The sequence below is a fragment of the Cellulomonas sp. S1-8 genome (assembly GCF_026184235.1).
Classification (GTDB): Bacteria; Actinomycetota; Actinomycetes; order Actinomycetales; family Cellulomonadaceae; genus Cellulomonas.
Genome location: NZ_CP110806.1, coordinates 2,290,187 through 2,347,857 on the forward strand (window position 1 = coordinate 2,290,187; position 57,671 = coordinate 2,347,857).

Sequence of the window (57,671 nt, forward strand, 5' to 3'; positions counted from 1 at the left end):
CGCACGACTCCGCAGCAGACGTCGACGTCCTCCTGGTGGGCGGGGGCATCATGAGCGCGACCCTCGCGTCGCTGCTCGGCAGCCTCGAACCCGGATGGCGCACCGAGATCCACGAGCGCCTCGACGCGCCCGCGCTCGAGAGCACCAACGCGTGGAACAACGCCGGCACCGGGCACGCCGCGCTGTGCGAGCTGAACTACACGCCGCAGCGCGCCGACGGCAGCGTCGACGTCAGCAAGGCCGTGACGATCAACGAGCAGTTCGAGCTCTCGCGCGAGCTGTGGCACCACCTCGCCGCCGCCGGCCGGCTGCCGGGCGCGCAGGACGCGGTGTCCACGACGCCCCACATGACGTTCGTGCGCGGGGCGCAGGACGTCGAGCTGCTGCGCCGCCGCTGGGAGGCGCTGCGCGAGCACCGCCTGTTCCAGGGCCTCGAGTTCACGACGGACCCCGCCGTGATCGCGGACTGGGCGCCGCTGCTGATGGCCGACCGTGCGGACGACGAGCCCGTCGCCGCGACGCGGGCCTCCTGGGGCACGGACGTCGACTTCGGTTCCCTGACCCGGGCGATGCTCACCGACGCCGTGGCGCGCGGCGCGACGCTGCACACGAGCAGCGAGGTCACCCGCCTGAAGCGCCTGCGCGACGGCCGGTGGCGCGTCACCGTGGCCGACCGGCGCTGGAACGGCCGCCCCCCGCGCACCCTCACGGCGCGCTTCGTGTTCGTCGGCGCGGGCGGTGGCGCGCTGCACCTGCTGCAGCGGGCGCGCATCGAGGAGATCCGCGGCTACGCCGGTTTCCCGATCAGCGGGCAGTTCCTGCGCACGACGCGGCCGGAGGTCGTCGAGCAGCACCAGGCCAAGGTGTACGGCAAGGCGGCGATCGGTGCGCCCCCCATGTCGGTGCCGCACCTGGACACCCGGGTCGTCGACGGTGACCGCGCCCTGATGTTCGGCCCCTACGCCGGGTGGAGCATGAAGTTCCTCCGCCAGGGGTCGTGGACCGACCTGCTGCGCTCGGTCCGCCCCGGGAACGTCCTGCCGATGTTGGCCGTCGGCCTGCGCAACCTCGACCTCGTGACGTACCTGGTCCGGGAGGTGACGGCGGGCGACACGGCGCGGCTGCGGACGCTGCGGTCGTACATGCCGTCCGCCGACCTGCGCGACTGGGAGCTGATCACCGCGGGCCAGCGGGTCCAGGTGATCAAGCGGGGGCCGGGCGGTGGTGTCCTGGAGTTCGGCACCGAGCTCGTCGCGTCGGCGGACGGCACGATCGCCGGTCTGCTGGGCGCGTCCCCCGGGGCGTCGACGGCGGCCGCGACGATGCTGGACCTGCTGGGCCGCTGCTTCCCCGAGCGCGCCGAGCGGTGGCGTCCGCGGCTCCACCAGATGATGCCGAGCCTCGGCGGCGGCGAGTGGGACGCGGCGCTCGAGCGCCAGCTCGTGGACGACGGGTCGCTCACCGGCGGACACTGACCCCGTGCACGACGACGAGGGACCCGCCGACCCGGCCACCGAGGACCTGCCCGTCCCCGTGAGCGCGCCCATGCGGCACGCCAAGGTCCGGGCGTTCACCGACCACACGACCGTCGGTCAGGTGGTGGTCGACGCCGACGGTGCGGTCACGATCGGCTGCGCGTGCGGCATGACCCTGACCAACGGACCGGGCTGGTCCCTCGACGAGCACATCCGGCTGCACCGCGCCGAGGCCCGGTACCTCGCCCTCTCGGCGGTCGCCCCCGCGGGCATCCCGCGCCTCACGCCCCGGCCCGGGGCGCCGCAGGACGCGGACGCCTGACGTCAGCCGGCTGCGCTGCGTGCCGCGATGCGTTCCTGCACCTCGGGCCGTCGCAGCGGAGGCACCGTGGCCGGCGGGCGGCGGCGCTCGGGCAGGTCCTCCAGCAGGTGCGCGGTGATGTGCGCGATCTGCGCGACGGCCCGCTCGAACGGCTCGCGGGTGGCGTCGGACAGCTGCTGGACACCGGTGACCTTGCGCACGTACTGCCGTGCGGCGGCCTCGATCTCCTCGTCGGTGGCATGCGGCTCCAGGCCGCGCAGGGTCGTGATGTTCCGGCACATGCCAGCCGAACCTACGCCTCGCCCGCGCCGTCGGGAAGGGGGTGGGGGCCGGTCCGCTCGAGCTCCAGCAGGGTGCGCTTGGCGGCGTCGCCACCCGCGTACCGGCCCGGCGTACCGTCGGAGCGCACCACCCGGTGGCACGGCAGCAGCACGGGCACCGGGTTGAGCGCGCACGCGGTGCCGACGGCCCGGACGGCTGCGGGCCTCCCGGCACTCGCCGCGACCTGCGCGTAGGACGCGGTCGCGCCGTAGCCCACGCGCGGCAGCGCCTCGACGACCTCCCGGCGGAACCCCGCGACGAGGCGCAGGTCCAGCGGGGCGTCGAACGCACGCCGGGTGCCGGCGAAGTACTCGTCGAGCTCGCGCAGGACGGCGTCGAGCCGGGCGCCCCCCTCGAGCAGCCGGGGGCTGACACGCCCCGCCAGGTCCTCGAGCGCCGCGTCGTGGCCCTGCACCTCGAACGCGACGCGCAGCACGCCCGCCTCCCCCGCGGCCACGAGCAGCGGCCCGACGGGTGAGTCGACCACCCGGTAGGTGACGTCGAGCAGGCCGTCGGCCTGCGCGCGCGCCACGAGCCGCGCGTGGAGCGTCCGCAGCGTCGCCTCGTCGATCGTGCCGGCGGGGTTGGTCGTGCTGGCCGGGTCGGTCGTGCCGGTCGCGTGGCGGACGGTGGTCATGATGCCCCCTGGTCGTCGGTCGTCGTGCCGGACGTGCGTCGCGGTGCCGCCGCCCCGTAGGTGCGGCGCAGCGTCGCGACGCCGTCCGCGCCGGCGCGTCGCGCGGCCGTGTCGGTGCCGCCCACGAGGCGGGCGACCTCCGCGTACGGCAGGCCGCCCAGATGGTGCAGGACGACGGCGCGGCGCTGCCGGTCCGGCAGCGTGCCCACCGCGCGCCACAGGTCCAGGTCGTGGTCCCCCGGCCCGGGCAAGACGCCGACGAGCGGCTCGCCGCGCCACTGCGCGACGTCCCCGACGGGTACGGCGTGACGTGCGCGGCGCCGCAGCTCGTCGATCGACTTGCGCCGCGCGACCGTGACGAGCCACGCCTCGACGTTGGCGTCGGCGGGCAGGTCCGGCCAGGCACGCAACGCCGCGACGAACGTCTCGGACCAGGCGTCGTCGGCGTCACCCGCCCCCAGCACGGCGCGGCAGACGCGCAGCACGGTGCCGCCGTGCGCGCGCACGACGTCCTCGAACGGTCCGGTCATCCCCACAGTGTGCAGACGTCCGGGCCGCCCCGGACGTGAGGTCCTGGCGTCAGCGCATCTGCGTGAACGCGGCCGTGGCGGGGTCGGCACCGAGGCGGTGGTCCGTGTCGAGCCCGTCGATCGCGGCGAGGTCCTCGGCCGGGAGGTCGAACGAGAACAGGTCGAGGTTCGACCGGATGCGGTCGGGCGAGATCGACTTGGGGATGACGATGCGCCCCGCCTGCACGTGCCAGCGCAGCGCGACCTGACCGGGGGTGATGCCCAGCCGCTTGGCGGTGGACGCGAGCGGCGCCGATCGCAGGTCGTGGCCCTGGCCCAGCGGTGAGTACGCCTCGACGGCGATGCCGTGCCGGGTCGACGCCTCCTGGGTGGTGGGCTGCTGGTACGTCGGGTGCACCTCGATCTGGTTGACGGCCGGCACGACGTCCGACTCGCGCACGAGCCGGTCGAGGTGCTCGGGCAGGAAGTTCGACACGCCGATCGCGCGGACCGCGCCGTCCGCGAGCAGCTTCTCGAGCGCGCGCCACGTCTCGACGTACAGGTCCTGCGTGGGGACCGGCCAGTGGATGAGGTACAGGTCGACGACGTCGATCCCCAGCGCGCGGCGGCTGTCCTCGAACGCCCGCAGCGCCTGGTCGTACCCGTGCTCGCCGTTGCGCAGCTTGGTCGTGACGAAGACGTCGTCCCGCGGCACCACACCCGCCCGGAGCGCCGCCCCGACGCCCGCCTCGTTGTAGTAGCCGGCCGCGGTGTCGATGTGGCGGTACCCCACCGCCAGGACGTCCTCGACCGTGCGCTGGGTCTCGTCGGGCGTCACCTGGAACGTCCCGAAGCCGACCTGCGGGATCTCGACGCCGTTGTTGAGGGTGATCGTGGGGGTGCTCATCCCTCCACCCTCGCATCCTGGGCCGGGAACCTGCGCGGCGAGGGCGCGCGTCGGTGCACGAGCAGCACCGCGACCAGGCCGGCGACCGTCACGGCGGCCGCGGCCACGTTCAGCCCGTCGTACCCGCCGAGCGCGAGCGCGACGCCCGCGAGAGCTCCGCCGCCCGCCCCCGCGAGCGACATGAGAGCGTCGGACAGCCCCTGGATCGTGACCCGCTCGGGACCCGGCACGTCCCCGGCCACGATGCTCGAGCCGGCGACCGTCGCCGCGGACCAGCCGAGCCCCAGCAGGACGAGCCCGACCGTCACGCCCACGTGGTCGCCGCGCGCAGCACCGCACACCGCCGTCGCCCCCGCGACCAGCACGAGCCCGCCCGTGAGCACGACCCGGGGCCCGAGCCGGTCCGCGACGACGCCCATGACGGGCGCGAGCGCGAACATCGCGGCCAGGTGCAGGCTCACCGTCAGACCGACGAGCTCCACGGTCGCCCCGTGCCCCATCATGTGGACCGGCGTCATCGACATCACCGCGACCATCACGGCGTGCGCGACGACGATGCCCAGCACGGCCGCCATGGCCCGGGGGTGGTGGCGCAACGTCACGACCGCGACCCGGAGCGGCACGTGCGCGCGCGCGCCGGCGACGCCGCCCTCCCGCCCGACGACGTCGAGCGGCTCGGGCCGCAACCCGGCGTGCACGACGAGGAGCGCGGCGATCATCCCCGCCGCCGAGAACAGGAAGACGGCACCCAGCTCCGGCAGGCCCGTCAGGCGTGCCAGCGGCGCGTCGAGGTGGACGAGGTTGGGACCGATGACGGCCCCGACCGTGCCCGTCCACACCACGAGGGACAGGTCACGCGACCGCGTCGCCGGCGTCGACAGGTCGGTCGCCGCGAAGCGGGACTGCAGGTTCACCGCCGCCCCCACCCCCATGAGCGCACTGGCGACGAGCAGCAGCGGGAAGCTCGCCAGGACCGCGGCCAGCACCACGCCGAGCGCCCCCGTCGAGGCCAGCGCGAGCCCCGTCGCCAGGGCGCGACGCCGCCCGTGGGACTCGGCCAGCCGCGCGAGCGACAGCGCGGCGAGCGCGGCGCCGAGCGTCGCGGCGGTGGTCACCGACCCGGCCCACGCGTCCGAGCCGGACAGCTCGACCGCCAGCAGCGAGCCGACCGAGACGATCGACCCCGCCGCCAGTCCGCTGAGGACTTGCGCGGCCGCGAGGACCGTGATCGTGCGCCGGCGCAGCGACGCCACGGTGACGGGCGAGCCGCTCCCCTGCGCCGGCCGGTCGGCCGTCCCACCGGTGGTGTCAGGGGTGGGTTCGGTCACGGCTTCACGCTATCGGCCGTGGCTCGCCCCCTGTGCCTCCCGGCGGCCTTTTGTCCTTCGTTGGCGGCTGCTCGGCGCTAGGTTCCGTTATCTTTCGTCGCCGAGGTGAGGACGCCTCACGTGCCGACCGACCCAGGGGTGCGGCGTGACGGCCGACGCTCAGCCGGCGGCCTGCCGGCGCACGACCTCCGCGATCCACACCGGCGCGTACGGCGACGTGCAGCCCGGCGGCGTCGGGTAGTCCTCGAGGACCCGGAGCCGCTCCCCGATCGCGATCGCCCGGGGCCGCAGGTCCGGGTGGTGGATGCCGACGGTGGCCAGGCACTCGTTCATCGCCCACTGCAGGCGCGCGGGCGCGTCCTGCAGGTGCTTCTCGACCAGGTCGAGCAGTCCCGGCAGGTCGAGGCCGTCCGGGGCCTTCGCCACGCGGTCCGACGTCAGGAACCATCCCGCGCTCGCGACGACGGGATCGGGGTCGGCGAACCACGCGGACCGCAGCTCCTCGACGTGCGGGCTCTTCTTGACGACGTAGCCGACGAGCCAGTCGTGCACCTTCGGCACGCGTGCGTCCCGGAGCATCGCGTCCAGCTCGGCTGCCCCGTACAGCCGGGGGCGGGCGACGAGGATCGCGACGAGGCGTCCCGCGGTGTCCCCGCTCCCCCACAGGTCGACCGCGAGCGCGTGGTCCCGGCCCGCCGCCTTGGCGACCGCGCGCAGCTGCGTGAGGTTGACGCCGTGGTCGTCGTCGTGACGGAGGTTGACCTCCCGCATCCGCGGGTTCTCGAGCGCCGCGAGCTGCGCCAGCACGTCCTGCGCGGACAACGGCGTCCCTGCACCAGCCGCCATTGCGCGTCACCTCCCGAGCCGTCGTGGGGAGCACCCTACGACGGCCCGGGAGGTGACGGCCGCTGCGTGCTAGCCCGCCACGGGCCCGTACAGCGGCTGGACCTCGGCCATCTCCAGGTCTGCGGTCGCCTGGATGAGTGACAGCAGCTCCGGGTCGAGCCCGGGTGCGTACTCCTCGAAGCGCTCCTTGGCGATGGTCGACGGGACACCCGCGGGCGCCTGCTCGCTCGCGTCGAGCTCCGTACCGTCGTTCGACGGGGACATCCCCTGGAAGATCTTCCCGGCTTCGGAGGAGGCCGTGAGGTCGAACGTGTACTGCTTGCTCTGCAGACCGAGGTCGAGGAGCTTCTTCACCTCGGGGAACTGCTCGGCGTTCGTCTTGGGGATCGGCAGGACCTTGCCCCAGTCGACGCCGAGCGTCTCCAGCGCCTTGGCGTAGGCGTTCTCGTGGGCCTGGTCGCGGACGATGAGGTACGCGATCGTCGACCGGGCCGTCTTGTTGTCGGTCATCTCGTAGATCCGGCACTTCTGCAGGCGCCCCGTGGACTCGAGCATGAGGTTGTACAGCAGGTCCAGGACGAGGTTCCCGGAGTTGTAGACGTACGACCCGCTCCAGGGGTTGCCCGCGGAGTCCACGGGCAGCGCGCCCTGCGCCGCGACGAGGTAGTGGTGGATGTTGCCGGCGTCGAGCGCCGTCGCCAACGGGGTCGCGCCGCCCGCACCGGGCGTGTCCAGGGGGTCGGTCTTCTTGCCCTGGTAGCGCGGGGACCCGTCGAGGAGGCGGGCGATGGTGGTGCCGATCAGCTCGACGTGGCTGATCTCCTCGGTGCCGATGCCCTGCAGCAGGTCCCGGTAGGGCTTGCCCGTCGGACCACGGAAGTTGATGCTCTGGAACAGGTACTGCATCATCGTGCGCATCTCGCCGAACTGACCGCCGAGGCCCTCCTGCAGGGCGTTCGCGGCTGCCGGGTCCGGCTCGTCGGGGACGATGTCGTTGATGAGTCGTTGGACGTGCAGGTACATGGTCGGCCTCTTCCGTCTCCGGGTAGGTCCTCTACCGTGCGCCCACGGGACGCCTGGCGCATCTGGCGGCGACCCTGACAGGGTTCGGGGATGAGATCAGCGAGCTCCCGTGCCGTCCTGGCCGCGTGCGTCGTCGTCGTGCTGGCGGGCTGCGGTGCGCAGGCCGACGACGCCGCGGACGCCTCCACCTCCCCCGCCGCCGTGCCGTCATCTGCCGCACCGGACTCGTCACCGTCGGAGCCCGCTCCCGCGACCCGCGCGGACGTGGGTGCGGACGTGCTGCTCGCACCCGACGCGTGGGCCCCGGTCTCCGCGCCGCGCACGGAGACCGGGGACGTCACGGCGTGGCGGCTGCCCGAGTCCTGCGCGGTCGGCTCCCCCGACGCGGCGACGGCGATGCTCACGGCTGCGCACGGCGACGGGCTGGTGGAGATGCCCGTGGGCGTCCAGCAGGTCGCGGTCTTCCCTGACGCGGACTCCGCCGTGGCCGAGCTGGACCGCGTCGTCGCGGCGCTCACCGTGTGCGGCGCCGACGGTGCGACTGCACCGACCCGCTACCTCCTCGAGCCGGTGGCGGTCGGGGCGCAGGGCACGGGCCTGGTGACCGACTACTACGGGTCCTCCGCGCAGGGCGACCTCGACGGCGCCATGGGCTCCTACCTGGCACTGACGCGGCGCGGCACGGCGGTGACGCTCGTCTCGCACGAGGGCGGCGAGAGCACCGTCGGCACCGCCCGTGACCGGGTGGCACCCCTGCTGGACGCGGCGTGGCGCCTGCTGTGCCCGTACGACGCGGCGGGCTGCTGACGGCCGCACCGGCGGACGCACGCGTCGCCCACGCGGGACGTCGGCGGGTCAGGACCCACCGGCACGGCGCGCACCTCGACGACGGGCGCGGGGTGGTGCCGTCGGTGACGAGCGTGCAGGTGGGGGGCGCACGACGCCCGCTCTGCCGCCCTGCGCCTGCGACGTCCTCGTGCGATGCTCGACGACGAGCAGCCCCACCGCGACACGGAGGCCCGGATGACGCACACCGACGACCGGTCCGCCGCCCTGCGAGCCGTCCAGGCGCTCGAGGAGAGCCCGACGCTCGACCCGGTGGTCGAGCGCCTGCGACCCCCGGTCGCGGACCTGCTCGCGCGCTTCCCCGGCGTGGCGGCGCTGCTGCACGGCCGGCCGCTCGGGCACGCGCTGCACCCGTTGCTGACCGACGTGCCGATCGGTCTGTGGACGTCGGCGGCCGCGCTCGACCTCACCGGCGGCCCGTCAGCCGGTCCGCACGCCGACCGCCTCGTCGGTCTCGGCGTCCTGGCCGCGCTGCCGACGTCGCTGTCCGGCCTGGCCGACTGGGCCGTCTCCGGGCGGCGGACCCGCCGGGTCGGTGCGGCCCACGCGATCCTCAACTCCGCGGGGCTCACCCTGTACGCCGGGTCCTGGCTGCTGCGCCGACGCGGGTCACGGCCCCTGGGCGTCGCGGCGTCCCTGGCGGCCACGGGTCTCGTGGGCGCGAGCGCCTACCTCGGCGGGCACATGTCGTCCCGCCTGGGCGCTCCCCCGCGCGGCCGCAGCGGCCCGCCGACCACCCGCCCGGCACCCGACGCCGACGAGGTGGAGGTCGCGCCCGGCAGCAGCAACGGCGCGACGACCGTCTGACGCGCCCCGCGCCTCCCCGCCCTCACCACACGCGGCGGTGCGACCTCGCGGCGAACCGGTCCATCGCGGCGAGCACCTCGGCGGCCTGCCAGACGCGGTCGCGGGCGCCGCGGCCGATCTGCTCGAGCACGCCGTCGTCGACCAGCCGGTCGATCGCGAGCTGTGCGTTGACCGAGCTGACGCCGAGCACGTCAGCGGCCAGGCGGGCGTCGACGACCGGGCGCGTCATCACCAGGTCCGCGAGCGCCCACGCCGCGGCGCCGCGGCGTGCCCGGATCCGCTCGCCCCACGCTGCGCGCGCGGCGGTGACGTCGGCGATGAGCAGGCGGGAGCTCGCCAACGCGGGGAACACCGCCTGCGCGACCTCCGTGACGATCGGCTCGACGTCCCCGTCGCGGTACGCGGTCAGGGCCGCGAAGTAGCGCTCGGTGTCGGTGAGCAGCCCGGCGGAGACCGGCACGATCGCCTGCCGCGTGAGCCCCCCGTGCCGCAGCTGGGCGTGCAGCAGCGCGCGACCGGTGCGCCCGTTGCCGTCGGGGAACGGGTGGACGGACTCGAACTGCGCGTGCGTGAGCGCCGCCTGCGCGAGCAGGGGCACGTCGTCGCGACCCATGAAGGCGACGAGGTCGTCGATGGCGCCGGGCACCCTCGGGTGCACGGGCGCGATGTACGTGGCGCCGTGCGGGCTGCGCGCGCTGCCCCCGATCCACACCTGCTCGTCGCGCCACCGGCCGGCCGCGGCGGGCAGGTGCCCGACCATCAGGGCGTGGTGCATCCGCAGGATCGCGTCGGAGCCCAGGTGCGAGGCCGCCTCCAGCGCCCGGGTCATCGCGGTCACGTTGGCGACGATCTCGTCGGCGTGGACGCGGCCCTTGCGGCCGAGCTCCGCGAGCGCGATGGCCTTCGGCGTCGACGTGAGGTTCTCGATCTGCGAGGAGCTGGCCGCCTCGGTGCGCAGCAGCAGCGCGGCGAACGACGTGGTGGCGGCGTGCGTCTCGCCGTCGAATCGCGCGATCTCCGCCGACGCCTCGACGACCAGGGCGGAGGTCCGGGAGGACAGGAGCACGTCGGCGTCGGCGATCCGTGGCGGGACGGCGGCCTCGTACGGGCCGGTGTGCGCGCTCCGGCCGGAGCGTGGGCCGTAGCCGGCGTCGGCGGAGCGCCACTCGACGGTCTCCGTCGCGTACGTCGGCCAGCGCCGAGGGACCTCATCCGTGGCCACGGCGCCACCTTACCATCGGATACGCGGGTTTCCGTTGCTCAGCCCCCGGCAGAGCAACGCTTCAGCCGGAGTGCCGCAGCCGCTCGTCGAGCTGATCGCGGTCGGGGCACGCGATGACGTACCCGGTCGCACGGGCGTGGTGACGCCGATGAGGAACGGCCCCCTCGCCACGACTCGTGGAGAGGGGGCCGTCTCGGTCCCAGATCTGCGGTGTGACCTGCGTGAACGCTGGTCGGGCTGACAGGATTTGAACCTGCGACCCCTTGACCCCCAGTCAAGTGCGCTACCAAGCTGCGCCACAGCCCGCCGGCCCCCGCAGGGGCCTCGAAGACTCTATCGCACCGGGCGCCGGTCCCCCGACCACGTGAGGCTGCGCACCGAGGCACGGCCCACGACACATCGCACCTCACGCAGCCGTGTCGCGCTCCTCGCGCCGCCGCCGCAGCACCTCGAGCTCCGCCCCGACGACGCCGAGCACCAGCAGGTCGACCAGCAGACCCCACGACGCGTCCCACTGCGCGATGCGGAACAGGAAGAACTGCGTCACCAGCAGGCTCACCAGGACGGCGCGACGGAACCACCGGTACCCCTCGACGGCGTCACGACGCACCTGCGCGAGGCCGACGCCGCACAGCACGACGCTCACGGTCGAGGCGACCAGCGCCCCGCCGACCACCCACCCGGGCACGTCGTCCCCGCCCCACCAGCGGGCGACGGCGCTCGCGACGGTGACCCCGGACGTACCGACGAGCACCGCCACCGCGAGCCACGGCACGAACCGCGCGCGCACCATCGTGTGCAGCACGCGCACGACGCCGGACGCGACCGCTCCGACCGGGTCGGGCAGCTCGGCGTGATCCTCCTCGATGCTGCGCAGCAGGACGCGCGTCTCGTCGGCACCGGGGACGTCCCCGGCCTCGGCCAGCCTGGCCTCTGCGCGGCGGCGGGCGGCGGGCGTGAACCCGCCGACGACACCCGCGACGGCCTCGTCCACGGCACCCGCGAGCGCCTCGCGCGGGTCCGGCGGTCGGCGGCCGTGCAGCGTCTCGGCGACGAGGCCGAGGCCGACGACGGTCGCGTAGATGATCGCCGCGGTCGGCTCGTAGAAGTAGTCGTTGTCGGAGGTGACGAACTTGCCGACCTCGTCGACGAACAGGCCGAACCCGACGCCACCGACCAGCGCGCCGAGGGGGCGCAGCGTCGGGCCCGCGAACGACAGCAGCAGGACGAACGCGACCGCCATGAGCAGCCCGCCCCACAGGACGTGCGCGATGTGCAGGCCGTCGCCGCCGAGCTGGGGGTAGCCCGCGGCGGCGAGGAACGCGCGCGTGACCAGGACGGTCGCGGCCGTCGTGACGAGGAACGTGGCGAGGTGCCGCGGGCCGCGGGGGTCGCGCGGCAGGCCGAGGCGCAGCAGCGCGGGAGGCAGGGTGCGCGGGCGTGCGTCGTCGGGCCGGTGCGTCACCCGGTGGTCACCGCCTGCGCTTCTCGCGGACCCGCACGGAGATCGAGATGGGCGTGCCCTCGAACCCGAACGTCTCACGCAGGCGGCGCTCGATGAACCGTCGGTAGGTCGGCTCGAGGAAGCCGGTGGCGAAGATGACGAACCGCGGCGGACGCGTGGAGGCCTGCGTCGCGAACAGGATGCGCGGCTGCTTGCCCCCGCGCAGCGGGTGCGGGTGCGCGGAGACCAGCTCGCCGAGGAACGCGTTGAGGCGCCCGGTGGAGATGCGGGTGTCCCACGAGGCGAGTGACCGCTCGAGCGCGGGGACGAGGCGGTCGGTGTGCCAGCCGGTCTTCGCGGACACGTTGACGCGCGGCGCCCACTGCACCTGGACGAGCTGCTGCTCGATCTCGCGCTCGAGGTACGGGCGCCGGTCCTCGTCCATGAGGTCCCACTTGTTGTACGCGACGACCAGCGCGCGGCCCGCGTCGATGACGTGCTGGACGATGCGGATGTCCTGCTCGGTCATCGGCTCCGAGGCGTCGACGAGGACGACCGCGACCTCGGCCTTGTCGATCGCCGCCTGCGTGCGCAGCGAGGCGTAGAAGTCGGCGCCGGAGGTCTGGTGCACGCGCCGCCGGATGCCGGCGGTGTCGACGAAGACCCAGGGCTTGCCGCCCAGCGCGACGAGCTCGTCGACGGGGTCGCGCGTCGTGCCGGCGACCTCGTCGACGACGACGCGCTCGGACCCGACGACCTTGTTGAGCATCGAGGACTTGCCGACGTTGGGCCGGCCGACGAGCGCGACGCGGCGGGGCCCGTCGGGCAGCGGCACGGCGTGCGCGGACTGCCGCGGCAGGGCGGCCATCGCGGCGTCGAGCAGGTCGCCGGTGCCGCGCCCGTGCAGCGCCGAGATCGGGTGCGGCTCCCCCAGGCCGAGCGACCACAGGGTGGCGGCGTCGGCCTCGACCGCGGGGCCGTCGACCTTGTTGGCGACGAGCACGACGGGCTTGCCGGAGCGGCGCAGCAGGCGCACGACCTGCTCGTCGGTGTCCGTGGACCCGACGGTCGCGTCGACGACGAACATGACGGCGTCGGACAGCTCGATCGCGACCTCGGCCTGCTGCGCGACGCGCTTGTGGATGCCGGCGACGTCGACCTCCCAGCCACCGGTGTCCACGAGCGTGAACCGGCGTCCGGCCCACTCCGCGGGGTAGCTGACCCGGTCGCGCGTGACCCCGGGGTTGTCCTCGACGACGGCCTCGCGGCGGCCCAGGATGCGGTTGACGAGGGTGGACTTGCCGACGTTCGGGCGTCCGACGACGGCCAGCACCGGCAGCGAGATCTCGACCTCGCGCTCGTCGCCGTCGAGGCCCTCGCCGCCCAGGAGCGCCAGGTCCTCGTCCGCGAGGTCGTACTCCTCGAGCCCGGCGCGCAGCGCCCGCTCGCGGTCGGCGTCGTCGACAGACCTGTCGTCGGCCGCAGCCGTCGCCGCGGTGACGTCGGCCGTCGCGTCGTCGTCCCCGGCCCCTGCGGGCAGCGGCGCGGCAGGCTCGGTCGCGTCGCTCCCGTCGTCGTGCGGGGCGCGAGTCATCGTGGGGTCAGGCTGCTCCATGGGTCCATTGTCCCCTGCCCCGCGTCCCCGGCCGCACCACGGGGCACCACGGGGCACGGGCGCGCCCGCACCGGCGCCCGCTTCAGGTCGTGGAGCGGGGGTCGTCGGACGGCAGCGCCACCCCGGTCCGCTCCTGCGCCGCGCCGACCAGGTCCGTCATCGCGGCGCGGATCGCGAGCGCGGCGGCGTCGATGGCCGCGCGCCGGGGAAGCCCCACGCCGGCGACGTCGAGCGGCTCGCCGAACTCCACGACGAGGTCCCGGCGCGGCCCCGGCAGCCCGCGCGAGGACTCCCCCGTGCGCCGCGTGCCGAGGATCGCGACCGGGACCACGGGGGCGGCGCCGTGGACCGCGAGCCAGGCGGCGCCCCCACGCACCTGCTCGACCGTCCCCCGCCCCCGGGTCCCCTCGGGGAAGATCCCGATCACACCCCCGCGGCGCAGCACACCGAGCGCCGACTGCAGCGCGGGCCGTCCCATCGTGCGGTCGACGGGGATCTGCCCCGCGCCGCGCAGGACGACACCCAGGGGTCCGCGGAAGGCCTCGGACTTGACCAGGATGTGCACCCCGCGCGGCGCGGCGCCGATGAGCACCGGACCGTCGAGTGCCATGAGGTGGTTCGCGGCCAGCACCACCGGTCCGGTGCGCGGCACCCGCTCGGCGCCCGTCACGTGCGTGTCCCACACGACGCGCGCGAGGAGCATGCCCACCCACCGCGACCACGCGGGCCCGCGGGTCGACGGGACGTGCGGCTCGGGTGCCGCACCCACGGCCCGGCTCATGCGTGCGGCGTCCGCGCCTGCCCGACGACGTCCAGCACGGCGTCGACGGTCTGCGCGAGGTCCAGGTCGGAGGAGTCCACGGTGACCACGCCGTCGGCCGCGACGTGGAACTGCACGACCATCGAGTCGTCGGCGTCCCGGCGCACGACCTGGTCGTGCGTCGCCGCGAGCGCGTCCGCGTCGTCGGTGCCGTGCACCTCGCGGGCGCGCCGCGCGAGGCGCGCACCCTCGTCGGCGGTCAGCAGCACCCGCACGTCCGCGTCGGGGGCGACGACGGTCGTGATGTCCCGCCCCTCGGCGACGACGCCCCGGCCGCCCGACCAGCCGCCGGTGCGCTCGACGTCGATGAGCGCGCGCTGGCGCCGTCCGAGCTCGGCGCGCACGTCGAGGTTGGTGGCGACCGCGCTGACGCGCGCGGAGATCTCGGTGGTGCGGATCGCGACGCCCACGTCGTGGCCGTCGACCACCACGGTCGGGCCTGCGGGGTCCAGCCCCATGACCAGCGGCAGGTCCCGCACGGCGTGCGCGACCGCGAGCTCGTCCGTCAGCGGCACGCCCTGGTCGAGGCACCACCACGTCGCCGCCCGGTACATCGCCCCCGTGTCGAGGTAGGCCAGCCCCAGGCGCCGCGCGACCTCGCGCGACACGCTGGACTTGCCCGATCCCGACGGTCCGTCCACCGCCACGACGGTGCTCACCTCACCAGCCTCCAACCCCGAGCGGTCAGCTCGGTCTCCAGGTGCTCGGCGCGCGCAGGCAGCACCGAGATCGACGCCATGCCGACGGGTCTGCCCGCGGCGTGCTCCAGCAGCAGGTCCTCCAGGTTCACGCCGACGTCGCCGACGTCGCCGAGCAGCCGCGCGAGCTCCCCCGGCCGGTCCGGCACCAGCACCGTGACGACCGCGTACTGCCGGTGCGCCCCGCCGTGCTTGCCGGGGATGCGGGCCACGCCGGTCCCGCCGTCGGCGATGGCCCGCGCGATCGTCGCGAGCGCCCCCGGCTCGACGTCCTCGGGGCCTGCGGCCGCCGCGGCCAGGTCGAGCGCGCCGACGACCCCGTCCAGGTCCGCGCGCAGCGCGACCAGCACGTCCCGCACCGCACCCGCGTTCGCGGCCAGGATCGACGTCCACAGCGCCGGGTCGGAGGCCGCGAGGCGTGTCACGTCGCGCAGCCCCTGCCCGGCCAGGGCGAGCGCCGCGTCGTCGACGTCGCGCAGCCGGCCCGCGACCAGGGAGGACACCAGCTGCGGGACGTGCGACACGGCCGCGACCGCGGCGTCGTGCGCGTCGGCGTCCATCACGACCGGCACCGCGCCCACGTCGACGGCCAGGTGCCGGACCGCGAGGACGGCGTCCTCCCTGGACGCGCCGGAGCCCGTGATGACCCACGGGCGCCCCAGGAACAGGTCCGGCACCGCGGCGGACGGCCCCGAGCGCTCCCGCCCCGCCATCGGGTGCGAGCCGACGTACCGCGTGAGGTCCGCCCCCGACGCCCGCAGCTCGGCCAGCACGTGCCCCTTGACGCTCGCGACGTCCGTGACGACCGCGTCCGGGTGGTCCGCGAGCGCGGCGACGACGGCACCGGCCGTGACGTCGGGCGGTGCGGCGACCACGACGAGCACGGGCGCGGGCGACGCGGGTCCGACGGGCGTGCCTGCGCCGACGTCGCGCGCGAGCGCGAGCGCGGTCCGCGACGGGTCGACGAGCTGCACGTCGACGCCGTGCAGCCGCAGCGCGAGCCCGACGGACGCACCGAGCAGGCCCGTGCCGACGACGCGGACGGGCCCGGTGGTGGCGATGCTCACATGCCCACCGCCGTCATGAGCGACCCGACCTCCGTCTTCGACAGGACGCGGGTGCGGCCGGTCCGCAGGTCACCGAGGCGGATCGGGCCGATGCGGGTGCGCACGAGCCGCGCCACGGGGTGCCCGACCTCCTCGAACACGCGGCGCACGACGCGGTTGCGACCCTCGTGGAGCACGACCTCGACGAGGCTCGCGTGGCTGGCGACCTGCACGATCTTGAACTCGTCGACCTGCACGCTGCCGTCCTCGAGGTCGATGCCGTGCTTGAGCTGCTGCCCGAGCGCCTCGCGGACACGGCCCTCCACCTCGACGAGGTACGTCTTGGGCACGCCGTGGGACGGGTGCGCGAGGCGGTTGGCCAGCTCGCCGTCGTTGGTGAGCAGCAGCAGGCCCTCGGAGTCCGCGTCGAGGCGTCCGACGTGGAACAGGCGCTCCTCGCGGTTCGCGACGTACTGCGCGAGCGACGGGCGACCCTCGGGGTCGTGCATGGTCGACACGACGCCCACGGGCTTGTTCAGGGCCAGGGTGATGATCGAGGAGTCGAGCTGCACCCGCATGCCGTCGACGTGCAGGACGGCGGTCAGCGGGTCGACGCGCACGCCGAGCTCGGTGACGACCTGCCCGCCGACAGTGACCCGCCCGGCGGCGATGAGGTCCTCGCACGCCCGGCGCGAGCCGAGGCCCGCGGACGCGAGCACCTTCTGCAGGCGCACGCCCTCGGGGTCGTGCACGTCGATCGGCTCGGGCTGCGACGCGGGGCGGCCGAGCCGGCGTCGCGTACCGCCGCCCGCGCGTCCGCCGGTCCCGCCGGTCCCGCCGCTTCCGCCGCCCGGGCGACCCGCACCCCCCGGGCGCCCGCCACCCCGGTGGCCACGCGCTCCTGTGCCGCTCATCGTGCGTCCTCTCGTCCGGCAGTCGTGTCGATGCCCTCCAGCGACTCGATGTCCGGCAGGTAGGGCGCCAGCGGGGGCAGCTCGTCGAGGCTCGACAGTCCCATCCGCTCCAGGAAGTATCCCGTGGTCCCGTACAGGACTGCACCGGTCGTCACGTCGTGACCCGCCTCGACGACCAGTCCGCGGCTCGCCAGGGTCCGCATGACCCCGTCGACGTTGACCCCGCGCACCCCCGAGACCTGCCCGCGGCTGACGGGCTGGCGGTACGCGACGACCGCGAGCGTCTCGAGCGCGGCCTGCGTGAGGCGCTGGGTCTGCCCGTCGACGACGAAGCGTCCGACGACGTCGCCGTAGGCACCGGCCGAGTAGATGCGCCAGCCGTCCCCGGCACGCCGCAGCTCGAAGCCGCGGGGGCGCCCGCCGTCCTCGCCGCGGTACTCGGCCGCGAGGCGGTCGAGCAGGTCCTCCACCTGCTCGGTGGGCAGCGCGAGGGTCGTGGCCAGCCGGACCGCGGGGATCGGCTCGTCGGCGACCATGAGGACGGCCTCCAGCGCCGCGAGCGCGCCGCCGGGCAGCGACTCGACGTCGAACGCGAGCTCGTCGGGCGCCGCGTCGTCGGGCGTGCCGTCCTCGGCGGTGCCGTCGGCCGCGCCCGGCGCGTCGTCGTGCTCGGTCATGTCCCGGCCTCCTGGTGCGTGGGTGCCGCGTCGGCCACGGCCACGGGGGGCACGTCGTCCTCCGCGCGGTCGAAGTCGTCCGAGACCGTGATCTCGCCGTCGTCGCTGCCCGTCCAGCGCACGGTGAGCTCCCCGAGCGCCTCCATCTGGTCGAACGCGACCACCCCCTCGCGGAACAGCTCGAGCAGGGCGAGGAACCGCACGACGACGACGACCGGCTCGCCCGCGTCGGCGGTCAGCGCACGGAAGGACGTCGCCCCGTGGTGGCGTAACCGGTCGACGAGCACGGCCGCCTGCTCGCGGACGCTGACGGCGGGGGCGTGCAGGTGGCTCAGGTCGACGCCGGGCGGCAGGGGCTTGGGGGCCAGCGCCCGGGCGGCGAGGACCGCGAGCTGGTCGGCGCCCATCTGCCACACCAGCTCGGGCAGCAGGGCCGCCAGGTGCGGCTCGAGCTGCACGGACCGGCCGTACCGGCGGGCGCCGGCCTCGAGCGCGGCACCCAGGTCCGCCGCCACGACCTTGTACGCGCGGTACTGCAGCAGCCGGGCGAACAGCAGGTCGCGGGCCTCGAGCAGCTCGAGGTCCTCGGAGTCCTCGACCTGGGCCGAGGGCAGCAGCCGCGCGGCCTTGAGATCGAGCAGCGTCGCGGCGACCAGCAGGAACTCGCTGGCCTGGGACAGGTCCCAGTCCTTGCCGCCGGCGGCGGCGGCGGCCTCGGCCGTGCGCAGGTGGGCGATGAACTCGTCCGTGACCTGGGCGAGCGCGATCTCGGTGATGTCGAGCCGGTGCTTGGCGATCAGGCCGAGCAGCAGGTCGAACGGACCGCTGAACACGTCGAGGTGGACCTCGAAGCCGGACGACCCGCTCGGTGCGCTCTCCCCCGGCGCACCCGTGCGGACCGCGGCGACGCCCGCCGCTCCCGTGCCGCCCGGCGGCGACGCGGCGTCCGGCCCGTCGATGTCGGTGCGCGTCGCGTCCTGCGTGCCGGGCGCGCCGTCAGGCGGCGTCGCCACGCGCCACGAGCTCGCGCGCGAGCTGGCGGTAGGCCTCGGCGCCCGCGTGCGTCGGCGCGTACTGGGTGATCGGCTCGGCCGCCACGGTCGCGTCCGGGAACTTCACGGTGCGACCGATGACGGTGTGCAGCAGGGTCTCGCCGAAGGCCTCCTTGACGCGCGCGACGACCTCACGCGCGTGCAGGGTGCGCGAGTCGTACATGGTCGCCAGGATGCCGTCGACCTCGAGGCGCGGGTTGAGCCGGTCGCGGACCTTCTCGATGGTCTCGATGAGCAGCGCGACGCCGCGCAGCGCGAAGAACTCGCACTCCAGCGGGATGAGGACGCCGTGCGACGCGGTGAGCGCGTTGACGGTCAGCAGGCCCAACGACGGCTGGCAGTCGATGAACACGACGTCGTAGTCGTCCATGACGGGCCGCAGCGCGCGCGACAGCACCGACTCGCGCGCGACCTCCCCGACGAGCTGCACCTCGGCCGCCGAGAGGTCGATGTTGGCGGGCAGCAGGTCCAGGTTCGGCACGGCGGTGTGCCGCAGCACGTCGGCGATGTCGGAGTCGCGCTCCATCAGCAGGTTGTAGACCGTGCGGTCCAGCTCGTGCGGGCTGATGCCCAGCCCCACCGACGCGGCCCCCTGCGGGTCGAAGTCGACGATCAGCACGCGGCGGCCGTACTCCGCGAGCGCCGCGGCCAGGTTGATGGTCGTCGTCGTCTTGCCGACGCCGCCCTTCTGGTTGCACATCGCGATGACGCGCGCGGGCCCGTGCGACGCCAACGGCGGCGGCACGGGGAAGTGCGGCAGCGGACGCCCCACGGCGTCGAGCTGCTGCTCGGTCGTCTCCTGGCTCATCGGCTCACCATCTGCTCCCCGTCGCCCGTCCGGGCCCACCTCGCGGACAACCTACCCGAGCCCGACCCTCCAGCCGGGTGCGACAGACCGTGCGGCGCACGATCCGCCTCACCGGGCACGCGGGTGGCTCGCGGCGTACACCTCGCGCATCGTCTCGGCCGTGACCATCGTGTAGACCTGCGTGGTCGTCACCGACGCGTGCCCCAGCAGCTCCTGCACGACGCGCACGTCGGCGCCGCCGGCCAGCAGGTGGGTCGCGAACGAGTGGCGCAACGTGTGCGGGGACACGTGGGCCGCCCCCAGCCCGGCGCGCTCGGCGGCCGTGCGCAGCACCGCCCACGCCGACTGCCGGCTCAGCGGTGCGCCGCGGGTGTTGAGGAAGATCGCGGCGTTGCCGCGCCCGGCGGCCGCGAGCGCGGGGCGGCCCCGCACGAGGTACGCCTCGACCGCCTGCGCGGCGTAGGTGCCGACGGGCACGACCCGTTCCTTGCCGCCCTTGCCGAGCAGCCGCACCGCCGACCGGCCGGGCGTCAGGTCCAGGTCGTCCACGTCGAGGCCGACGGCCTCGGAGATACGGGCCCCGGTGGAGTAGACGAGCTCGAGCAGCGCGCGGTCCCGCAGCGGCACCGGGCCGTCGCCGAGAGCCGCGGCGTCGAGGAGCCGGCCGACGTCGTCGACCGAGATCGCCTTGGGCAGCCGGCGCGGCTGCGCGGGGGGGCGCACGGCCGCGGCGGCATCCGTGGGCGCGAGCCCGTCGAGCGCGAGGAACCGGTGCCACCCGCGCAGCGCGACGATGCTGCGGGCCGCCGACGACGGGGACAGGACCGCGCGCCCGTCGGACCCCGTGCGCAGCACGAGCACGAAGTCCTCGACGTCCCGCTCGGTGATCTGCGCGGGCTCGCCGCGTCCCAGGGAGAGCAGGTGCTCGACGTACCGGGTCAGGTCCCGGCGGTACGCCGCGAGCGTGTGCGTGGCCAGGCCCCGCTCGACGGCCAGGTGGGCCAGGTACCCCTCGAGCGCGGCGGTCAGTCGGTCGGCCACGTCCGCGACGTCACAGCGGGAGGAAGACGTCCACCGCGATCGCGACGGACAGCAGCGTGAGGTAGGTGATGGAGCCGTGGAACACCGTCATGGCCTTCAGGGGCCGGTGCTGGTGGTCCTTCGCGCGGCGCAGCAGCCCGATGCACAGCCACAGGAACCACGCGCCGAGGACGGCCGCGACCACGGCGTACACCCACGTCATGCCGCCGACGGGCACCAGCAGCAGCGAGCAGGCGATCATCGCGAGCGTGTAGAGGATCATCTCGCGGGCGACCCGGGTGTCGGCGGCCACGACGGGGAGCATGGGCACGCCCGCGGCGGCGTAGTCGCGCCGGAACTTCATCGACAGCGGCCAGTAGTGCGGCGGCGTCCAGAAGAACACGACGCCGAACAGCAGCACCGCCTCCCACGAGACGCCCCCGGTGACCGCGGACCACCCGATGACGACGGGCATGCACCCGGCGGCACCGCCCCACACGATGTTCTGCGGGGTGCGGCGCTTGAGGATCATCGTGTAGCCGACGACGTAGATGAGGATCGCCGCGGCGGTGAACACCGCTGAGGCGGGGTTCACCGCGAACCACAGCCACGCGAGGGAGAGCGCACCGAGGACGAGGCCGAACACCAGCGCGGCGCGCGGCGAGATCCGGCCGGTGACGATCGGCCGGCGGCGCGTGCGGTCCATCACCTGGTCGATGTCGCGGTCGAGGTACTGGTTGAGGGTGTTGGCCGCGCCCGCCGCGCCCGCACCGCCGACGAGGGTCGCCACGACCAGGCCCAACGGCGGGAACCCGCGCGCGGCGAGGAACATCGTCGGGATCGTGGTGATGAGCAGCAGCTCGATGACGCGCGGCTTGGTCAGCGCCACGTAGCCCGCGACGGTGTGCAGGGTCGCCGCCCAGCGTCGCGCGGGACGACCGCTCCCGTCCCCGGGGTCCGGCGCGCCCACCGGCGTCCGAGCGCCGTCCACCGGGACCGCCGGGCCGGTGATCGTCCCGGGCAGGCTCGCGTCGGCGGCCGCGGGGGTGGAGAGGCGCACGCGCTTCGGTATCCGTTCGGGAGGGCGGACGGGACGGTGGACGACCGTTCGCACGGCGTCGGGCGGGACCGAGGTCCCGCCCGTCATGGTACGCACCCCACCGCCGGGGCGGGCGGACGGCACCCGCCCGGGCGCGGTCGGGGCACGTGACGTCGGTCGCACCGCGGGCTCGTCGACCGGTGTGGGAGCGCGACCCGCGGTGGCAAGCGTTTGCCGCCACGGTGGACCGAGTGCGCGCACGCGGGGGGACGCGCTATAGGCTCGCCGACAGCAGACGTCCCCGTCCGACGACACGACGGGGCCCGGGCCAGGCGCTCCGCTCCTCGGAGCGGTCACGCCCCGGAGACGCTCGGAACGACGCCCCGCGCGTGCGGGACGGGAATGAGGTGCGGTGAACGCGAAGGCTCCCCTGGCCACCACTGTCGGTTGGTCCGATCTCGACCTGCGAGCGGTGGACACCGTCCGCGTGCTCGCGGCGGACGCGGTCGAGAAGGTCGGCAACGGGCATCCCGGGACGGCGATCAGCCTCGCCCCCGCCGCCTACCTGCTCTACCAGACCGTCATGCGCCACGACCCGCGCGACCCGCACTGGCTCGGCCGGGACCGGTTCGTCCTGTCGGCAGGGCACTCCAGCCTGACGCAGTACATCCAGCTCTACCTCGCCGGCTTCGGCCTGGAGCTCGAGGACCTCGAGGCGCTGCGCACCTGGGGCTCCAAGACCCCGGGGCACCCCGAGTACCGCCACACCGCGGGCGTCGAGATCACCACCGGCCCGCTGGGCCAGGGACTGGCCTCGGCCGTGGGCTTCGCGATGGCGTCGCGCCGTGAACGCGGGCTGCTCGACCCCGAGGCAGCACCGGGCACGAGCCCGTTCGACCACCACGTGTACGTCATCGCCTCCGACGGCGACCTCCAGGAGGGCGTGACCAGCGAGGCGTCGTCGCTCGCCGGCACCCAGGAGCTCGGCAACCTCGTCGTGCTGTGGGACGACAACCACATCTCCATCGAGGGCGACACGCAGATCGCGTTCACCGAGAACGTGCTCAAGCGCTACGAGTCGTACGGCTGGCACGTCCAGTACGTCGACTGGACCGTCGGCGGCGAGTACCGCGAGGACGTCGACGCGCTGCACGCCGCGATCGAGGCCGCCAAGGCCGTCACCGACAAGCCGTCGTTCATCGGCCTGCGCACCCTCATCGCCTGGCCCACGCCGGGCAAGACCGACGACCACTCCTCGCACGGCTCCAAGCTGGGCGGGGACGCGATCCGCGGCCTGAAGGAGATCGTCGGCTTCGACCCCGAGAAGACCTTCGACGTCGCGCCCGAGGTCATCGCCCACACCCGCTCCCTGGCCGACCGCGCCGCGACCGACCGTGCCGCGTGGCAGGAGGGCTTCGACGCGTGGGCCGCCGCGAACCCCGGGCGCAAGGCGCTGCTCGACCGGCTGCGCGCCGACGCCCTGCCCGAGGGCTGGGCAAACGCGCTGCCGACGTTCCCGGCCGGCAAGGCCGTGGCGACGCGCGCGGCGTCGGGCGACGTGCTCTCGGCGCTCGCGTCCGTGCTGCCCGAGCTGTGGGGCGGCTCGGCCGACCTCGCCGGGTCGAACAACACGACGATGAAGGGTGAGCCGTCGTTCCTGCCGGCGCACCGCTCGTCCCACGAGTTCGCGGGCGACGAGTACGGCCGGACGCTGCACTTCGGCATCCGTGAGCACGCGATGGGCTCGATCCTGTCCGGCATCCGCCTGCACGGCCTGACCCGGCCGTACGGCGGCACGTTCTTCACGTTCTCCGACTACATGCGCGGCGCCGTGCGGCTCGCGGCGCTCATGGGCGTCAACGTGACCTACGTGTGGACCCACGACTCGATCGGCCTGGGCGAGGACGGCCCGACGCACCAGCCGGTCGAGCACCTCGCCGCCGTCCGGGCGATCCCGGGCCTGGCCGTGGTCCGGCCCGCCGACGCCAACGAGACCGCCGCCGCGTGGCGCGCCACGCTCGAGCGGACCGACGGCCCCGTGGCTCTCGTCCTGACCCGCCAGAACGTCCCGACGTTCCCGCGCGGCGAGGACGGCTACGCGACCGCCGACGGGGTCGCCAAGGGCGCGTACGTGCTGCTCGAGGCGTCGTCCGGCACGCCGGACGTCATCCTGCTGGCGACCGGCTCCGAGGTGCAGCTCGCCGTCGAGGCGCGCACGACGCTCGAGGCGGCGGGCGTCGCGACGCGCGTCGTGTCGGCGCCGTGCCTCGAGTGGTTCGCCGAGCAGGACGACGCGTACCGCGAGTCGGTGCTGCCGTCCTCGGTGCGCGCACGCGTGTCCGTCGAGGCCGGCATCGCGCTGTCCTGGCACAAGATCCTCGGTGACGCCGGGCGCGCGATCTCGATCGAGCACTACGGCGCGTCGGCCGACTACCAGACGCTGTACCGCGAGTTCGGGATCACCGCCGAGGCCGTCGTGGCCGCGGCGCACGAATCGATCGCGGCGGCACACGGGGCGCACGCCCCGTCCGACCTTCCGGCTGCCCCGACGCAGTCGGGGACCGGCGACCTGCCGGCCTGACGCACGACGACGGCGGGGCCGGCTCCGGCCGGCCCCGCCGCGCGCAGGACGCGGATGCACCTCGTGGGACGAAGGGGAACGACCATGACCTCCAGCAGCACCCCCCTGCACGCGCTGCGTGACGCCGGCGTCGCCGTGTGGCTCGACGACCTGTCGCGGCAGCGGATCGCCTCCGGCGGCCTGGCCGACCTCGTCGCGCGCGGCGTCGTCGGTGTCACGACCAACCCGACGATCTTCGCCTCCGCGCTCGCGCAGGGGGACGCGTACGACGCGCAGCTGCGCACGCTCGCGGCCGCCGGTGCCACGCTCGACGAGGCGGTGCTGGCGATCACGACGGACGACGTGCGTGACGCGTGCGACGTCCTGCGGCCCGTGCACGACGCGACGGACGGCGTCGACGGGCGCGTGTCGATCGAGGTCGACCCGCGCCTCGCGCGCGACACCGCCGCCACCACCGCGACGGCGCAGACGCTGTGGTCGGTGATCGACCGGCCCAACCTCTTCGTCAAGATCCCCGCGACCGTCGAGGGGCTCCCGGCCATCACGGCCGCCCTCGCGCAGGGGATCAGCGTGAACGTGACGCTGATCTTCTCGCTGCAGCGCTACCGGGCCGTCCTCGACGCGTTCGTCGAGGGCCTCGAGCAGGCGCGCGCCGCGGGCCTGGACCTGGCGCCGATCGCGTCCGTCGCGTCGTTCTTCATCTCGCGCGTCGACGCGGCGATCGACCCCCGGCTCGACGCGATCGGGTCGGACGAGGCCACGGCGCTGCGCGGCACGGCCGCGATCGCGAACGCGCGGCTCGCGTGGGGCCTCTACGAGGAGGTCGTCGCCGGCGAGCGGTGGCAGGCCCTGGCGGCCGCCGGTGCGCGCCCGCAGCGCCCGCTGTGGGCCTCGACGGGCGTCAAGGACCCGGCCTACCCGGACACCCGGTACGTCGACGAGCTGGTCGTGGCCGGCACCGTCAACACGATGCCCGAGAAGACGCTCGACGCCGTCGCCGACCACGGGAACGTGCACGGCGACACCGTCTCGGGGACGCAGGACGCGTCCGCTGCGCTGCTCGACCGGATCGAGGCGGTCGGCATCTCGATCGACGAGGTCACCGAGCAGCTCGAGACCGAGGGTCTGCAGAAGTTCGAGGCGTCCTGGGCCGAGCTGCTCGTCACCGTCGAGGACGGTCTGGCCCGTGCCGGCGGCGGCACGGGGTCGGGCGCGTGAGCCCCGCCAAGGTCGGGCCGGAGCAGAACCCGCTGCGCGACCCGCGCGACCGCCGGCTCCCGCGCATCGCCGGGCCGTGCGGCCTGGTCATCTTCGGCGTCACCGGCGACCTGGCGCGCAAGAAGCTGATGCCGGCGGTGTACGACCTGACGAACCGCGGGCTGCTGCCCCCGGGCTTCGCGCTCACCGGGTTCGCGCGGCGCGACTGGGAGACGCAGGACTTCGAGCAGGTCGTCCACGACTCGGTCAAGCAGCACGCGCGCACCCCGTTCCGCGAGTCCACCTGGCGCCAGATGTCCGAGGGCATCCGCTTCGTGCAGGGCTCGTTCGACGACGACGACGCGTTCGACCGGCTCCGCGCGACCGTCGAGGACCTCGACGTGACGCGCGGCACCGCCGGCAACCACGCGTTCTACCTCTCGGTGCCGCCGAGCTCGTTCCCCGTGGTCTGCGAGCAGCTGGCCCGCTCGGGGCTCTCGCAGCCGCAGGACGGCACCTGGCGGCGCGTCGTCATCGAGAAGCCCTTCGGGCACGACCTGGCCTCCGCGCGCGAGCTCAACGACATCGTGTCCGAGGTGTTCCGGCCCGACGACATCTTCCGGATCGACCACTACCTGGGCAAGGAGACGGTCCAGAACCTGCTGGCGCTGCGCTTCGCGAACCAGCTGTTCGAGCCGATCTGGAACGGCAACTACGTCGACCACGTGCAGATCACCATGGCCGAGGACATCGGCATCGGCGGCCGAGCCGGGTACTACGACGGCATCGGCGCGGCGCGCGACGTCATCCAGAACCACCTGCTGCAGCTGCTGGCACTGACCGCGATGGAGGAGCCCGTCTCCTTCGACGCGGCGGCGCTTCGCGCGGAGAAGACCAAGGTGCTCTCGGCGCTGCGGCTCCCCCGCGACCTGGGCCGGCACACGGCCCGCGGGCAGTACACGGCGGGCTGGCAGGGCGGCGAGAAGGTCGTCGGCTACGCCGAGGAGGAGGGGTTCAACCCCGACTCCACGACCGAGACCTACGCGGCTATCCGCGTCGACATCGACACGCGCCGCTGGGCCGGGGTGCCGTTCTACCTGCGCACCGGCAAGCGCCTGGGTCGCCGCGTGACCGAGATCGCCGTGGTGTTCAAGAAGGCGCCCCACCTGCCGTTCGAGGCGACCGCGGCCACCGAGCTCGGCAAGAACGCCCTGGTCATCCGCGTGCAGCCCGACGAGGGCGTCACGCTGCGCTTCGGTGCCAAGGTGCCGGGCACGGCCATGGAGGTCCGTGACGTCACCATGGACTTCGGGTACGGGCACTCCTTCACCGAGTCCTCCCCCGAGGCGTACGAGCGCCTCATCCTCGACGTGCTGCTCGGCGACCCCCCGCTGTTCCCGCAGCTCGAGGAGGTCGAGCTGTCCTGGAAGATCCTCGACCCCGTGACCGCGTTCTGGGCGTCGAAGGGCAAGCCGGACGAGTACCGCGCGGGCACCTGGGGGCCGGCGTCGGCCGACGAGATGATGGCCCGCGACGGACGCACCTGGAGGCTCCCGTGATCATCGAGATGCCGGACACGACCACGCGGGACATCAACAAGCGGCTCCTCAAGGAGCGCGAGGACGGCGGGGCGGTGGCGCTCGGCCGCGTGCTGACGCTGATCATCGACGCCGAGGCGCACGACCCCGAGGACGCCATCGAGGCGGCGAACGCGGCCAGCCGCGAGCACCCCTGCCGGATCATCGTCATCACCGAGCGCGCCGAGGACGCCGAGTCCGGCCTCGACGCGCAGATCCGCCTCGGCGGGGACGCCGGCGCGAGCGAGGTGATCGTGCTGCGCGTCTCGGGCGGCGTGACACGGCACGTCGACACGCTCGTCATGCCGTTGCTGCTGCCCGACGCGCCGATCGTCGCGTGGTGGCCGTACGACGTCCCGGAGAACCCGTCCGAGCACCCGCTGGGCCAGATGGCCCAGCGCCGCATCACCGACGCCTCGACCTGCCCCCGGCCGTCGCGCGCGCTGCGCAACCTCGCGCGGGTGTACGCCGACGGTGACACGGACCTGGCGTGGACCCGCGCGACGCTGTGGCGCGGCCTCATCGCCGCCACGCTCGACCAGCCGCCCTACGAGCCCGTGCACCGCGCCGTCGTCAGCGGCGAGAGCACGCACCCGTCGGTCGACCTCATGGCTGCGTGGCTCGCGCACTCCCTGCGCTGCCCCGTCGACATCGAGCGCATCCCGGGGGCTCCTGCCATCACGCAGGTGCGCCTGGAGCGTGCGTCGGGCGACATCGTGCTCGACCGGCCCGACGGCAAGACCGCCGCGCTGAGCCAGCCCGACCAGCCGGTGCACCGCATCGCCCTGCCGATCCGGCAGCTCCGCGAGTGCCTCGTCGAGGAGCTGCGCCGGCTCGACGCCGACGAGGTGTACGGCGAGGTGCTGCAGAAGGGTCTGGCGCGCATCGACGCGTGACCGACGTGGGCCGCGCCACCCGCGCGGCCCACGGACCACGACGCCCGGCGTCGCCGGGCAGGCAAGGAGACGCATGAGCCCCGCCCCGCCCGAGGTCGTCGTCCACCCCGACGCAGGAGTGCTCGCCGCCGCCGCGGCGGCGCGGCTGCTCACCCGCCTCGTCGACCTGCAGTCGCACCGTTCGCCGCTGCACGTGGTCCTCACCGGCGGCACCGTCGGCATCGCCACCCTGCGCGCGGTCGCGGACTCGCCCGTGCGCGGCGCGGTCGACTGGTCCGGGGTGCACCTGTGGTGGGGCGACGAGCGCTTCCTGCCCGACGGCGACCCCGACCGCAACGAGACGCAGGCACGCGAGGCGCTGATCGACGCGCTCGGCGACGCCCTGCCGCACAGCAACGTGCACGCCGTCGCGGCGCGCTCGGACGACGTCCCCGACGGTGAGACCGCCGCACGCCTGTACGCCGCCGAGCTGCGGGCGCACGCCCTCGGCGACGGCCTCGCGCCCCGGTTCGACGTGCTGCTGCTCGGCATGGGCCCCGACGGGCACGTGGCGTCCCTCTTCCCGGGTCGCCCCTCCCTGTACGAGGCGAACTCCCTGGTCCTCGCCGAGCACGACTCCCCCAAGCCCCCGTCGGAACGGGTGTCGCTGACGTTCCCGCTGCTGCAGGCGGCGCGCGAGGTCTGGGTCATCGCCTCGGGAGCCGAGAAGGCCCCGGCGGTGGCACGCGCCCTGGCCGGGGACGACGTGCGCACGACCCCCGCGACGGGCGCCCACGGGACCGAGCGCACGCTGTGGCTCCTCGACGTCGCGTCCGCGGGCGACCTGCCGGGCAGCGAACCGCCGACGCCCGACGGCGGCACGGTCACGGAGACCGGCCTGCGGCCGCGCACCGCGTCGACGGCCCAGCACGTGTGGGCCGCCGTCGACGCCTACGTCGCCCCCCTCGTCGGCGAGGCCGACGGCGCCGCTGCCGTTCGCGCCGCAGCCGCCGACGCCGGGCTGCCCGACATCGCCGTGAGCGCGGCGCAGGGTCGGTTCCTCGAGCTGCTCACACGGGCCGTGGGCGCCCGTCGGGTCCTGGAGATCGGGACGCTCGGGGGGTACAGCACCTGGTGGCTCGCGCAGGCCCTGCCCGCGGACGGCTCGGTCGTGACCCTCGAGCTCAGCGCGGAGCACGCGGCCGTCGCGCGCGCGTCGCTCGGTGCGGCAGGCCTGTCGGCCCACGTGGAGGTCGTCGTCGGGCCGGCCATGGACTCGCTCGACCGGCTCGTCGCCGCGGGGGGCGAGCCGTTCGACCTCGTGTTCGTCGACGCGGACAAGCAGCAGCTCGCCGACTACCTCGACCGTGCCGTCGCCCTGGCCCGGCCCGGGACGGTGATCGTCGTCGACAACGTCGTGCGCGACGGCGGGGTGGTCGACCCCGACCACCCCGACGACCGGGTGCAGGGCGTGCGCGCCTTCGTGGCGCGGGCGGCCGCCGACGACCGGGTGGACGGCACGATCGTGCAGACCGTCGGCGAGAAGGGCTACGACGGGTTCGCGCTGCTCCTCGTCCGCTGAGGCTCGGTCGTCCCGCGCCCGCACGGCGACGGCGCCGCACCCCTCGGGGTGCGGCGCCGTCGTCACGTCGTGCGTCGATCGGGTGGTGCGCGCCCGTCGAGAGCGAGCACGTGCTCCTCAGCCGCCGCGGCGCGCCCGCAGCGCGGCGAGCGCCTCGTCCAGGATGGCCGCACCGTCCTCCTCGCTGCGCCGCTCCTTCACGTACGCGAGGTGGGTCTTGTACGGCTCGTTCTTGCTGGGCGCCGGCGGCGCCTCCGGGTCCTGACCCGCCGGGAACCCGCACCGGGGGCAGTCCCACGTGGCGGGCGCCTCCTGGGCGGCCTCCTCCGCGAAGCTGGGTCGGGTCTCGTGGCCCTTGGAGCACCAGTACGAGATCCAGACGCGCGGCGCGGCGTCACCGCGTTCCGCCTCCCCCATCGGGCCGGCCCCGACGCGCGACCCCCTGATCGCACTCCCGCTCGCCATGGCCAGGTCCCCCTACTCCGAGAACTTCTCGATCAAGCCCAGCAGGACGATCATGACCGTCCACAGCAGGGCGACGATGACCGTGATCCGGTTGAGGTTGCGCTCGGCCACACCGGACGAGCCGGCGCCTGCCGTGATGCCCCCGCCGAACATGTCCGACAGACCGCCGCCCTTGCCCTTGTGCAGCAGCACCAGCGGGACGAGCAGCAGGCTCAGGAGAACCAGCAGCACCTGGAGGGTGATACGAAGGCCAGTCACGTCGGTGGAGTTCCTCACTCGGGCGGTCCGGTGCAACGGTGCACCGTCGCCGCGGTCGGCGGCGGTGCGGGTGGTGCGGGTCGTGCGGTGCGGCCCGTCGTCGTCGTCGGTGTGCGTCGGCGCGATGACCGGGGTACAGGGTAGGCGACGAAGGCGGTGCGATCCACCACCGCGCCGCCCGTGGGACGGACGGCGCCGCCGGACCGGGCCGCCGCGAGGGGCGACCCGGCCCGTGCGGGCGGGGTCAGGCGACCGTGTGCGCCTGGTACCGGACGATCTTCGCGAACTCCTCGGGGTCGAGGCTGGCCCCGCCGACGAGCGCGCCGTCCACGTCGGGCTTGGCCATGATCGAGGCCACGTTCGACGACTTGACCGAACCGCCGTACAGCACGCGCACGGCGTCGGCCGTCGCCTGGTCGTACAGCTCGGCGATCCGCACGCGGATCGCCTCGCACAGCTCCTGGGCGTCCTCCGGCGTGGCCGTCTCGCCCGTGCCGATGGCCCAGACGGGCTCGTACGCGACCACGAGGCCCGCCACCTGCGCGGCGGACAGGCCCGCGAGCGCGCCGTCGAGCTGCGCCAGGGTGTGTGCGACGTGCTCGCCGGCCTTGCGGACCTCGAGGGGCTCGCCGACGCACAGGATCGGGACGAGGCCCGCACCCAGCGCGGAGATGACCTTGGCGTTGACGACCGCGTCGTCCTCGTGGTGGAGCTGGCGGCGCTCCGAGTGACCCACGGCGACGTACGTGACGCCGAGCTTGGAGAGGAACAGCGGGGAGATCTCGCCGGTGTAGGCGCCGGACTGGTGCGCGGACACGTCCTGCGCGCCGTAGACGATCTCGAGCTTGTCGGCGTCGACGAGCGTCTGGACGCTGCGCAGGTCGGTGAACGGCGGCAGCACGCAGACCTCGACGGCCGCGTAGTCGTGCCGGCCGTCCTTGAGGGTCCACGCGAGCTTCTGCACGGTGTGCGTCGCCTGGTGGTGGTCCAGGTTCATCTTCCAGTTGCCCGCCATGAGCGGGGTGCGGGTGCCTGCCACAGGTCAGCCCTCCAGGATCGCGATGCCGGGGAGGGTCTTGCCCTCGAGGAACTCCAGCGACGCGCCGCCGCCGGTGGAGATGTGGCCGAAGTCGGCCTCGTCGAAGCCGAGGGTGCGCACGGCCGCGGCCGAGTCGCCCCCGCCGACGATCGTGAAGCCGCCGGCGTGGCCGGCGTCGACCAGCGCCTGGGCGACGGCACGCGTGCCCGCCGCGAACGCCTCGAACTCGAACACCCCGGCGGGACCGTTCCAGACCACGGTCTTCGCGTCGACGATCTTCGAGGCGAACAGCTCGGCGCTGCGCGGGCCGATGTCCAGACCGATCTGGTCGGCGGGGATCGCGTCGGCGTCGACGACCGTCGCCGGGGCGTCGGCCTTGAACTCGGGGGCGACGACGATGTCGACGGGCAGGACGATCTCCACGCCCTTCTCCAGCGCCGTGGCGAGGTAGCCCTTCACCGTCTCGAGCTGGTCCTCCTCGAGCAGGCTCTTGCCCACCGCGTGGCCCTGGGCCGCGAGGAACGTGAACAGCATGCCGCCGCCGATGAGGAGCCGGTCGGCCTTGCTCAGCAGGTTCTCGATGACGCCGAGCTTGTCCGAGACCTTCGAGCCGCCGAGGACGACGACGTACGGACGGGCCGGGTCGTCGGTCGCCTTGCGCAGGGACTCGACCTCCTTGAGCACCAGCTGGCCCACCGCGTGCGGCACGCGCTGCGCGACGTCGTACACCGACGCCTGCTTGCGGTGCACGACGCCGAAGCCGTCGGAGACGTACGCGTCGACGAGCGCCGCGAGCTCGTCGGCGAGGGCGCCGCGCTCCGCCTCGTCCTTGGACGTCTCACGCGCGTCGAACCGGACGTTCTCGAGGAGCGCGACCTGACCGTCCTCGAGCCCAGCGACGGTGGCCTGCGCCGAGGCGCCGACGACGTCGTCCGCGAGGGCGACGTCCTGACCGAGCAGCTCGCCGAGGCGGGCCGCGACGGGCGCGAGCGAGTACTTGGCCTCCGGCGCACCCTTGGGGCGTCCGAGGTGAGCGACCACGACGACGCGGGCGCCCTTCGCGACGAGGGCCTGCAGCGTCGGCAGTGCGGCGCGGATGCGGCCGTCGTCGGTGATGGTCGTGCCGTCGAGCGGCACGTTGAAGTCGGAGCGGACGAGCACGCGCTTGCCGCGCAGGTCGCCCAGGTCGTCGATCGTCTTCATGGTCTCCTACCTACCTGCCGCCGGCGTGGGCCGGTGGCCTCGGGCTCCCCCGCCAACCGGGGGCACGGTGTGGGGGCGTCGGACCCCGGACACGGCTGCGTCCGCGTGCGCCGGGCCGGGTGGCCTGGGCGCACGCGGACGCATGACTACCTGGCGTGCGTGACGGACGTCAGAGACGCGCGCCGACGTACTCGGTGAGCTTGACGAGGCTCGAGCTGTAGCCCCACTCGTTGTCGTACCAGGCGATGATCTTGACGAGGTCACCGCTCACCTTGGTGAGCTTGGCGTCGAAGATGCTCTGGTGCGGGTTGGTGACGATGTCCGAGGACACGATCTCGTCCTCGGTGTACTCCAGCGTGCCCTTGAGCGGGCCCTCGGCAGCGGCCTTGACCGCGGCGTTGACCTCCTCGACCGTGACCTCGCGCGAGGCGGTGAAGGTCAGGTCGGTGGCCGAGCCGGTGATGGTCGGCACGCGGAGCGCGAAGCCGTCCAGCTTGCCCTTGAGCTCAGGCAGCACGAGCGCCACGGCCTTGGCCGCACCGGTCGTCGTGGGGACGATGTTCTGCGCGGCCGCGCGGGCGCGACGCAGGTCCTTGTGGGGACCGTCCTGCAGGTTCTGGTCACCGGTGTAGGCGTGGATCGTGGTCATGAGACCGCGCTCGATGCCGATGGCGTCGTTGAGCGCCTTGGCCACCGGGGCCAGGCAGTTCGTCGTGCAGGACGCGTTCGAGATGATGTGCTGCGTCGCCGGGTCGTACGACTCGTGGTTGACGCCGACGACGAACGTGCCGTCCTCGTTCTTGGCCGGGGCCGAGATGATGACCTTCTTGGCGCCGGCGTCGATGTGCGCCTTCGCCTTGGTCGCGTCGGTGAAGAAGCCCGTGGACTCGATGACGATGTCCGCACCGAGCGCGGCCCAGGGCAGGTCTGCCGGGTTGCGCTCGGCGAGCGCCCGGATCTTCTTGCCGTCGACGATGATGTTCTCGTCGTCGTAGTCCACGCTCAGGGGGAAGCGGCCCAGGACCGTGTCGTACTTGAGCAGGTGGGCCAGGGTGTGGTTGTCCGTCAGGTCGTTGACGCCGACGATCTCGATGTCGGCCCCCGAGGCCACGATGGCGCGGTAGAAGTTCCGCCCGATGCGGCCGAAGCCGTTGATGCCGACCTTGATGGTCACTTGCCCTCCTCGGCACGCGCCGATCAAAGCCGGCGCACACAGTTGGTGTTCGGTCACGCACGCCGCTGTGCGTTCCGACTGCCACGAGGCGCACCGGCCCGGGCCGTGCCCAGCGCGTTGCGACGTCGTTGCGATCGGATGACCCGAGCCTATACCCGGAGGTGCACGCGTCGCCCAAGACGAAGGTCCGTCCCCGGGGGCGTTCGCATGCTGGACGATCCGCCGGTCCGCGCGGGTCCGCAGCGCCCTCGCGCCCGGCGGTGGACGCGTGCCTAGAGGTCGAGCAGGTCCGGGCTGAGCCCCGCCTCGGTGTCCGGGATCCCCAGGTCGGCCGCCCGCCGGTCCGCCGTCGCGAGCAGGCGCCGGATGCGACCCGCGACCGCGTCCTTCGTCAGCGGCGGGTCGGCCAGCTTGCCGAGCTCCTCGAGCGACGCCTCCTTGTGGGCGAGCCGCAGCTCGCCGGCCTGCCGCAGGTGCTCCGGCAGGTCGTCGCCGAGGATCTCGAACGCCCGGTCGACGCGCGCACCCGCCGCGACCGCGGCACGGGCCGAGCGCCGCAGGTTCGCGTCGTCGAAGTTCGCCAGCCGGTTCGCCGTGCCGCGCACCTCACGGCGCACGCGCCGCTCCTCCCACACGAGCATCGTGTCGTGCGCGCCCAGGCGCGTGAGCATGACGCCGATCGCGTCGCCGTCGCGGATGACCACGCGGTCGACGCCGCGCACGTCGCGCGCCTTGGCGGAGACGCCCAGGCGGCGTGCGGCGCCGACCAGAGCGAGCGCCGCCTCCGGGCCGGGACAGGTCACCTCGAGCGCCGACGAGCGTCCGGGCTCGGTCAGCGAGCCGTGCGCGAGGAACGCGCCACGCCACGCCGCCTCCGCCTCGCCGACACCCGCCGAGACGACCTGCGGCGGCAGCCCGCGGACCGGTCGACCGCGGTTGTCGAGCAGACCCGTCTGGCGCGCCAGCGACTCGCCGTCCTTGACGACCCGCACGACGTACCGGCTGCCGCGGCGCAGCCCGCCGCCGGAGACGACGATGATGTCGCTCTCGTGGCCGTAGACCTCGGCGATCGACTGCCGCAGACGTCGCGCGGCGATCCCCGTGTCCAGCTCGGCCTCGATGACGATCCGCCCGGAGATGATGTGCAGTCCGCCGGCGAACCGCAGGGTCGCCGAGATCTCCGCCTTCCGGCAGGACGTCTTGTCCACCTTCAGCCGGGCGAGCTCGTCCTTCACCTGTGCCGTCAGCGCCATGGCGTCATCCTGCCACTGACGCCCGGGTGGTCGAGACCGTCCCGTGACCCGTCACCCGACGGGGGCACGGCCAGGACGTCACCGGCCGGTGCGCGTCCCGACGTCCCCCAGGTAGTCCTCGACGACGTCCCGGAGGGCCGCCGCCAGGCGCAACGGGTCGTGCACGGCGCTCTGGTCGCCGCGACGGACCTGGCGCACCAGCAGGCGGCTGCCCGTCGCGCTGCACAGGTCGGCGAGCTCGCCGACGTCGTCGACGGCCGCCGGGTCCGCGATGACCGCGTGCACGGGCAGCTCGGGCGCGTGGGCCAGCAGCACCGCGAGGTGGTCGGTCGTGCGCATGCCCGCGGTCTCGTCGTCGGGCGACAGGTTGAGCATCACGACGATCCGCGCCGAGGTCTCCAGCAGCGCGGTGCGCAGCTGGGGCACCAGCAGGTGCGGCAGCACCGAGGAGTACCAGGAGCCCGGACCCAGCACGACCCAGTCGGCCTCGAGCACCGCCGCGACGGCCTGCGGGCACGCCGGCGGGTCGACCGGGTGCAGCCGCAGCTGCTCGATCCGGTGCGGCGTCACGGCGACCTCCGTCTGGCCGCGCACCACCTCCCGCACACCGGCCACGGTCACGACGTCCGCCTCGATGCGCAACGGCACCGACGCCATGGGCAGCACCCTGCCGCGGGCGCCCAGCAGGCGTCCCACCAGGTCCAGGCCCTCGACGGTGTCGCCCAGCAGCTCCCAGAGCGCCACGATGAGCAGGTTGCCCACGGAGTGCCGGTCCAGCGGCCCGTCGGTGTCGAAGCGGTGCTGCAGCAGGTCCCGCCAGGTGCGACCCCACTCGGAGTCGTCGCACAGGGCCGACAGCGCCATCCGCAGGTCGCCGGGCGGCAGCACGCCCATCTCCTCGCGCAGCCGGCCGGACGAGCCGCCGTCGTCCGCGACCGTGACCACCGCGGTGATGCGATCGGTCATGAGCCGCAGCGCCGACAGCGACGCCGACAGGCCGTGGCCCCCGCCCAGCGCGACCACGGCGGGCCGCGTGGGGTCGCCGAAGCGGCTCACCGGCGCCGCGCTCACTCCTTGCCCAGGTCCCGCGCCGTGACCTGGACCCGGTGCCCGCGCTCGCGCAGCCGCGCACCGACGGCCTCGCTGATGGCCACCGAACGGTGCTTGCCACCCGTGCAGCCCACCGCGATCGTCGCGTAGCGCTTCTCCTCGTGCAGGTAGCCGTCGAGGACCGGCTCGAGGGCGTCGACGTAGCGGTCGACGAACGTCCGCGCCCCCGGCAGGCCGAGCACGTAGTCGCGGACGGGCGCGTCCCGGCCCGACAGGTGCCGCAGCTCGGTGATCCAGTACGGATTGGACAGGAACCGCACGTCTGCGACGTGGTCGGCGTCGAGCGGGATCCCGTACTTGAAGCCGAAGGACACCACCGACAGGTGCAGGACGTCGTCGTGCGGCTCGGCCACGCCGGCCCGCACCACGCGGGCCAGGTCGTGGACGTTGAGCTCGGAGGTGTCGATCACCATGTCGGCCCGCTCCCGCAGGTCCGACAGCAACGACCGCTCGTGCCCGATGCCGTCGAGGATCCGCCCGTCGCCCTGCAGCGGGTGCGGGCGACGCACCTGCTCGAAGCGGCGGACCAGGACCTCGTCGGAGGCGTCGAGGAACAGCACGCGCAGCTCGATGCCGCTGCCCTGCAGGTGGTCGAGCACCCCCGTCAGGGCGGCGAAGTACTCGCGGCCCCGCACGTCGATGACGGCGGCGAGCCGGCGTGCGCCGGTCCCCACGGGTCCGCTGGTGAGCATGCCCACCAGGTGGGTGAGCATCTGGGCCGGCAGGTTGTCGACGACGTACCACCCCAGGTCCTCGAGGACCGCGGCGGTCCGGGTCCGGCCGGCTCCGGACATGCCGGTGATGACCAGCACCTGGGGCTGCTCGAGGACGGGGGCCTCGGCAGCGGCCTCGAGGGCGGGGATACCCGCCGGGACGGTGATCGGCGAGGGCTCGCTCATGGGACCACCTTGCCAGGCTCGTCCGCGGACGGCGCCGCGAACCCGCCGGACACCGGGGTCGCGCCGCCCGGCGCCGGGACTGCGAGCGCTGCGACGACCGCCTCCGCCGTCCGGGCGCCCATCCCGGGCACCGTCGCGATCTCGTCGGCCGACGCGGCCCGCAGGCGCTTCACCGAGCCGAAGTGGCGCAGCAGCGCGGCCTTGCGCGCCGGACCCAGACCCGGCACGTCGTCGAGCACCGACACCGTCATCCCCTTGCTGCGCCGCTGACGGTGCGCGGTGATCGCGAACCGGTGGGCCTCGTCGCGCACGCGCTGCAGCAGGTAGAGGCCCTCGGAGGCGCGCCGCAGGATGACCGGGTACTCCTCCCCCGGCAACCAGACCTCCTCGAGCCGCTTGGCGAGCCCGCACAGCGCGACGTCGTCGATGCCGAGCTCGGCGAGCGCGGCGGCCGCGGCGGCGACCTGGGGCGGGCCGCCGTCGACGACGACGAGGTTGGGCGGGTAGGCGAACCTCGTCGGCTTGCCCGTCCGCTCGTCGATCGGGCCGCTGCGCGGTGCGTCCTCGTCGCCGTCGTCGAGCTCCAGGTCGCGGGCGTCCGCGCGCTCCGCCAGGTAGCGCCGGAACCGTCGCGTGATGACCTCGTGCATCGCGGCGGTGTCGTCGCGCGCACCCTGGCCCTCGGGGCCGCGCACGGTGAACAGGCGGTACTCGCTCTTGCGCGCCAGACCGTCCTCGAAGACCACCATCGACGCGGACTGGAACGTGCCCTGGTTGTGCGACACGTCGTAGCACTCGATGCGCAGCGGCGCCGTCGGCAGGTCCAGCGCCTCCTGGATCTCGCGCAGCGCCATGCTGCGGCTCGTGAGGTCGCCGGCACGCCGGGTGCGGTGCAGCGCGAGCGCGTGCTCGGCGTTGCGCAGCACGGTGGCGGCCAGCTCGCGCTTGTCGCCGCGCTGCGGCACCCGGACCTGCACGCGGCTGCCCCGCAGCCCGCTGAGCCACACCTGGACCTGCTCGACGTCCGTGGGCAGCACCGGGACCAGCACCTCGCGCGGCACGGACGCCGTCGCGGCCTCGGGGTCCTCGCTGCCGTACACCTGCTGCAGGAGGTGCTCGACGAGTGCGGCGTCGTCGAGGTCCTCGACCTTCTCGACCACCCACCCCCGCTGCCCGCGGATCCGACCGTCGCGGACATGGAACACCTGGACCGCTGCCTCGAGCTCGTCGCCCGCGAGCGCGAAGACGTCGGCATCGGTGCCGTCGGACAGCACGACGGCGTTGCGCTCGGTCGCCTTCTCCAGGGTCGCGATGTCGTCGCGCAGCCGCGCGGCCCGCTCGTAGTCCTGCTCGGCCGCGGCGTCCTTCATCGCGCGCGTGAGCCGACGCGTGAAGCGTGCGGTGTCCCCGGCCATGAAGTCGCAGAAGTCCTGCGCGAGCTGGTGGTGCTCGTCCACGCCGATGCGGCCCACGCACGGCGCCGAGCACTTGTCGATGTAGCCCAGCAGGCACGGCCGGCCCTGCTGCCGCGCGCGCCGGAACACCCCGGCGGAGCACGTCCGCACGGGGAAGACCCGCAGCAGCAGGTCGACGGTCTCGCGGATCGCCCACGCGTGGGCGTACGGGCCGAAGTACCGGGTGCCGCGGCGCTTGGCGCCGCGCATGACCTGCACCCGCGGGACCTCGTCGGCCATCGTCACCGCCAGGTACGGGTAGGACTTGTCGTCCCGGTACTTGACGTTGAAGCGGGGGTCGAACTCTTTGATCCAGGTGTACTCGAGCGCGAGCGCCTCGACCTCGGTGCCGACGACGGTCCACTGCACGGAGGCCGCGGTCGTCACCATCGTCTGCGTGCGCGGGTGCAGCCCGCCGATGTCCTGGAAGTAGCTGTTCAGCCGGTTGCGCAGGCTCTTGGCCTTGCCGACGTAGACGACGCGACCGTGCTCGTCGCAGAACCGGTAGACGCCGGGGGCGTCCGGGATCTCACCGGGCGCCGGTCGGTACGTCGCGGGGTCGGCCATGCGTCCGAGCCTAGGTCCGGGGACCGACAGCCGGGCGCGCACGCGACCCGGCCGCGGCGCGCGCGCCTGCAGGTGTGACCGGCGCCACTAGGGTCGGTGCATGGCACAGCTCCTGCACCAGTACTCGGTGGACCTCGCCTGGACGGGCGCCGGCGACTCCGGGACGACGACGTACACCTCGTACGGGCGTGATCACACCCTCACCTCGGGGGCCAAGCCGCCGCTGGCCGGGACGTCGGACCCGGGCTTCCGCGGCGACCCGGACCGGTGGGCGCCGGAGGACCTGCTCGTCGGCTCCCTGTCGCAGTGCCACATGCTGTGGTTCCTGCACCTGGCCGCCGCCGCCGGGGTCGTCGTCGTCGGGTACGCCGACGCCGCATCGGGGACGATGCGGATCGAGGCGGCGGGGCAGGGACAGTTCACGGACGTCGTCCTGCGTCCCCGCGTGACCGTGCGGACCGTCGCCCTCGCCGACGGGACACCCGTGGACGACGCACTCCTGGCCGGGCTGCACCACCGCGCGCACGAGCACTGCTTCATCGCGCGGTCGGTGAACTTCCCGGTGCGCGTCGAGCCGGCACCGGTGCTGCGCGACCAGACCGGGGTCTGACCCGGCAGTCAGGCGGGCACCGCGGCGCGCTCGGGAGCGAGCGCCTCGGCGAGGAAGCGGCCCGTGTGGCTCTGGGGCACCGTCGCGACGTGCTCGGGGGTGCCCTCCGCGACGACCGTGCCACCGCCCGACCCGCCCTCCGGGCCCATGTCGACGACCCAGTCGGCGTTCTTGATGACGTCGAGGTTGTGCTCGATCACCAGCACGGTGTTGCCCTTGTCGACCAGCGACTGCAGGACGCCGAGGAGCTTGCGGATGTCCTCGAAGTGCAGGCCCGTGGTCGGCTCGTCGAGCACGTAGGCCGTCCGCCCGGTCGAGCGTCGCTGCAGCTCGGCTGCGAGCTTGACGCGCTGCGCCTCGCCGCCGGACAGCGTCGGCGCGGGCTGCCCGAGCCGCACGTACCCCAGGCCGACGTCCGCGAGCGTGCGCAGGTGCCGGGCGATCGCGGGGACGGCGGCGAAGAACTCCGCGGCCTCCTCGATCGGCATCGCCAGCACGTCGGCGACCGTCTTGCCCTTGAAGTGCACCTCGAGCGTCTCGCGGTTGTACCGCGCGCCGTGGCACACCTCGCACGGGACGTAGACGTCCGGGAGGAAGTTCATCTCGATCTTCAGCGTGCCGTCGCCCGAGCACGCCTCGCAGCGCCCGCCCTTGACGTTGAAGGAGAAGCGCCCCGGCGTGTAGCCGCGCACCTTGGCCTCCGTGGTCTCCGCGAACAGCTTGCGGACGTGGTCCCACACGCCGGTGTACGTCGCGGGGTTGGACCTTGGCGTCCGGCCGATCGGGCCCTGGTCGACGTGCACGACCTTGTCGAGCTGGTCGAGGCCGGTGACGCGCCGGTGCCGGCCGGCGACCTGACGGGCGCCGTTGAGCTCGTTCGCCATCACCGTGTAGAGGATCGAGTTGACCAGCGTCGACTTGCCGGACCCCGACACGCCCGTGACGGCCGTGAGCACGCCGAGCGGGAACGACACGTCGATGCCCTGCAGGTTGTTCTCGCGCGCGCCGACGACCGTGACCTGGCGGGACTTGTCGACGGGCCGACGCTGCGCCGGCATGGGGATCGTGCGACGGCCCGACAGGTACGCCCCGGTCACCGACTCGGTCGAGGCCAGCAGCCCGGCGAGGTCGCCCGAGTGCACGACCCGACCCCCGTGCTCGCCCGCGCCCGGGCCGATGTCGACGATCCAGTCCGCCATCCGGATGGTGTCCTCGTCGTGCTCGACGACGATGAGCGTGTTGCCCAGGTCGCGCAGGCGGGTCAGGGTGTCGATCAGCCGGCGGTTGTCGCGCTGGTGCAGGCCGATCGACGGCTCGTCGAGCACGTACAGCACCCCGACGAGCCCCGACCCGATCTGCGTCGCGAGGCGGATCCGCTGGGCCTCCCCGCCGGACAGCGTCGCGGCGGGTCGCATCAGCGACAGGTAGTCGAGGCCGACGTCGAGCAGGAAGCCCAGGCGCGCCTGGATCTCCTTGACCACCTGAGCGGCGATCGCACGCTCGCGCTCACCGAGCTCGAGCTGGTCGATGAACGCGCGTGCCTCGTCGATCGGCAGGTCGCAGACCTCGGCGATGGACCGGCCGCCCACCTTGACGGCCAGCACCTCGGGCTTGAGTCGCGCACCCTGGCAGACCGGGCACGGCACCTCGCGCATGAACGCCTCGTACTTCTCCTTGCTCCACTCCGAGTCCGTCTCGGTGTGCCGCCGGTGGAGGAACGTCATGACGCCCTCGAACCCGGTCGAGTACTGGCGCTCGCGCCCCCACCGGTTCTTGTAGCGGACCCGCACCTCGTGGTCCTGCCCGTGCAGCACCGCGTCGCGTGCCCGCTGCGGCAGCGCCCGCCAGGGCGTGTCCATGGCGAAGCCGAGGTCGCCCGCGAGCGCCGTCAGGACGCGCTGGAAGTACTCCGACGACGTCTGCGCCCACGGGGCGATCGCGCCCTGCGCGAGCGAGAGCTCGTCGTCGGGGACCACGAGCTCGGGGTCCACCTCGAGGCGCGAGCCGATGCCGGTGCACTCGGGGCACGCACCGTAGGGGGCGTTGAACGAGAACGTGCGCGGCTCGATCTCGTCGAGCGTCAGGACGTGGTCGTTGGGGCAGGCGCGGTTCTCCGAGAAGCGGCGTTCGCGCTGCGGGTCGTCGGTCTCCGCGTCGACGAGCTCGACGACGAGCAGCCCGCCCGCGAGCCCGAGGGCGGTCTCGACGGAGTCTGTGAGCCGGCGCTGCACGCCCTCGCGCGAGACGAGGCGGTCGACGACGACCTCGATGTCGTGCTTGAGCTTCTTCTCCAGCGTCGGCGGCGTCGCGAGCTGCACGACCTCACCGTCGACGCGGGCGCGCGAGAAGCCCTTGGCCTGCAGCTCGCGGAACAGGTCGGCGTACTCCCCCTTGCGGCCGCGCACGACCGGTGCGAGCACCTGGTAGCGGGTGCCCTCGGGCAGCTCGAGGAGCCGGTCGACGATCTGCTGCGGGGTCTGCGCGGTCACACGCTCGCCGCACACCGGGCAGTGCTGCGTGCCGGCCCGCGCGAACAGGAGGCGCAGGTAGTCGTAGACCTCGGTGATCGTGCCGACCGTGGACCGCGGGTTGCGGTTGGTCGACTTCTGGTCGATCGACACGGCGGGCGACAGGCCCTCGATGAAGTCGACGTCCGGCTTGTCCATCTGGCCGAGGAACTGCCGCGCGTACGCCGAGAGCGACTCGACGTAGCGGCGCTGACCCTCGGCGAAGATCGTGTCGAACGCCAGGGACGACTTGCCGGAGCCGGACAGACCGGTGAACGCGATGAGGGCGTCACGGGGCAGGTCGACGTCGACGTTGCGGAGGTTGTGCTCCCGGGCGCCGCGGACCACGAGTCGGTCGGACAGAGGTGAGGTCACAGCCGACGAGTCTACGTGCGGCCACCGACAATCGCACACGTGTTCGACGTGACGCGCGTCGCTGCCCGTCGTCACTCGTCGTCGCCCCGTGGTGGAGCCGCCGGCGGGCGGCGTCACCGCGCCCGGGCCATGCTGGGGGCGATGAATGCGCCCCCTGCCCTCCCGCCCGACGTCCCTGCCACCCCCGACACCCCCACCGCAGGCCCCGCGGCACCCCCGGGCCTGCTCGGCTGCCAGGTCCCGATCGAGGACTATGCCGTCCTCGGGGACGGGCACACGGCCGCGCTGGTGTCCCGGCACGGCTCGGTCGACTGGATGTGCCTGCCCCGGTTCGACTCCGACGCGTGCTTCGCCGCGCTGCTGGGCACCCCCGAGCACGGCCGCTGGCTGCTGACGGTGCGCGACCCCACCGAGGTGACCCGCCGGTACCGCGGGGACTCGTTCGTCCTCGAGACCACCTACCGCACGCAGCGTGGCACCGCGGTGGCGACGGAGGCGATGCCGCTGCGCGACGGCCGCGCGGACCTCGTGCGGCGACTGGAGTGCACGGAGGGCGAGGTGGAGGTCGAGCACGAGTGGGTGGTGCGCTTCGGGTACGGCGCGATCGTGCCGTGGGTCCGCTACGAGACGGACCCCGAGGGGTCCGACACGATCCGCGCGATCGCCGGCCCGGACTCGCTCGTCCTGCGCGGTGACCGCCTGCCGAGCGGGGACGGCCACCGGCACCGCGACCGCTTCACGTTGCGGGCCGGTCAGAGCGTCGAGCTCGCGCTGACGTGGGTGCGCTCCTGGGAGCCTGTCCCGCCGCGCCTGACCGTGCCCGACCGGCTCGACGCGACGGCGATCGCGTGGGGCCTGTGGGCCCGCGACTGCGTCTACGACGGTCCGTACCGGGAGGCCGTCGTCCGCTCGCTGCTCGTCCTGCGCCTGCTCACCGACGTGACGACCGGCGGCATCGTCGCCGCCCCGACGACGTCGCTGCCCGAGACCTTCGGCGGCGAGCGCAACTGGGACTACCGGTACTGCTGGCTGCGGGACGCCGCGCTCACGCTGGAGGCGCTGCTCGAGCAGGGCTTCCGCGACGAGGCGACGCAGTGGCGGGACTGGCTCGAGCGTGCCGTCGCGGGCGACCCCAAGGACCTGCAGATCATGTACCGCATCGACGGCGGGCGACGCCTGCCCGAGTCCCACCTCGACCACCTGCCCGGGTACGCGGGCTCGCGGCCCGTGCGCCTCGGCAACGGGGCGGTCGACCAGGTCCAGCACGACGTGCTGGGCGAGGTGATGTCGGCGCTGGCGATGGCGCGCGACGCGGGGCTGCACGAGACGGCGGGCTCGTGGTCGTTGCAACGCCTGCTCGTCGACGACCTGGCCGAGTCCTGGCGGGAGCCGGACCGTGGGATCTGGGAGGTGCGCGGGGAACCGCGGCACTTCACGCACTCGAAGGTCATGGCCTGGGCCGCCCTCGACCGCGCGATCGACGCCGTCGAGCGGTACGGCATGACCGGCCCGGTGGACCGCTGGCGCCGGGTGCGCGCGGAGATCCGGGACCACGTCTTCGAGCACGGCTGGTCCGAGGAGCTCGGGACGTTCGTGCAGCACGACGGGGCGCGCCACACCGATGCCTCGCTGCTGCAGCTCGTGCAGGTCGGGTTCGTGCCGGCGGACGGGCGCCACGCCCGCGGCACGCTCGCGGCCATCCGTGCGGAGCTGGAGGTCGCACCCGGTCTGCTGCTGCGGTACCGGACCGATCGCACGGACGACGGCCTGGCAGGCGAGGAGGCACCGTTCCTCGCCTGCTCGTTCTGGCTCGCCGACGCGCTCGCGCGGCAGGGGGACGTCGACGGCGCGACGCAGGTGCTCGACACCCTGGTCCCGCTGGCCAACGACGTCGGCATGCTCGCCGAGCAGTACGACCCGCACGCGCGACGCATGGTGGGGAACGTGCCGCAGGCGCTGTCGCACCTCGCACTCGTGCGCGCCGTGCACAGCCACGACCTGGCGGTGCAGCGCGCCGCCGCGGCGAGCGGCACCCAGCCCCTGGACTCCGGCAGGATGACCCCGTGAGCATCTTCGCCGTCCGCTACAGCTACGACGAGCGGGCCGAGGTCCGCGACACGTTCCGCCCCGAGCACCGGGCCTGGCTCGCCGGTCAGGTGGAGGCGGGCGTGCTGCTCGGCTCGGGACCCTTCGCCGGCGGCGAGCCCGGGGCGCTGCTCGTCCTGCGCGCGGCCGACGAGGACGGCGTGCGTGCCCTGCTCGCCCAGGACCCGTTCGCCCGCGAAGGGCTCGTCGCCCGGACCGAGGTGCGCGCGTGGGACCTGGTCCTCGGCCCCTGGTCGACGACGGTCTGACCGGCCGGGCCGGACGCGGTCCGTCGCCGGCTCAGCGCGTCGGCGCGGCTGCTAGTGCGTCGGCGCGGCGCCGCGTGACGTGCGCGCCAGGCTCGCGACCGTCGCCACCCCCAGCGCGCCCGCGATGACGGCGAGCGACACCCACGTGGGCACCTCAGGCGCCCAGGCGACCGGCTCGCCGCCGTTGAGGAAGCCGAGCGAGTTGGTCGCGAGCGCCTCGAGGACGAGCTTGCCGCCGATGAACGCCAGGATCGCGGCCAGGCCGTACGGCAGGTAGACCAGCCGGTCGAGCAGCCCGCCGAGCAGGAAGTAGAGCTGCCGGAGCCCCATCAGTGCGAAGACGTTCGCCGTGAAGACGATGAACGGGTCGTGCGTGAGGCCGAAGATCGCGGGGATCGAGTCGAACGCGAACAGCACGTCGGTGGTGCCGATCGCGACGAAGACGACGACGAGGGGCGTGAACACCCGGCGCCCGTCGTGCACGGTGCGGACGTTGCCCCCGTCGTACGTCGGGGACATGGGCAGCACACGACGCACCGCGCGCACGAGCGCGTTCTCCTCGTACGCCTCGTCGGCGCCACCCACCCCCTCGCGGACGAGCCGCACGGCCGTCCACACCAGGAATGCCCCGAACACGTAGAACACCCAGGTGTAGCGCTCGATGATCGCGGCGCCCGCGAGGATGAAGCCGCCGCGCAGCACGAGCGCGAGGATGATCCCCACCATCAGCACGCGCTGCTGCTGCTCCCGCGGCACCGCGAAGCTCGACATGATGAGCAGGAAGACGAAGAGGTTGTCGACCGACAGGCTGTACTCGGTCAGCCACCCCGCGACGAACTCCCCCGCCGGTGCGGGACCGCCCACGACCGCCAGCAGGCCGGCGAACGCGAGCGCGAGCCCCACGTAGGCGAGCACCCACGTAACGCTCTCCCGCACCGACGGGACGTGCGGACGGCGGCGCACGATCGCCAGGTCGAGCAGCAGGATCGCCACGACGGCGACGAACGAGGCCGCCTGGAACGCGACCGGGAGCTCGTGCGTCACGGTCGGCGGTCGCCCACCCCGGGCTCGCCGTCCGGGTCAGCGGCCAGGCCCAGGGACGCCGCGCGGGCCTCCTCGAGCGCGCTCGCCGCCTCGTCCTTGCGGGTGCGGCGCAGCGACAGGATCGTCGTCACGGCGAGCGTGCCGACGATGACGCCGAGGGAGAGCCACGTGCCGATCTCGGGGATGGCGGTGACGTGCTCACCACCGTTGATGAAGCCCACCTCGTTGGTGTGCAGCGCGTGGATGAGCAGCTTGATGCCGATGAAGCCGAGGATGACGCCCAGGCCGTAGGACAGGTACACGAGCTTGTCGAGCAGGCCGTCGATGAGGAAGAACAGCTGGCGCAGGCCGAGCAGCGAGAACGCGTTGGCCGTGAACACCAGGTAGGTCTCCTGGGTGAGCCCGAAGATCGCCGGGATCGAGTCGACCGCGAAGATGATGTCGGCCGTGCCGATCGCGATCATGACGATGAGCATCGGGGTGATGAACCGCGTGCCGTCCACGCGCACGATCATCTTGTCGCCGACGTAGTCCTCGGTCGTCGGGAACACCCGACGCGTCCAGCGCAGCACCGGGTTCTCGTGGTACTCCTCGCTGTCCTCGCCGCCCGCCTTGATCTGGGTCCAGGCGGTGTACAGCAGGAACGCACCGAAGACGTAGAAGATCCACGACAGGTTCTCGATCATCGCGGCGCCGACGAGGATGAACACCGTCCGCAGCACGAGCGCGATCGTGATGCCGATGAGCAGCACCTTCTGCTGGTAGAGCCGCGGGACGCGGAAGCTCGCCATGATCAGGACGAACACGAACAGGTTGTCGACCGACAGGCTCTTCTCGGTCACGTAGCCGGCGAAGTACTCCGCGCCGTACGTCGAGCCCCACACGGCCCACACGATGACGCCGAAGACGAGCGCGACACCGACGTAGCCGGCGGACCACCACGTCGACTCACGCAGCGTCGGCTCGTGCGGCGACCGCACGTGCCCGACGTAGTCGATCGCCAGCATGAGCACGATGACGCCGACGGTGACCGCCCACACCCAGACAGGTACATCCACGAACAGACCTCCGCATCGGGAAACGACTGATGACCGGAGGTCTCTTCCGCCGGCGCAGCACCGTGGCAGGTGCGGGATCGAGCGCGCGGCCGACGCCACCGGGCCGGCAACGCTGGCGACCGTGATGACGATGACGTCGTGGGGAGTACTCCCCTCCGCCGAGAACTATAAGTGACGACGCGCGGGAGCGCGGGGTCAGACCAGGCAGAACTCGTTGCCCTCGGGGTCCTGCATGACGATCCAGTACCCCTGCTGCGCGTCGTCGAACTCCTTGACCCGGGTGGCGCCCAGGGCCTCGAGCTCGCCCGCCCGCGCACGGATCGCGGGTCGGTCCGGAGGTCCGCCGTGCCCCGCGGTCCCGGGCAGGCCGACGTCCAGGTGCAGCCGGTTCTTGCCCGCCTTGGCCTCGGGCACCTTCTGCAGGAAGAGCCGGGGGCCGCGGCCGTCGGGGTCGACGATCGCGTACGCGTCGTTCCACCGGTCCTCGGGCAGGCCCCACGCGCGCAGCGTGTCCTCCCAGGTGGCGAACCCCTCGGGTGGCGGGTCCTGCACGTAGCCCAGCACGTGTGCCCAGAAGTCCCCGACCGCGCGCGGGTCGTGGGCGTCCATCACGATCTGCAGGCGCCGGTCCATGGGGTCCTCCGTGGTGGGTCGGGTGCCGCGAGGCGTCAGGCGGTCGCGGACTGCATCTGGCGCAGCTCGCGCTTCAGTCCGGAGATCTCGTCGCGCAGGCGCGCCGCCAGCTCGAACTGGAGCTCGCCGGCGGCTGCGTGCATCTGGTCGCTCAGCTGCTGGATCAGGTCGGCCAGGTCGTGCGCCGCCGCACCGGCGAGACGCGTGCGCTCGTCGTGGGGTACGGGGCGCGAGCCCAGACCCGGGACCGGCGCCTTGCCGCGGCTCGACTGCCGACCGGCGCCGCCCAGCAGCTCGGCGGTGTCCGCGTCCTCGCGCGCGAGCATCTCGGTGATGTCGCCGATCCGCTTGCGCAGCGGCTGCGGGTCGACGCCGTGCTCGAGGTTGTACGCGATCTGCCGGTCGCGACGGCGCTCGGTCTCGTCGAGCGCCTGCCGCATGGCCGGGGTCACCGTGTCCGCGTACATGTGGACCTGCCCCGAGACGTTGCGGGCGGCCCGGCCGATCGTCTGGATCAGCGACTTGCCCGACCGCAGGAAGCCCTGCTTGTCGGCGTCGAGGATCGCGACGAGCGAGACCTCCGGCAGGTCGAGGCCCTCGCGCAGCAGGTTGATGCCGACCAGGACGTCGTACTCCCCCAGCCGCAGCTCGCGCAGGAGCTCGACGCGGCGCAGGGTGTCGACCTCGGAGTGCAGGTAGCGCACCCGCACGTCCTTCTCCAGGAGGTAGTCGGTCAGGTCCTCGGACATCTTCTTCGTCAGCGTCGTGACCAGGACGCGCTCGTCGCGCTCGACGCGGTCCCGGATCTCCCCCAGCAGGTCGTCGATCTGCCCCGTGGTGGGCTTGACCAGGACCTGCGGGTCGACCAGGCCGGTCGGCCGGATGATCTGCTCGACGACCCCGTCGGACATCGACAGCTCGTAGTCGCCCGGGGTCGCGGACAGGTACACCGTCTGCCCGATCCGCTCGACGAACTCCTCCCACCGCAGCGGCCGGTTGTCCACCGCGCTGGGCAGGCGGAACCCGTGGTCGACGAGCGCCCGCTTGCGGGACATGTCGCCCTCGAACATCGCGCCGATCTGCGGGACCGTCACGTGCGACTCGTCGATGACGAGCAGGAAGTCCTCAGGGAAGTAGTCGATCAGGGTGTTCGGGGCGGAGCCGGGCGACCGTCCGTCGATGTGGCGGGAGTAGTTCTCGATGCCCGAGCAGGAGCCGATCTGGCGCATCATCTCGATGTCGTACGTGGTGCGCATCTGCAGCCGCTGCGCCTCGAGGAGCTTGTTCTGCTGCTCGAGCTCGGCGAGCCGCTGCTCCAGCTCCGCCTCGATGCCGGTGATCGCGCGCTCCATGCGCTCGGGGCCGGCGACGTAGTGGGTCGCCGGGAACACGTGCATCTGCTGCTCGGTGCGCACGACGTCACCCGTCAGGGGGTGCAGCGTCGCGATCGCCTCGATCTCGTCGCCGAAGAACTCGATGCGGACCGCGAGCTCCTCGTACACCGGGATGATCTCGACCGTGTCGCCGCGCACCCGGAAGGTGCCGCGGGTGAAGGCCATGTCGTTGCGCGTGTACTGCATGGTCACGAACCGGCGCAGCAGCTGGTCGCGGTCCATCCGGTCGCCGACCGCCAGCGTGACCATCCGGTCGACGTACTCCTGCGGCGTGCCCAGGCCGTAGATGCAGGAGACCGACGACACGACGATGACGTCGCGCCGCGTGAGCAACGAGCTCGTCGCGGAGTGCCGCAGCCGCTCGACCTCCTCGTTGATCGAGGAGTCCTTCTCGATGTAGGTGTCCGACTGCGCGATGTACGCCTCGGGCTGGTAGTAGTCGTAGTACGACACGAAGTACTCGACCGCGTTGTTCGGCATGAGCTCACGGAACTCGGTCGCGAGCTGCGCGGCGAGGGTCTTGTTGGGCGCCATGACCAGCGTCGGCCGCTGCAGCTTCTCGATGAGCCAGGCCGTCGTCGCGGACTTGCCCGTGCCGGTCGCGCCCAGGAGCACGACGTCCTTCTCACCGGCGAGCACACGCTCGGCCAGCTCGGCGATCGCCGCCGGCTGGTCGCCGCTGGGGGTGTACTCGGAGATCACCTCGAACGGCGCGACGGTCCGCTGCAGGTCGGTGACGGGGCGCATGGGGACACCGTACGTCCGACCACCGACAACGACCCGGCGTCACCCCGGCCGGCCCCCGTGGGGTAACGACGACGCGAACGGCGCGACGCTCCGGTCAGTCCCCGCTGAAGGACACGTACGCGCCGGGGTCCGCCTGCGACAGCATCTTGCTGTACCGGTCCATGAACCCGCGGTAGGCGTTGAAGCCGGAGATCTTGCGCTTGGCCATGGGGAGGAGCCCGCTCATCCCGCCCGACTTCACCGCGTAGCTCGTGATCATCGTGCGCACGGTGATGCGGCCGACCGCACGGTCGACCTCGACGTCGAAGAACAGGACGGGGTCCGTGCTCTCGCGTGTCATGTCACGGATGGACACGGACACCTTGTTGGCGCTGCGCTCCCCGACCTTCAGCCAGCCGCTCTCGTCCTCCACGGCCGCCGCTGCGGTGGTGACCAGGTCCAGCGCCTGGGTCGCGGACAGGGCGCCGGAGGCGACCGACATCGATGCCTTGGACTGCAGCGGGCGCGCCTCCCACCCACTGCTGACCGACTGGAGCGCCATTGTTCCTCCGGCTGCGTTGCCTGGGGGCCGCCCGACGCGACCCCAGGACACGCTGCTCGCGCGTCCATCAGAGTGATCGGCTACTGAACGGTACTCCTTGTGTGGACACGCGTTCAATTCACCCGAACAGGCGAAGGTGACAGCCCGGTCAGGAGGACCAAGGTCCTGCAGGGCACATCAGGGGGCGTCGGCGGCCCGCTCGTCCGCCCGCTCGACGGCCAGCCGCTCCCACAGGGCGTCGACCTGCTGCACCAGGTCCTCGTCGCTGCCCGCCCCGTCCAGGACGACGTCGGCGACCGCGAGCCGCTCCTCGTCCCGCGCCTGCGCGGCCACCCGGGCCTCCGCGTCCGCGCGGTCCATGCCCCGCAGCCGCACCAGCCGCTCGACCCGCAGCACCGCAGGGGTGTGCACGACCACGACGACGTGGAAGTCCTCGGCCTGCCCGGTCTCGACGAGCAGCGGGATGTCGTGGACCACCACCGCGCCCGCGTCGAGCACCACCGCGGCGGCCTCCCGCTCGGCCGACAGGCGCCGGACGACGGGGTGCACGATCGCGTCGAGCCGGGCACGGGCCTGCGGGTCGGCGAACACGACGCGGCCGAGCGCCGCCCGGTCCAGCTCCCCCGCCGCGTCGAGGACCGCCGGCCCGAACTCCTCGACGACGGCATCGAGCCCGACGGAGCCCGGCGCCACCGCCTCGCGCGCGAGCAGGTCGGCGTCGACGACCACCGCCCCCCGCTCGCCGAACCTGCGCGCCGCGACCGACTTGCCCGCCGCGATCCCTCCGGTCAGTCCGATCCTCTGCATCGACCCATCGTGGCGCTCGCGGCGGACCCGCGCGACCCCGCCGCCGTGCCTGTCCCGCCGCCGGCGCCCCCGGTACGCCGACGGCCGGCCACCCGAGGGTGACCGGCCGTCGTCGTGGTGCGGTCGCGGGCGGGCCCGCGACCGGCGTCAGTTGCCCGTGAGCTTCTCGCGCAGGGCGGCGAGCGCCTCGTCCGACGCGAGGGTCCCGGTGACCTCGTCGCTCGCCGACGAGTACGTCGACGGCGCGGGGCCGCTGCTGCTGCTGCTGCTCCCGGCCGGGGCGTCCGGCGCCGAGGAGGCCTCGGCGTCCGCCTGGACCGCCGCGGTGACCTGCTTGCGGTGCGCGTCCCAGCGCTCGTGAGCGGCCGCGTACTGGGCCTCCCACGCCTCGCGCTGGGTCTCGAAGCCCTCGAGCCACTCGTTCGTCGTCGAGTCGAAGCCCTCCGGGTACTTGTAGTTGCCCTGGTCGTCGTACTCCGCCGCCATGCCGTACAGCGCGGGGTCGAAGTCGTCCGACTCGGGGTCGAAGCCCTCGTTCGCCTGCTTGAGCGACAGCGAGATCCGGCGACGCTCGAGGTCGATGTCGATGACCTTGACGAACACGTCGCCGCCGACCTGGACGACCTGCTCCGGGATCTCGACGTGGCGCACGGCCAGCTCCGAGATGTGGACCAGGCCCTCGATGCCGTCCTCGACACGCACGAACGCGCCGAACGGGACGAGCTTGGTGACCTTGCCGGGGACGACCTGGCCGATGGCGTGCGTCCGGGCGAACGCCTGCCACGGGTCCTCCTGCGTCGCCTTCAGCGACAGGGAGACCCGCTCGCGGTCGAAGTCGACCTCGAGCACCTCGACGGTGACCTCCTGGCCGACCTCGACGACCTCGGAGGGGTGGTCGATGTGCTTCCAGGAGAGCTCGGACACGTGGACGAGCCCGTCCACGCCACCCAGGTCGACGAACGCACCGAAGTTGACGATCGAGGACACGACACCGGGGCGGACCTGGCCCTTCTGCAGCGTCTGCAGGAAGGTCGAGCGGACCTCGGACTGCGTCTGCTCGAGCCACGCACGCCGCGACAGCACGACGTTGTTGCGGTTCTTGTCGAGCTCGATGATCTTGGCCTCGATCTCCTTGCCGACGTACGGCTGGAGGTCGCGGACGCGACGCATCTCCACCAGCGACGCGGGCAGGAAGCCACGCAGACCGATGTCGAGGATGAGGCCGCCCTTGACGACCTCGATGACGGTGCCGGTGACGACGCCGTCCTCTTCCTTGATCTTCTCGATCGTGCCCCAGGCGCGCTCGTACTGCGCGCGCTTCTTGGACAGGATCAGCCGGCCTTCCTTGTCCTCCTTCTGGAGGACCAGGGCCTCGACCGCGTCGCCGACCTTGACCACGTCGCCGGGGTCCACGTCGTGCTTGATGGACAGCTCGCGGGACGGGATGACGCCCTCGGTCTTGTAACCGATGTCGAGCAGGACCTCGTCGCGGTCGACCTTGACGATGGTGCCCTCGACGATGTCGCCATCGTTGAAGTACTTGATGGTGGCGTCGATGGCTGCGAGGAAGTCCTCGGCCGAACCGATGTCGTTCACCGCGACCTGCGGGCTGGCGGGCTTCGCGGGGGTGGAGATGCTCATGTAGTGGTGGGCTCCGATGCGGACAGGAAGTAGTGCGGACAGGGATGATGCGGACAGGTTGGTGTCGCCGTGGCGACGCGCCCTCCTGACGGGCTCGTCCCGACGAGGACGCGCGGCACCGCCGTCCACCTTATCGGGTGGACGGCGGGGCAGGCAAAGGCACGGTCAGGACAGCGCGCGCGCCACCGTCAGGAGGTCCTGCGGGACGAACTTGACCTTGCCCGCGACCTCGTCGAGGGGCAGCAGGACGACCTCCTCGCCGCGCAGCGCCGTCATGACGTTCGAGGTGCCGGCCGTGACGGCGTCCATCGCGGCGACGCCGAACCGCGACGCGAGGATGCGGTCCGCGGCCGTGGGGATGCCGCCGCGCTGCGTGTGGCCGAGGACGGTGACGCGCGTGTCGAACCCCGTGCGCTGCTCGATCTCGACCTTGAGCCGCTCGCCGATGGCACCGGCCACGATCTCGCCGAACTTGCCGACCTGCGTCTCGTAGTGCATCGACGTGCCCTCGGCCGGCACGGCGCCCTCGGCGACGACGACGATCGAGAAGCTCGCGTGCGCACGGTGGCGGTGCTTGAGGAACCGCTCGATGCGTTCGATGTCGAAGGGCTCCTCGGGGGCCAGCACGAGCTCGGCACCGCCCGCGATGCCCGACGTCACGGCGATCCAGCCCGCGTGCCGACCCATCACCTCGACGACCATCACGCGGTTGTGCGACTCGGCCGTGGTGTGGATGCGGTCGATCGCCTCGGTGGCGATGCCCACGGCCGTGTCGAAGCCGATCGAGGCGTCCGTGCCCCAGACGTCGTTGTCGATCGTCTTGGGGATGCCGACGACCTTGACGCCGGCCTCGGCCACCTTGCTCGCGGCGTTGAGGGTGCCGTCCCCGCCGATGCAGATGAGGGCCTCGATGCGCTCCGCCTCGAGCGTCGCCAGCGCCGCGTCCAGGCCGCCGTCCGACGCGTGCGGGTGGTACCGGGCCGTGCCCAGGAGCGTGCCGCCCGTCGGCAGGACGTTGCGGATGTGCTGGCGGGTCAGCGGCATGACGTCGCCGTCGACGACGCCCTTCCAGCCGTTGCGGAACCCGATGATGGAGTGCCCGTGCGTCCCCTCGCCGCGCTTGACGACCGCTCGGATCGCGGCGTTCAGGCCGGGCACGTCGCCGCCGCCCGTCAGCAGACCGACTCGCACGCTGGAGCTCCTCGTTCGCAGGGGTCACCCCCGGGACGTCAGGGGGCCGGGCGCGCTCCGACGCAGCGCCCGGGCCACCCTACCGACGCCCGGAGCCCGGGGACGTGCCTTCGGTCCCGTCGCGGCGTACCGGACGGCGACCGGTGCGTGACGGGTCGGCGACCGGACGGTGGCCGGACGGTGCGCCGGTGAGCCGACCGTCAGGCGGGCCGGCCCAGGTCGAGGTCCCGGCCGGGGATCGCGTCCAGCAGGGTGCGCGTGTAGTCGGTGCGCGGCGTGTCGAAGACCTCGTCGACCGTGCCCTGCTCGACGATGCGACCAGCCTGCATGACGCACACCTCGTCGGCGATCTGCCGCACCACGGCCAGGTCGTGGCTGATGAACAGGTACGTCAGCCCGAGGCCGTCCTGCAGGTCGGCCAGGAGCCGCAGGACCTGCGCCTGGACGATGACGTCGAGCGCCGACACCGCCTCGTCGCAGACCACGAGCTCCGGCTCGAGCGCGAGCGCCCGCGCGATCGCGACGCGCTGGCGCTGACCACCGGAGAGCTCGGCCGGGTACCGACCCAGGAGCCCTGCGGGCAGCGCCACCTGGTCCAGGAGCTCGCGGACACGGGCGTGGCGCTGCGTGCGGTCGCCGAGCCCGTGCGCCCGCAACGGCTCCTCCACGGTCCGGTACACCGTGAACAGCGGGTCCAGCGACGCGAACGGGTCCTGGAAGATCGGCTGCACGCGACGCCGGAACGCGACCTCACCGGCCCGGTCGTGCTGGGTGACGTCCTCACCGTCGAACCGGATGGTCCCCGACGTCGGACGCAGGAGGTCGAGCATCATGCGCGCGACGGTGGACTTGCCCGACCCGGACTCCCCCACGACGGCGAGCGTCCGGCCGCGTGGGACGACGAAGCTGACGTCGTCGACCGCGGTGAAGACGCTCGACCGCCCGAGCAGCCCGCGACCCCGGATCGGGAAGACCTTCGTCACGTGGTCGACCTCGACCAGGGGCGCCGGCGTGCCACCGTCGACCTCCCGCGCCGGGGTCCGTGCGACGGCGGTCGCCGGTGCCAGGTCCTGGGGCGCCGGCTGCGCGACGTCGACGCCGTGCCGCGCGAGCTCGATGCGTCGCGACGCGAGCGACGGGGCCGCGGCGAGGAGACGGCGCGTGTACTCGTGCTGCGGGTCGGTGAGGATGGAGCGGGCGTCGCCCTGCTCGACGACCTCGCCGCGGTACATCACGACGACGCGGTCCGCGCGCTCGGCCGCGAGGCCGAGGTCGTGCGTGATGAGCAGCACGGCGACACCGAGCCGGTCCGTGAGGTCGGTCAGCCCGTCGAGGATGGTGCGCTGCACCGTCACGTCGAGGGCCGACGTCGGCTCGTCCGCGATGAGCAGGGCCGGACGCGCCGCGAGACCCACGGCGATGAGCGCGCGCTGCCGCATGCCGCCCGAGAACTCGTGCGGGTACTGCTGCGCCCGCCGCTGCGCGTCGGGCAGCCCGGCCTCGGCGAGCAGCTCGATCGTGCGTGCCCGTGCCGCACGTCCGCGCACGACGCCGTTGTCCACGAGCGTCTCGTCGACCTGCGTGCCCACCCGGCGCACGGGGTTGAGGTTCGACATGGGGTCCTGCGGGACCATCCCGATGCGGGAACCGCGCAACCGGTGCATCGCGGCGGGGCCGAGGGCCACGAGGTCGTCGCCGTCGAACAGGATCTGGCCGGCGGTCACGGAGCCGTTCGCCGCGAGCAGGCCGATCACCGCGGCGGCCGTCGTCGACTTCCCGGAACCGGACTCCCCCACGACCGCCACCGTCTGGCCGGCGTGGACGTCGAACGAGACCCCGCGGACGGCCGTCGCGCGACCCGCCTCGGTGCGGAACGTCACCTCGAGGTCGCGGATCCTCAGCAGCGGCTCGGCCGTGGTCCCGTCGGCGGCGTCAGGTGCGCTCGTCATCATCGTCTCCTCGATCGCGGGTCGAGCGCCTCGCGCAACGCCTCGCCGAACAGCGTGAACCCGAGCGCGGTGACCGAGATGCAGACGCCGGGCCACAGCGCCAGGCGCGGGGCGATCTCGAGCTCGTTCTGCGCGGCGACGAGCATGCGCCCCCACTCGGCGGTGGTCGGCGAGCCGCCACCCAGACCGAGGAAGGACAGCGCCGCGGCCTCGATGACGGCGGTCGCGAGCAGCAGCGTGGCCTGCACGATCACGGGTGAGACGCTGTTGGGCAGGACGTGGCTCATGGTGACCGTGCGCCGCGAGAGGCCCAGCGAGCGCGCCGCCAGGACGTAGTCCTGACCCTTCTGGGCCAGCATCGACCCGCGCAGCAGCCGCGCGAACACCGGCACCTGGACGACGCCGATCGCGATGACCACCGCCGACGGCGACTGCCCCGCGACCGCGGCAATCGAGACCGCGAGCAGCAGGCTGGGCACCGCGAGCATGAGGTCGACCAGGCGCATCGCGGCCGAGTCGACCCAACCGCCGAAGGCACCGGCCAGGAGGCCCAGGACCATGCCGCCTGCGAGCCCCAGCAGCGTCGAGAGCACGCCGATCAGCAGGGACGCGCGCGCACCCCAGATGAGCTGCGACAGCAGGTCGGCGCCGTAGCGGTCGAGCCCCAACGGGTGCTCGGGCGACGGCCCGGGGATGTACGTGGGGCGCACCTCGGCGCGGCCCGGCAGCTCGCCGGGTCCGTACGGGGCGAGAAGGGGGGCCAGGACGGCGACCAGCACGAACGCCACGACGATGACGACGCCGAGGATCGCGGCGGGGTTGCGCACGAGCCTGCGCGCCGCGACCCGCCACAGGGACTCGCCGGCGCGTCGGTCACGCGCCAGCGCGCCGCCCGCGTCGACGGGGTCCTGCGGGACCTCGTACACCTCGGGTGCGCTCATCGCGTCCTCATCCTCGGGTCGATCAGGCCGTACGACACGTCCACCATCAGGTTCACCAGCGCATAGACCACCGCGATGAGCAGGATGAAGCCCTGCAGCACCGCGTAGTCGAGGTTGAACACCGCGTCGGCGAGGAACTTGCCCACGCCCGGGAAGGCGAAGACCGTCTCGGTGAGCACGGCCCCGGACAGCAGCAGGCCCACCTGGAGCCCGATCGTCGTCGCGACGGGCAGCATCGCGTTGTGCAGGATCACGCGGCTGCGCACGTGCGTCGCGGACAGACCCTTGGCCCGGGCCGTGCGCACGTAGTCGGCGTGCTGCACGTCGATCACCGACGCGCGCGTGATCCGCGCGATGATCGCCAGCGGGATGGTCCCGAGGGCGAGGGCCGGCAGCACGAGGTGGACGAACGCGTCCCAGGCCGCGTCCCACTCGCGCGTCAGGATGCCGTCGAGCACGTAGAAGCCCGTCGGGTGGGTCGCGACCATCGCCGGGTCCTGGCGCCCGGACGACGGGAACCAGTCGAGCTGCACGGCGAACAGCCACTTGAGCAGGAAAGCAAGGAAGAACACCGGGATCGTCACGCCGAGCAGCGACGTCACGACCGCGGCGTGGTCGATCAGCTTCCCCTGCCGCCGGGCGGCGAGGTATCCGAGCGGGACCCCGACGCCGACCGCGACGAGCAGCGCGACCAGCGACAGCTCGATGGTGGCAGGGAACCGCGCGAGGAACTCGTCGAGCACGGGCCTGCCCGTACGGGTCGAGACACCGAAGTTGCCCTGCACCAGCTGGCCGAGCCACGTGACGTACTGCTCGACCAGCGGCCGGTCGAAGCCGTAGAGCTCGTTGATGCGCGAGACCGCCTCGGGGGTCGCGCGCTCCCCCAGGAGAGCCGTTGCCGGCCCTCCCGGGAGAGCACGCACCCACAGGAACAGCAGCACCGACAACCCGAGCAGCGTCGGGACGAGCAGCGCGAGGCGCCGCAGGATCAGTCGGGTCATCGGGTCGAGCAGCTCCTCAGTCGCCGAGCGTGATCACGTTGTAGACCTCGTCCTGGACCGGCGAGGCCGGGTAGCCCTGGACGTCGTCCTTGAACGCGAGCGACGGCACGGGGTGCGCGAGCGGGACCCCGGGCAGGAACTCGAGGATCGCCGCGTTCGCCTCCTCGTACGCCGCGGTCTGCTCGTCGACGTCGGCGACGTACCGCGCGTCGTTGATCGCCGCGAACAGCTCGGGGTTGTCGAAGCCCCACTCGTTCGAGGCGCCGCC

Annotated in this window: 53 protein-coding genes and 1 tRNA gene (2 of these 54 running past the window's edge); 12 read left to right on the forward strand and 42 right to left on the reverse strand. The window is 73.4% G+C overall.

The genetic code is table 11. From position 1 onward, the window contains the following. A protein-coding gene (gene mqo / locus OKX07_RS10265) for a malate dehydrogenase (quinone) (protein WP_265627989.1) crosses the window boundary here: on the forward strand, positions 1–1,475 show its 3' portion. Its footprint begins 61 nt before the window's first position; the window shows 1,475 of its 1,536 coding nt (coding positions 62–1,536); its start codon lies off the left edge, out of view; the stop codon is at positions 1,473–1,475. Positions 1,476–1,479: 4 nt separating this feature from the next. Beyond that, complete coding sequence (locus tag OKX07_RS10270) at positions 1,480–1,797, forward strand: hypothetical protein (protein WP_416220778.1); 318 nt, start codon at positions 1,480–1,482, stop codon at positions 1,795–1,797. 2 nt (positions 1,798–1,799) lie between these two features. Here the strand turns inward: OKX07_RS10270 and OKX07_RS10275 are convergent, their stop codons facing one another. From OKX07_RS10275 to OKX07_RS10305, 7 genes are all read right to left on the reverse strand, one after another. After that, positions 1,800–2,078 (reverse strand): DUF2277 domain-containing protein, encoded by a 279-nt coding sequence (locus OKX07_RS10275; protein WP_265627990.1) that lies wholly within the window; start codon positions 2,076–2,078, stop codon positions 1,800–1,802. Positions 2,079–2,089: 11 nt separating this feature from the next. Then, complete coding sequence (locus tag OKX07_RS10280) at positions 2,090–2,755, reverse strand: methylated-DNA--[protein]-cysteine S-methyltransferase (protein WP_265627991.1); 666 nt, start codon at positions 2,753–2,755, stop codon at positions 2,090–2,092. Continuing rightward, a complete protein-coding gene (locus OKX07_RS10285) occupies positions 2,752–3,285 on the reverse strand; it encodes an RNA polymerase sigma factor (RefSeq protein WP_265627992.1) in 534 nt (177 codons plus the stop codon). The genes OKX07_RS10280 and OKX07_RS10285 overlap by 4 nt, the downstream gene beginning before the upstream one ends. Before the next feature lie 49 nt (positions 3,286–3,334). Further along, on the reverse strand, positions 3,335–4,171 hold the full coding sequence (locus OKX07_RS10290; protein WP_265627993.1) for an aldo/keto reductase: 837 nt from the start codon (positions 4,169–4,171) through the stop codon (positions 3,335–3,337). Continuing rightward, the gene (locus OKX07_RS10295; RefSeq protein WP_265627994.1) at positions 4,168–5,499 is read right to left on the reverse strand and encodes an MFS transporter; all 1,332 of its coding nucleotides are present in this window, start codon (positions 5,497–5,499) and stop codon (positions 4,168–4,170) included. Before OKX07_RS10295 ends, OKX07_RS10290 begins: the two co-directional genes overlap by 4 nt. Before the next feature lie 159 nt (positions 5,500–5,658). Beyond that, positions 5,659–6,345 carry a DNA alkylation repair protein gene (locus OKX07_RS10300; protein ID WP_265627995.1) on the reverse strand — a complete coding sequence of 229 codons (687 nt, stop codon included), beginning with the start codon at positions 6,343–6,345 and terminating at the stop codon, positions 5,659–5,661. A 69-nt stretch (positions 6,346–6,414) separates the two neighbouring features. Further along, complete coding sequence (locus OKX07_RS10305) at positions 6,415–7,368, reverse strand: manganese catalase family protein (protein WP_265627996.1); 954 nt, start codon at positions 7,366–7,368, stop codon at positions 6,415–6,417. A gap of 90 nt (positions 7,369–7,458) precedes the next feature. Here OKX07_RS10305 and OKX07_RS10310 point away from each other — a divergent pair, with 90 nt between their 5' ends. Both OKX07_RS10310 and OKX07_RS10315 read left to right on the forward strand, forming a co-directional pair. Beyond that, positions 7,459–8,175: a hypothetical protein gene (locus tag OKX07_RS10310; RefSeq protein WP_265627997.1), complete on the forward strand. Its 717-nt coding sequence runs from the start codon at positions 7,459–7,461 to the stop codon at positions 8,173–8,175. A 216-nt stretch (positions 8,176–8,391) separates the two neighbouring features. Continuing rightward, positions 8,392–9,021 carry a DUF2231 domain-containing protein gene (locus OKX07_RS10315; protein ID WP_265627998.1) on the forward strand — a complete coding sequence of 210 codons (630 nt, stop codon included), beginning with the start codon at positions 8,392–8,394 and terminating at the stop codon, positions 9,019–9,021. Between the two features lie 22 nt (positions 9,022–9,043). Here OKX07_RS10315 and OKX07_RS10320 read toward each other — a convergent pair whose 3' ends face one another. The 13 genes from OKX07_RS10320 to OKX07_RS10380 all read right to left on the reverse strand — a co-directional run bounded on the left by OKX07_RS10320 (position 9,044) and on the right by OKX07_RS10380 (position 21,328). Next, a complete protein-coding gene (locus OKX07_RS10320; protein ID WP_265627999.1) occupies positions 9,044–10,243 on the reverse strand; it encodes a Fic family protein in 1,200 nt (399 codons plus the stop codon). 229 nt (positions 10,244–10,472) lie between these two features. After that, positions 10,473–10,549: transfer RNA gene (locus OKX07_RS10325), tRNA-Pro, on the reverse strand. Between the two features lie 100 nt (positions 10,550–10,649). After that, complete coding sequence (locus tag OKX07_RS10330) at positions 10,650–11,708, reverse strand: hypothetical protein (protein WP_265628000.1); 1,059 nt, start codon at positions 11,706–11,708, stop codon at positions 10,650–10,652. A 7-nt stretch (positions 11,709–11,715) separates the two neighbouring features. Continuing rightward, a complete protein-coding gene (gene der / locus OKX07_RS10335; protein WP_265628001.1) occupies positions 11,716–13,302 on the reverse strand; it encodes a ribosome biogenesis GTPase Der in 1,587 nt (528 codons plus the stop codon). An 82-nt stretch (positions 13,303–13,384) separates the two neighbouring features. After that, a complete protein-coding gene (locus tag OKX07_RS10340; protein ID WP_265628002.1) occupies positions 13,385–14,083 on the reverse strand; it encodes a lysophospholipid acyltransferase family protein in 699 nt (232 codons plus the stop codon). Further along, complete coding sequence (cmk, locus tag OKX07_RS10345; protein WP_265628003.1) at positions 14,080–14,781, reverse strand: (d)CMP kinase; 702 nt, start codon at positions 14,779–14,781, stop codon at positions 14,080–14,082. The genes OKX07_RS10340 and cmk overlap by 4 nt, the downstream gene beginning before the upstream one ends. Continuing rightward, positions 14,778–15,887, reverse strand: coding sequence for a prephenate dehydrogenase (locus OKX07_RS10350; protein WP_265628004.1), 1,110 nt, complete (start codon positions 15,885–15,887; stop codon positions 14,778–14,780). The genes cmk and OKX07_RS10350 overlap by 4 nt, the downstream gene beginning before the upstream one ends. Continuing rightward, a complete protein-coding gene (locus tag OKX07_RS10355; RefSeq protein WP_265628005.1) occupies positions 15,884–16,780 on the reverse strand; it encodes a pseudouridine synthase in 897 nt (298 codons plus the stop codon). Before OKX07_RS10355 ends, OKX07_RS10350 begins: the two co-directional genes overlap by 4 nt. Then, positions 16,777–17,457, reverse strand: a complete 681-nt coding sequence (scpB, locus tag OKX07_RS10360) for an SMC-Scp complex subunit ScpB (RefSeq protein WP_265628006.1) — start codon at positions 17,455–17,457, stop codon at positions 16,777–16,779. The genes OKX07_RS10355 and scpB overlap by 4 nt, the downstream gene beginning before the upstream one ends. Further along, positions 17,454–18,470 carry a segregation and condensation protein A gene (locus OKX07_RS10365; RefSeq protein ID WP_416220779.1) on the reverse strand — a complete coding sequence of 339 codons (1,017 nt, stop codon included), beginning with the start codon at positions 18,468–18,470 and terminating at the stop codon, positions 17,454–17,456. The genes scpB and OKX07_RS10365 overlap by 4 nt, the downstream gene beginning before the upstream one ends. Beyond that, positions 18,454–19,317, reverse strand: a complete 864-nt coding sequence (locus tag OKX07_RS10370) for a ParA family protein (RefSeq protein WP_265628007.1) — start codon at positions 19,315–19,317, stop codon at positions 18,454–18,456. The genes OKX07_RS10365 and OKX07_RS10370 overlap by 17 nt, the downstream gene beginning before the upstream one ends. Before the next feature lie 108 nt (positions 19,318–19,425). Next, the gene (locus OKX07_RS10375) at positions 19,426–20,358 is read right to left on the reverse strand and encodes a site-specific tyrosine recombinase XerD (RefSeq protein ID WP_265628008.1); all 933 of its coding nucleotides are present in this window, start codon (positions 20,356–20,358) and stop codon (positions 19,426–19,428) included. Between the two features lie 10 nt (positions 20,359–20,368). Beyond that, positions 20,369–21,328: a heme o synthase gene (locus OKX07_RS10380; protein ID WP_416220874.1), complete on the reverse strand. Its 960-nt coding sequence runs from the start codon at positions 21,326–21,328 to the stop codon at positions 20,369–20,371. 460 nt (positions 21,329–21,788) lie between these two features. Here OKX07_RS10380 and tkt point away from each other — a divergent pair, with 460 nt between their 5' ends. From tkt to pgl, 5 genes are all read left to right on the forward strand, one after another. Next, positions 21,789–23,957: a transketolase gene (gene tkt, locus OKX07_RS10385; protein WP_265628010.1), complete on the forward strand. Its 2,169-nt coding sequence runs from the start codon at positions 21,789–21,791 to the stop codon at positions 23,955–23,957. Between the two features lie 84 nt (positions 23,958–24,041). Further along, positions 24,042–25,175 carry a transaldolase gene (tal, locus tag OKX07_RS10390; RefSeq protein ID WP_265628011.1) on the forward strand — a complete coding sequence of 378 codons (1,134 nt, stop codon included), beginning with the start codon at positions 24,042–24,044 and terminating at the stop codon, positions 25,173–25,175. After that, positions 25,172–26,713 (forward strand): glucose-6-phosphate dehydrogenase, encoded by a 1,542-nt coding sequence (zwf, locus tag OKX07_RS10395; protein WP_265628012.1) that lies wholly within the window; start codon positions 25,172–25,174, stop codon positions 26,711–26,713. The genes tal and zwf overlap by 4 nt, the downstream gene beginning before the upstream one ends. Beyond that, on the forward strand, positions 26,710–27,627 hold the full coding sequence (locus OKX07_RS10400; protein WP_265628013.1) for a glucose-6-phosphate dehydrogenase assembly protein OpcA: 918 nt from the start codon (positions 26,710–26,712) through the stop codon (positions 27,625–27,627). The genes zwf and OKX07_RS10400 overlap by 4 nt, the downstream gene beginning before the upstream one ends. Before the next feature lie 73 nt (positions 27,628–27,700). Then, positions 27,701–29,188: a 6-phosphogluconolactonase gene (pgl, locus tag OKX07_RS20410; RefSeq protein WP_322746770.1), complete on the forward strand. Its 1,488-nt coding sequence runs from the start codon at positions 27,701–27,703 to the stop codon at positions 29,186–29,188. Positions 29,189–29,305: 117 nt separating this feature from the next. On the opposite strand, the gene OKX07_RS10415 is transcribed toward pgl, so the two are convergent. The 9 genes from OKX07_RS10415 to uvrC all read right to left on the reverse strand — a co-directional run bounded on the left by OKX07_RS10415 (position 29,306) and on the right by uvrC (position 38,610). Further along, positions 29,306–29,653, reverse strand: coding sequence for an RNA polymerase-binding protein RbpA (locus tag OKX07_RS10415; protein WP_265628014.1), 348 nt, complete (start codon positions 29,651–29,653; stop codon positions 29,306–29,308). A gap of 12 nt (positions 29,654–29,665) precedes the next feature. Beyond that, positions 29,666–29,911: a preprotein translocase subunit SecG gene (gene secG / locus OKX07_RS10420; RefSeq protein WP_265628015.1), complete on the reverse strand. Its 246-nt coding sequence runs from the start codon at positions 29,909–29,911 to the stop codon at positions 29,666–29,668. A gap of 244 nt (positions 29,912–30,155) precedes the next feature. Beyond that, entirely contained in the window at positions 30,156–30,950 is a 795-nt protein-coding gene (gene tpiA / locus OKX07_RS10425; RefSeq protein ID WP_265628016.1) for a triose-phosphate isomerase, read from the reverse strand. Positions 30,951–30,953: 3 nt separating this feature from the next. Continuing rightward, positions 30,954–32,153, reverse strand: coding sequence for a phosphoglycerate kinase (locus OKX07_RS10430; protein WP_265628017.1), 1,200 nt, complete (start codon positions 32,151–32,153; stop codon positions 30,954–30,956). Between the two features lie 169 nt (positions 32,154–32,322). Further along, positions 32,323–33,327: a type I glyceraldehyde-3-phosphate dehydrogenase gene (gene gap, locus OKX07_RS10435; protein WP_265628018.1), complete on the reverse strand. Its 1,005-nt coding sequence runs from the start codon at positions 33,325–33,327 to the stop codon at positions 32,323–32,325. A gap of 272 nt (positions 33,328–33,599) precedes the next feature. Next, a complete protein-coding gene (whiA, locus tag OKX07_RS10440; RefSeq protein WP_265628019.1) occupies positions 33,600–34,580 on the reverse strand; it encodes a DNA-binding protein WhiA in 981 nt (326 codons plus the stop codon). Positions 34,581–34,658: 78 nt separating this feature from the next. Further along, positions 34,659–35,636, reverse strand: a complete 978-nt coding sequence (locus tag OKX07_RS10445) for a gluconeogenesis factor YvcK family protein (protein ID WP_265628020.1) — start codon at positions 35,634–35,636, stop codon at positions 34,659–34,661. 11 nt (positions 35,637–35,647) lie between these two features. Next, positions 35,648–36,589, reverse strand: coding sequence for an RNase adapter RapZ (gene rapZ / locus OKX07_RS10450; RefSeq protein ID WP_265628021.1), 942 nt, complete (start codon positions 36,587–36,589; stop codon positions 35,648–35,650). Further along, the gene (uvrC, locus tag OKX07_RS10455) at positions 36,586–38,610 is read right to left on the reverse strand and encodes an excinuclease ABC subunit UvrC (protein WP_265628022.1); all 2,025 of its coding nucleotides are present in this window, start codon (positions 38,608–38,610) and stop codon (positions 36,586–36,588) included. The genes rapZ and uvrC overlap by 4 nt, the downstream gene beginning before the upstream one ends. 100 nt (positions 38,611–38,710) lie before the next feature. Between uvrC and OKX07_RS10460 the strand changes: the two genes are divergently transcribed. Beyond that, positions 38,711–39,220 carry an OsmC family protein gene (locus tag OKX07_RS10460; protein WP_265628023.1) on the forward strand — a complete coding sequence of 170 codons (510 nt, stop codon included), beginning with the start codon at positions 38,711–38,713 and terminating at the stop codon, positions 39,218–39,220. Between the two features lie 8 nt (positions 39,221–39,228). On the opposite strand, the gene uvrA is transcribed toward OKX07_RS10460, so the two are convergent. Beyond that, positions 39,229–42,090: an excinuclease ABC subunit UvrA gene (uvrA, locus tag OKX07_RS10465; RefSeq protein ID WP_265631895.1), complete on the reverse strand. Its 2,862-nt coding sequence runs from the start codon at positions 42,088–42,090 to the stop codon at positions 39,229–39,231. 153 nt (positions 42,091–42,243) lie between these two features. Between uvrA and OKX07_RS10470 the strand changes: the two genes are divergently transcribed. Next, entirely contained in the window at positions 42,244–44,169 is a 1,926-nt protein-coding gene (locus OKX07_RS10470) for a glycoside hydrolase family 15 protein (RefSeq protein ID WP_265628024.1), read from the forward strand. Then, the gene (locus OKX07_RS10475) at positions 44,166–44,456 is read left to right on the forward strand and encodes a YciI family protein (RefSeq protein WP_265628025.1); all 291 of its coding nucleotides are present in this window, start codon (positions 44,166–44,168) and stop codon (positions 44,454–44,456) included. The genes OKX07_RS10470 and OKX07_RS10475 overlap by 4 nt, the downstream gene beginning before the upstream one ends. Before the next feature lie 51 nt (positions 44,457–44,507). On the opposite strand, the gene OKX07_RS10480 is transcribed toward OKX07_RS10475, so the two are convergent. The 12 genes from OKX07_RS10480 to OKX07_RS10535 all read right to left on the reverse strand — a co-directional run. Beyond that, entirely contained in the window at positions 44,508–45,500 is a 993-nt protein-coding gene (locus OKX07_RS10480) for a TerC family protein (RefSeq protein WP_265628026.1), read from the reverse strand. Next, positions 45,497–46,558, reverse strand: coding sequence for a TerC family protein (locus tag OKX07_RS10485; protein WP_265628027.1), 1,062 nt, complete (start codon positions 46,556–46,558; stop codon positions 45,497–45,499). Before OKX07_RS10485 ends, OKX07_RS10480 begins: the two co-directional genes overlap by 4 nt. A gap of 195 nt (positions 46,559–46,753) precedes the next feature. Next, the gene (locus tag OKX07_RS10490) at positions 46,754–47,191 is read right to left on the reverse strand and encodes a VOC family protein (protein ID WP_265628028.1); all 438 of its coding nucleotides are present in this window, start codon (positions 47,189–47,191) and stop codon (positions 46,754–46,756) included. 35 nt (positions 47,192–47,226) lie between these two features. Then, a complete protein-coding gene (uvrB, locus tag OKX07_RS10495; RefSeq protein ID WP_265628029.1) occupies positions 47,227–49,332 on the reverse strand; it encodes an excinuclease ABC subunit UvrB in 2,106 nt (701 codons plus the stop codon). Positions 49,333–49,426: 94 nt separating this feature from the next. Continuing rightward, positions 49,427–49,873 (reverse strand): hypothetical protein, encoded by a 447-nt coding sequence (locus OKX07_RS10500; RefSeq protein ID WP_265628030.1) that lies wholly within the window; start codon positions 49,871–49,873, stop codon positions 49,427–49,429. Positions 49,874–50,050: 177 nt separating this feature from the next. Then, entirely contained in the window at positions 50,051–50,680 is a 630-nt protein-coding gene (gene coaE / locus OKX07_RS10505; RefSeq protein ID WP_265628031.1) for a dephospho-CoA kinase, read from the reverse strand. Between the two features lie 147 nt (positions 50,681–50,827). Further along, entirely contained in the window at positions 50,828–52,321 is a 1,494-nt protein-coding gene (gene rpsA / locus OKX07_RS10510) for a 30S ribosomal protein S1 (protein ID WP_265628032.1), read from the reverse strand. Positions 52,322–52,486: 165 nt separating this feature from the next. Next, positions 52,487–53,512, reverse strand: coding sequence for a 6-phosphofructokinase (locus OKX07_RS10515; protein ID WP_265628033.1), 1,026 nt, complete (start codon positions 53,510–53,512; stop codon positions 52,487–52,489). A 200-nt stretch (positions 53,513–53,712) separates the two neighbouring features. Beyond that, on the reverse strand, positions 53,713–55,461 hold the full coding sequence (locus OKX07_RS10520) for an ABC transporter ATP-binding protein (RefSeq protein WP_265628034.1): 1,749 nt from the start codon (positions 55,459–55,461) through the stop codon (positions 53,713–53,715). Next, a complete protein-coding gene (locus tag OKX07_RS10525; RefSeq protein WP_265628035.1) occupies positions 55,461–56,402 on the reverse strand; it encodes an ABC transporter permease in 942 nt (313 codons plus the stop codon). Before OKX07_RS10525 ends, OKX07_RS10520 begins: the two co-directional genes overlap by 1 nt. Then, a complete protein-coding gene (locus tag OKX07_RS10530; protein ID WP_265628036.1) occupies positions 56,399–57,403 on the reverse strand; it encodes an ABC transporter permease in 1,005 nt (334 codons plus the stop codon). The genes OKX07_RS10525 and OKX07_RS10530 overlap by 4 nt, the downstream gene beginning before the upstream one ends. A gap of 16 nt (positions 57,404–57,419) precedes the next feature. Beyond that, on the reverse strand, positions 57,420–57,671 hold the final stretch of the coding sequence (locus OKX07_RS10535; RefSeq protein WP_265628037.1) for an ABC transporter substrate-binding protein. Its footprint extends 1,422 nt past the window's final position; 252 of the gene's 1,674 nt are visible here — the last part of the coding sequence; its start codon lies beyond the right edge, outside the window — the gene reads right to left on this strand; its stop codon occupies positions 57,420–57,422.

What these genes read in the sequence shown, in the direction of transcription:
- OKX07_RS10275 (WP_265627990.1), bottom strand. Translation starts at nt 2,078, where the DNA reads ATGTGCCGGAACATCACGACCCTGCGCGGCCTGGAGCCGCATGCCACC.
- OKX07_RS10280 (WP_265627991.1), bottom strand. Translation starts at nt 2,755, where the DNA reads ATGACCACCGTCCGCCACGCGACCGGCACGACCGACCCGGCCAGCACG.
- OKX07_RS10285 (WP_265627992.1), bottom strand. Translation starts at nt 3,285, where the DNA reads ATGACCGGACCGTTCGAGGACGTCGTGCGCGCGCACGGCGGCACCGTG.
- OKX07_RS10290 (WP_265627993.1), bottom strand. Translation starts at nt 4,171, where the DNA reads ATGAGCACCCCCACGATCACCCTCAACAACGGCGTCGAGATCCCGCAG.
- OKX07_RS10300 (WP_265627995.1), bottom strand. Translation starts at nt 6,345, where the DNA reads ATGGCGGCTGGTGCAGGGACGCCGTTGTCCGCGCAGGACGTGCTGGCG.
- OKX07_RS10305 (WP_265627996.1), bottom strand. Translation starts at nt 7,368, where the DNA reads ATGTACCTGCACGTCCAACGACTCATCAACGACATCGTCCCCGACGAG.
- OKX07_RS10310 (WP_265627997.1), top strand. Translation starts at nt 7,459, where the DNA reads ATGAGATCAGCGAGCTCCCGTGCCGTCCTGGCCGCGTGCGTCGTCGTC.
- OKX07_RS10315 (WP_265627998.1), top strand. Translation starts at nt 8,392, where the DNA reads ATGACGCACACCGACGACCGGTCCGCCGCCCTGCGAGCCGTCCAGGCG.
- der (WP_265628001.1), bottom strand. Translation starts at nt 13,302, where the DNA reads ATGGAGCAGCCTGACCCCACGATGACTCGCGCCCCGCACGACGACGGG.
- OKX07_RS10340 (WP_265628002.1), bottom strand. Translation starts at nt 14,083, where the DNA reads ATGAGCCGGGCCGTGGGTGCGGCACCCGAGCCGCACGTCCCGTCGACC.
- OKX07_RS10355 (WP_265628005.1), bottom strand. Translation starts at nt 16,780, where the DNA reads ATGAGCGGCACAGGAGCGCGTGGCCACCGGGGTGGCGGGCGCCCGGGG.
- scpB (WP_265628006.1), bottom strand. Translation starts at nt 17,457, where the DNA reads ATGACCGAGCACGACGACGCGCCGGGCGCGGCCGACGGCACCGCCGAG.
- OKX07_RS10370 (WP_265628007.1), bottom strand. Translation starts at nt 19,317, where the DNA reads ATGAGCCAGGAGACGACCGAGCAGCAGCTCGACGCCGTGGGGCGTCCG.
- tal (WP_265628011.1), top strand. Translation starts at nt 24,042, where the DNA reads ATGACCTCCAGCAGCACCCCCCTGCACGCGCTGCGTGACGCCGGCGTC.
- pgl (WP_322746770.1), top strand. Translation starts at nt 27,701, where the DNA reads ATGAGCCCCGCCCCGCCCGAGGTCGTCGTCCACCCCGACGCAGGAGTG.
- OKX07_RS10415 (WP_265628014.1), bottom strand. Translation starts at nt 29,653, where the DNA reads ATGGCGAGCGGGAGTGCGATCAGGGGGTCGCGCGTCGGGGCCGGCCCG.
- OKX07_RS10430 (WP_265628017.1), bottom strand. Translation starts at nt 32,153, where the DNA reads ATGAAGACGATCGACGACCTGGGCGACCTGCGCGGCAAGCGCGTGCTC.
- whiA (WP_265628019.1), bottom strand. Translation starts at nt 34,580, where the DNA reads ATGGCGCTGACGGCACAGGTGAAGGACGAGCTCGCCCGGCTGAAGGTG.
- rapZ (WP_265628021.1), bottom strand. Translation starts at nt 36,589, where the DNA reads ATGAGCGAGCCCTCGCCGATCACCGTCCCGGCGGGTATCCCCGCCCTC.
- uvrC (WP_265628022.1), bottom strand. Translation starts at nt 38,610, where the DNA reads ATGGCCGACCCCGCGACGTACCGACCGGCGCCCGGTGAGATCCCGGAC.
- OKX07_RS10460 (WP_265628023.1), top strand. Translation starts at nt 38,711, where the DNA reads ATGGCACAGCTCCTGCACCAGTACTCGGTGGACCTCGCCTGGACGGGC.
- OKX07_RS10470 (WP_265628024.1), top strand. Translation starts at nt 42,244, where the DNA reads ATGAATGCGCCCCCTGCCCTCCCGCCCGACGTCCCTGCCACCCCCGAC.
- OKX07_RS10490 (WP_265628028.1), bottom strand. Translation starts at nt 47,191, where the DNA reads ATGGACCGGCGCCTGCAGATCGTGATGGACGCCCACGACCCGCGCGCG.
- uvrB (WP_265628029.1), bottom strand. Translation starts at nt 49,332, where the DNA reads ATGCGCCCCGTCACCGACCTGCAGCGGACCGTCGCGCCGTTCGAGGTG.
- OKX07_RS10500 (WP_265628030.1), bottom strand. Translation starts at nt 49,873, where the DNA reads ATGGCGCTCCAGTCGGTCAGCAGTGGGTGGGAGGCGCGCCCGCTGCAG.
- coaE (WP_265628031.1), bottom strand. Translation starts at nt 50,680, where the DNA reads ATGCAGAGGATCGGACTGACCGGAGGGATCGCGGCGGGCAAGTCGGTC.
- rpsA (WP_265628032.1), bottom strand. Translation starts at nt 52,321, where the DNA reads ATGAGCATCTCCACCCCCGCGAAGCCCGCCAGCCCGCAGGTCGCGGTG.
- OKX07_RS10520 (WP_265628034.1), bottom strand. Translation starts at nt 55,461, where the DNA reads ATGACGAGCGCACCTGACGCCGCCGACGGGACCACGGCCGAGCCGCTG.
- OKX07_RS10525 (WP_265628035.1), bottom strand. Translation starts at nt 56,402, where the DNA reads ATGAGCGCACCCGAGGTGTACGAGGTCCCGCAGGACCCCGTCGACGCG.
- OKX07_RS10530 (WP_265628036.1), bottom strand. Translation starts at nt 57,403, where the DNA reads ATGACCCGACTGATCCTGCGGCGCCTCGCGCTGCTCGTCCCGACGCTG.